49 protein-coding genes, 1 pseudogene and 1 riboswitch (2 of these 51 cut by a window edge) are annotated in these 57,671 nt (G+C 68.0%); of the genes and pseudogenes, 35 read left to right on the top strand and 15 right to left on the bottom strand.

Annotated elements, in window-relative coordinates:
* From ACW7GZ_RS03370 to gph, 3 genes are all read left to right on the top strand, one after another.
* Positions 1-2,669 carry the 3' portion of a bifunctional acetate--CoA ligase family protein/GNAT family N-acetyltransferase gene (locus ACW7GZ_RS03370; protein WP_457007828.1) on the top strand. Its footprint begins 37 nt before the window's first position, so 2,669 of the gene's 2,706 nt are visible here — the last part of the coding sequence; the start codon falls outside the window, past its left edge; the stop codon is at positions 2,667-2,669.
* A 107-nt stretch (positions 2,670-2,776) separates the two neighbouring features.
* Positions 2,777-3,859, top strand: a complete 1,083-nt coding sequence (gene dinB, locus ACW7GZ_RS03365) for a DNA polymerase IV (RefSeq protein ID WP_457000935.1) — start codon at positions 2,777-2,779, stop codon at positions 3,857-3,859.
* Between the two features lie 100 nt (positions 3,860-3,959).
* On the top strand, positions 3,960-4,619 hold the full coding sequence (gene gph, locus ACW7GZ_RS03360) for a phosphoglycolate phosphatase (protein WP_457002792.1): 660 nt from the start codon (positions 3,960-3,962) through the stop codon (positions 4,617-4,619).
* Between the two features lie 109 nt (positions 4,620-4,728).
* Here gph and btuB read toward each other — a convergent pair whose 3' ends face one another.
* Positions 4,729-6,609 (bottom strand): TonB-dependent vitamin B12 receptor, encoded by a 1,881-nt coding sequence (btuB, locus tag ACW7GZ_RS03355; RefSeq protein ID WP_457007826.1) that lies wholly within the window; start codon positions 6,607-6,609, stop codon positions 4,729-4,731.
* Positions 6,610-6,733: 124 nt separating this feature from the next.
* Positions 6,734-6,969, bottom strand: a riboswitch (cobalamin riboswitch).
* 95 nt (positions 6,970-7,064) lie between these two features.
* Here btuB and cobT point away from each other — a divergent pair.
* The 3 genes from cobT to cobS are packed head-to-tail and all read left to right on the top strand — an operon-like array spanning position 7,065 to position 9,465.
* Entirely contained in the window at positions 7,065-8,129 is a 1,065-nt protein-coding gene (gene cobT, locus ACW7GZ_RS03350) for a nicotinate-nucleotide--dimethylbenzimidazole phosphoribosyltransferase (protein WP_457000938.1), read from the top strand.
* On the top strand, positions 8,126-8,713 hold the full coding sequence (locus tag ACW7GZ_RS03345; protein WP_457000940.1) for a histidine phosphatase family protein: 588 nt from the start codon (positions 8,126-8,128) through the stop codon (positions 8,711-8,713). Before cobT ends, ACW7GZ_RS03345 begins: the two co-directional genes overlap by 4 nt.
* Positions 8,710-9,465, top strand: coding sequence for an adenosylcobinamide-GDP ribazoletransferase (gene cobS, locus ACW7GZ_RS03340; protein WP_457000941.1), 756 nt, complete (start codon positions 8,710-8,712; stop codon positions 9,463-9,465). Before ACW7GZ_RS03345 ends, cobS begins: the two co-directional genes overlap by 4 nt.
* A 60-nt stretch (positions 9,466-9,525) precedes the next feature.
* On the opposite strand, the gene ACW7GZ_RS03335 is transcribed toward cobS, so the two are convergent.
* Complete coding sequence (locus tag ACW7GZ_RS03335) at positions 9,526-9,861, bottom strand: TfoX/Sxy family protein (RefSeq protein ID WP_457000943.1); 336 nt, start codon at positions 9,859-9,861, stop codon at positions 9,526-9,528.
* On the bottom strand, positions 9,858-10,343 hold the full coding sequence (locus ACW7GZ_RS03330; protein WP_457000944.1) for a GAF domain-containing protein: 486 nt from the start codon (positions 10,341-10,343) through the stop codon (positions 9,858-9,860). The genes ACW7GZ_RS03335 and ACW7GZ_RS03330 overlap by 4 nt, the downstream gene beginning before the upstream one ends.
* Here ACW7GZ_RS03330 and bioD point away from each other — a divergent pair.
* The 3 genes from bioD to ACW7GZ_RS03315 all read left to right on the top strand — a co-directional run bounded on the left by bioD (position 10,336) and on the right by ACW7GZ_RS03315 (position 15,671).
* On the top strand, positions 10,336-11,058 hold the full coding sequence (gene bioD, locus ACW7GZ_RS03325; RefSeq protein WP_457007824.1) for a dethiobiotin synthase: 723 nt from the start codon (positions 10,336-10,338) through the stop codon (positions 11,056-11,058). The two genes, ACW7GZ_RS03330 and bioD, sit on opposite strands and share 8 nt — an antisense overlap.
* Before the next feature lie 168 nt (positions 11,059-11,226).
* Positions 11,227-12,477, top strand: a complete 1,251-nt coding sequence (locus tag ACW7GZ_RS03320) for an efflux RND transporter periplasmic adaptor subunit (RefSeq protein ID WP_457000948.1) — start codon at positions 11,227-11,229, stop codon at positions 12,475-12,477.
* Between the two features lie 5 nt (positions 12,478-12,482).
* Positions 12,483-15,671 carry a multidrug efflux RND transporter permease subunit gene (locus ACW7GZ_RS03315; protein WP_457000950.1) on the top strand — a complete coding sequence of 1,063 codons (3,189 nt, stop codon included), beginning with the start codon at positions 12,483-12,485 and terminating at the stop codon, positions 15,669-15,671.
* Positions 15,672-15,817: 146 nt separating this feature from the next.
* Here the strand turns inward: ACW7GZ_RS03315 and ACW7GZ_RS03310 are convergent, their stop codons facing one another.
* The 3 genes from ACW7GZ_RS03310 to ACW7GZ_RS03300 form a co-directional block, all read right to left on the bottom strand.
* Positions 15,818-16,702, bottom strand: a complete 885-nt coding sequence (locus tag ACW7GZ_RS03310; RefSeq protein WP_457007822.1) for a U32 family peptidase — start codon at positions 16,700-16,702, stop codon at positions 15,818-15,820.
* A 28-nt stretch (positions 16,703-16,730) separates the two neighbouring features.
* Positions 16,731-17,729, bottom strand: coding sequence for a ubiquinone anaerobic biosynthesis protein UbiU (gene ubiU / locus ACW7GZ_RS03305; protein ID WP_457000953.1), 999 nt, complete (start codon positions 17,727-17,729; stop codon positions 16,731-16,733).
* A gap of 133 nt (positions 17,730-17,862) precedes the next feature.
* A complete protein-coding gene (locus tag ACW7GZ_RS03300) occupies positions 17,863-19,347 on the bottom strand; it encodes a UbiD family decarboxylase (protein ID WP_457007820.1) in 1,485 nt (494 codons plus the stop codon).
* 195 nt (positions 19,348-19,542) lie between these two features.
* Here ACW7GZ_RS03300 and ubiT point away from each other — a divergent pair, with 195 nt between their 5' ends.
* Positions 19,543-20,448, top strand: a complete 906-nt coding sequence (ubiT, locus tag ACW7GZ_RS03295) for a ubiquinone anaerobic biosynthesis accessory factor UbiT (RefSeq protein WP_457007818.1) — start codon at positions 19,543-19,545, stop codon at positions 20,446-20,448.
* A gap of 304 nt (positions 20,449-20,752) precedes the next feature.
* On the opposite strand, the gene ACW7GZ_RS03290 is transcribed toward ubiT, so the two are convergent.
* From ACW7GZ_RS03290 to ACW7GZ_RS03270, 5 genes are all read right to left on the bottom strand, one after another.
* Positions 20,753-21,151, bottom strand: a complete 399-nt coding sequence (locus ACW7GZ_RS03290; RefSeq protein WP_457000959.1) for a phasin family protein — start codon at positions 21,149-21,151, stop codon at positions 20,753-20,755.
* A 191-nt stretch (positions 21,152-21,342) separates the two neighbouring features.
* Entirely contained in the window at positions 21,343-21,696 is a 354-nt protein-coding gene (queD, locus tag ACW7GZ_RS03285; protein WP_457007816.1) for a 6-carboxytetrahydropterin synthase QueD, read from the bottom strand.
* A 10-nt stretch (positions 21,697-21,706) separates the two neighbouring features.
* Positions 21,707-22,918 carry a 2-methylaconitate cis-trans isomerase PrpF gene (gene prpF / locus ACW7GZ_RS03280; protein ID WP_457007814.1) on the bottom strand — a complete coding sequence of 404 codons (1,212 nt, stop codon included), beginning with the start codon at positions 22,916-22,918 and terminating at the stop codon, positions 21,707-21,709.
* A gap of 449 nt (positions 22,919-23,367) precedes the next feature.
* Positions 23,368-25,983, bottom strand: coding sequence for a Fe/S-dependent 2-methylisocitrate dehydratase AcnD (acnD, locus tag ACW7GZ_RS03275; RefSeq protein WP_457000965.1), 2,616 nt, complete (start codon positions 25,981-25,983; stop codon positions 23,368-23,370).
* A gap of 82 nt (positions 25,984-26,065) precedes the next feature.
* A complete protein-coding gene (locus tag ACW7GZ_RS03270; RefSeq protein ID WP_457007812.1) occupies positions 26,066-26,791 on the bottom strand; it encodes a glycosyltransferase in 726 nt (241 codons plus the stop codon).
* 202 nt (positions 26,792-26,993) lie between these two features.
* Between ACW7GZ_RS03270 and ACW7GZ_RS03265 the strand changes: the two genes are divergently transcribed.
* The 25 genes and pseudogenes from ACW7GZ_RS03265 to ACW7GZ_RS03145 all read left to right on the top strand — a co-directional run bounded on the left by ACW7GZ_RS03265 (position 26,994) and on the right by ACW7GZ_RS03145 (position 55,332).
* The gene (locus ACW7GZ_RS03265) at positions 26,994-27,437 is read left to right on the top strand and encodes a helix-turn-helix domain-containing protein (RefSeq protein WP_457007810.1); all 444 of its coding nucleotides are present in this window, start codon (positions 26,994-26,996) and stop codon (positions 27,435-27,437) included.
* 52 nt (positions 27,438-27,489) lie between these two features.
* The gene (locus ACW7GZ_RS03260) at positions 27,490-28,458 is read left to right on the top strand and encodes a bifunctional enoyl-CoA hydratase/phosphate acetyltransferase (RefSeq protein WP_457007808.1); all 969 of its coding nucleotides are present in this window, start codon (positions 27,490-27,492) and stop codon (positions 28,456-28,458) included.
* Positions 28,455-29,684, top strand: coding sequence for an acetate/propionate family kinase (locus ACW7GZ_RS03255; RefSeq protein WP_457000972.1), 1,230 nt, complete (start codon positions 28,455-28,457; stop codon positions 29,682-29,684). Before ACW7GZ_RS03260 ends, ACW7GZ_RS03255 begins: the two co-directional genes overlap by 4 nt.
* Positions 29,685-29,729: 45 nt before the next feature.
* Positions 29,730-30,077, top strand: a complete 348-nt coding sequence (locus ACW7GZ_RS03250; protein WP_457007806.1) for a BolA family protein — start codon at positions 29,730-29,732, stop codon at positions 30,075-30,077.
* A gap of 167 nt (positions 30,078-30,244) precedes the next feature.
* Positions 30,245-30,370, top strand: a complete 126-nt coding sequence (locus ACW7GZ_RS03245; RefSeq protein WP_457000976.1) for a hypothetical protein — start codon at positions 30,245-30,247, stop codon at positions 30,368-30,370.
* A 10-nt stretch (positions 30,371-30,380) separates the two neighbouring features.
* Positions 30,381-31,223, top strand: a complete 843-nt coding sequence (locus ACW7GZ_RS03240) for a c-type cytochrome (RefSeq protein ID WP_457000977.1) — start codon at positions 30,381-30,383, stop codon at positions 31,221-31,223.
* Positions 31,224-31,262: 39 nt separating this feature from the next.
* Complete coding sequence (locus ACW7GZ_RS03235; RefSeq protein ID WP_457000979.1) at positions 31,263-32,633, top strand: cbb3-type cytochrome c oxidase subunit I; 1,371 nt, start codon at positions 31,263-31,265, stop codon at positions 32,631-32,633.
* Positions 32,634-32,648: 15 nt separating this feature from the next.
* Positions 32,649-33,437 carry an AAA family ATPase gene (locus tag ACW7GZ_RS03230; RefSeq protein ID WP_457007804.1) on the top strand — a complete coding sequence of 263 codons (789 nt, stop codon included), beginning with the start codon at positions 32,649-32,651 and terminating at the stop codon, positions 33,435-33,437.
* Positions 33,438-33,449: 12 nt separating this feature from the next.
* Positions 33,450-35,537, top strand: coding sequence for a nitric oxide reductase activation protein NorD (locus ACW7GZ_RS03225; RefSeq protein ID WP_457007802.1), 2,088 nt, complete (start codon positions 33,450-33,452; stop codon positions 35,535-35,537).
* Between the two features lie 149 nt (positions 35,538-35,686).
* Positions 35,687-35,848: pseudogene (locus ACW7GZ_RS03220) on the top strand (hypothetical protein); the annotation flags it as partial.
* Positions 35,849-36,012: 164 nt separating this feature from the next.
* Positions 36,013-36,543 carry a peptidoglycan recognition protein family protein gene (locus tag ACW7GZ_RS03215; RefSeq protein ID WP_457007800.1) on the top strand — a complete coding sequence of 177 codons (531 nt, stop codon included), beginning with the start codon at positions 36,013-36,015 and terminating at the stop codon, positions 36,541-36,543.
* The gene (locus ACW7GZ_RS03210; RefSeq protein WP_457007798.1) at positions 36,536-37,000 is read left to right on the top strand and encodes a hypothetical protein; all 465 of its coding nucleotides are present in this window, start codon (positions 36,536-36,538) and stop codon (positions 36,998-37,000) included. The genes ACW7GZ_RS03215 and ACW7GZ_RS03210 overlap by 8 nt, the downstream gene beginning before the upstream one ends.
* A gap of 195 nt (positions 37,001-37,195) precedes the next feature.
* Complete coding sequence (locus ACW7GZ_RS03205) at positions 37,196-38,329, top strand: AraC family transcriptional regulator (protein WP_457007796.1); 1,134 nt, start codon at positions 37,196-37,198, stop codon at positions 38,327-38,329.
* A 191-nt stretch (positions 38,330-38,520) separates the two neighbouring features.
* Complete coding sequence (locus tag ACW7GZ_RS03200) at positions 38,521-40,161, top strand: AMP-binding protein (RefSeq protein WP_457007794.1); 1,641 nt, start codon at positions 38,521-38,523, stop codon at positions 40,159-40,161.
* A complete protein-coding gene (locus tag ACW7GZ_RS03195; protein WP_457007792.1) occupies positions 40,158-40,961 on the top strand; it encodes an SDR family NAD(P)-dependent oxidoreductase in 804 nt (267 codons plus the stop codon). The genes ACW7GZ_RS03200 and ACW7GZ_RS03195 overlap by 4 nt, the downstream gene beginning before the upstream one ends.
* Positions 40,962-40,979: 18 nt before the next feature.
* Entirely contained in the window at positions 40,980-42,425 is a 1,446-nt protein-coding gene (locus tag ACW7GZ_RS03190; protein WP_457007790.1) for an aldehyde dehydrogenase family protein, read from the top strand.
* 25 nt (positions 42,426-42,450) lie between these two features.
* The gene (locus ACW7GZ_RS03185; protein ID WP_457007788.1) at positions 42,451-43,128 is read left to right on the top strand and encodes a glutathione S-transferase family protein; all 678 of its coding nucleotides are present in this window, start codon (positions 42,451-42,453) and stop codon (positions 43,126-43,128) included.
* 295 nt (positions 43,129-43,423) lie between these two features.
* On the top strand, positions 43,424-45,796 hold the full coding sequence (locus ACW7GZ_RS03180) for a TonB-dependent receptor (protein WP_457007786.1): 2,373 nt from the start codon (positions 43,424-43,426) through the stop codon (positions 45,794-45,796).
* A 24-nt stretch (positions 45,797-45,820) separates the two neighbouring features.
* Positions 45,821-46,411 carry a carboxymuconolactone decarboxylase family protein gene (locus ACW7GZ_RS03175; RefSeq protein WP_457007784.1) on the top strand — a complete coding sequence of 197 codons (591 nt, stop codon included), beginning with the start codon at positions 45,821-45,823 and terminating at the stop codon, positions 46,409-46,411.
* A 78-nt stretch (positions 46,412-46,489) separates the two neighbouring features.
* Positions 46,490-47,776, top strand: a complete 1,287-nt coding sequence (locus ACW7GZ_RS03170; protein ID WP_457007782.1) for an MFS transporter — start codon at positions 46,490-46,492, stop codon at positions 47,774-47,776.
* A 15-nt stretch (positions 47,777-47,791) separates the two neighbouring features.
* A complete protein-coding gene (locus ACW7GZ_RS03165; RefSeq protein ID WP_457007780.1) occupies positions 47,792-49,513 on the top strand; it encodes a thiamine pyrophosphate-binding protein in 1,722 nt (573 codons plus the stop codon).
* 99 nt (positions 49,514-49,612) lie between these two features.
* Positions 49,613-52,219: a TonB-dependent receptor gene (locus ACW7GZ_RS03160; protein ID WP_457007778.1), complete on the top strand. Its 2,607-nt coding sequence runs from the start codon at positions 49,613-49,615 to the stop codon at positions 52,217-52,219.
* Positions 52,220-52,294: 75 nt separating this feature from the next.
* Positions 52,295-52,597 carry a DUF1330 domain-containing protein gene (locus ACW7GZ_RS03155; RefSeq protein WP_457007776.1) on the top strand — a complete coding sequence of 101 codons (303 nt, stop codon included), beginning with the start codon at positions 52,295-52,297 and terminating at the stop codon, positions 52,595-52,597.
* 29 nt (positions 52,598-52,626) lie between these two features.
* Positions 52,627-54,051 carry an MFS transporter gene (locus ACW7GZ_RS03150; protein WP_457007774.1) on the top strand — a complete coding sequence of 475 codons (1,425 nt, stop codon included), beginning with the start codon at positions 52,627-52,629 and terminating at the stop codon, positions 54,049-54,051.
* A 57-nt stretch (positions 54,052-54,108) separates the two neighbouring features.
* On the top strand, positions 54,109-55,332 hold the full coding sequence (locus ACW7GZ_RS03145) for a CaiB/BaiF CoA transferase family protein (RefSeq protein ID WP_457007772.1): 1,224 nt from the start codon (positions 54,109-54,111) through the stop codon (positions 55,330-55,332).
* Between the two features lie 17 nt (positions 55,333-55,349).
* On the opposite strand, the gene ACW7GZ_RS03140 is transcribed toward ACW7GZ_RS03145, so the two are convergent.
* The 4 genes from ACW7GZ_RS03140 to ACW7GZ_RS03125 all read right to left on the bottom strand — a co-directional run.
* Positions 55,350-55,997, bottom strand: a complete 648-nt coding sequence (locus ACW7GZ_RS03140) for a GntR family transcriptional regulator (protein WP_457007770.1) — start codon at positions 55,995-55,997, stop codon at positions 55,350-55,352.
* A gap of 80 nt (positions 55,998-56,077) precedes the next feature.
* Positions 56,078-56,893, bottom strand: a complete 816-nt coding sequence (locus tag ACW7GZ_RS03135) for an HpcH/HpaI aldolase/citrate lyase family protein (RefSeq protein WP_457007768.1) — start codon at positions 56,891-56,893, stop codon at positions 56,078-56,080.
* A 10-nt stretch (positions 56,894-56,903) separates the two neighbouring features.
* The gene (locus ACW7GZ_RS03130; protein WP_457007766.1) at positions 56,904-57,488 is read right to left on the bottom strand and encodes a cysteine hydrolase; all 585 of its coding nucleotides are present in this window, start codon (positions 57,486-57,488) and stop codon (positions 56,904-56,906) included.
* A 52-nt stretch (positions 57,489-57,540) separates the two neighbouring features.
* Positions 57,541-57,671, bottom strand: partial view of a CaiB/BaiF CoA transferase family protein gene (locus ACW7GZ_RS03125; RefSeq protein WP_457007764.1) — the end only. 1,075 nt of this gene lie beyond the right edge of the window; 131 of the gene's 1,206 nt are visible here — the last part of the coding sequence; the start codon falls outside the window, past its right edge — the gene reads right to left on this strand; its stop codon occupies positions 57,541-57,543.

Raw genomic sequence — 57,671 nt, 5'->3', positions numbered from 1 at the left:
CCTCGGTGGCCCTGGTCGGCGGCAGCCCGCGGGAGCGCTCCCTGGGCCGGCTGGTGCTGGGGCAGATCGTCGAAGGTGGCTTCCCCGGGCGCGTGGGCGTGGTCAATGCGCGCTACCCGGCGATCGCCGGCGTCGACTCCTCGCCGCGGCTGGACGCGCTCGGCTTCGCGCCGGAGCTGGTCATCATCGCCACGCCGCCGTCCAAGGTCGCGAAGGTGGCGGCCGCCGCCGCCGATGCCGGCGCGCGCGCGGTCATCGTGCTGACGCGCGGCATGGGCGAGGGCCCCGGTTCGCACAATGCCGCGCTGGCGGCGGTCGCGCGCGAGCGCCGCCTGCGCGTGGTCGGGCCCAACTGCCTGGGCGTGATCGCGCCGCATTCGAAGCTCTACGCGAGCTTCGCGGCGCACCGGCCGCCGCCGGGCGACATCGCCCTGGTGTCGCAGTCGGGGGCGGTGGGCGCGGCGATGATCGAATGGGCGCATGCGCGCGGGGCCGGCTTTTCCGCGGTGGTGTCGCTGGGCGATGCGGTCGACGTCGACTTCGCCGACCTGCTCGACTGGTTTGCCGTCGACCGCCACACCCGCGCGATCCTGCTCTACCTCGAACACGTGCGCGATGCGCGCAAATTCCTGTCGGCCGCGCGCGCAGCGGCGCGCGGCAAGCCGGTGGTGGTGGTGCGGCCGGGCCGCCACCTGCGCCGGGCGCCGCCGCACGCAAGCCATGCCGCCGCGCTGGCCACGCCGGACGATGTCTATGACGCCGCCTTCCGCCGCGCCGGCCTGCTGCGCGTGCGCGCGCTGGACGAGATGTTCGCCGCGGCGGAGACGCTCTCGCACCTGGGCAGCGTGCCCGGCAGGCGCCTGGCGGTGCTGACCAATGGCGCCGGCACCGGCCTGCTCGCGCTCGACCGGCTGCAGGACCTCGGCGGCGAGCCGGCCACGCTTTCGGCGACGACCGTCCAGCGCCTGGACGCCGCGCTCGAACGCGGCTGGTCGCGCAGCAATCCGGTGGACCTGCTTGGCGATGCCGACGGCGCGCGCTACGCCGCGGGCCTGGAGGCGCTGCTCGACGACCCGGGCAGCGACGCCATTCTCGCGGTCAACGTGCCGACCGTGCTGTCGGCGCCGCGGGAGACCGCGGAAGCCACGGTCGCCGTGCTCAGGGCGCGGCCGCGCGGCGCCGCGCGCAAGCCCGTGCTGGCGCTGTGGCTGGGCGATGACGACGGCGCCGCCGGCCTGCTGGGCGATGCCGGCGTGCCGACCTACGCCAGCGAGGCCGAGGGCGTGCGCGGCTTCATGTACCTGGTCCGCCATCGCGAAGCCCAGGCGGCGCTGATGGAGACGCCGCCGAGCTTGCCCGACGACTTCACCTTCGATCGTGCCACCGCCCAGGCGTTGGTGGACGCGGCGCTTGCCGAGGGCCGCGAATGGCTGGACCCCGCCGACACCGCGCGCCTGCTGGCCGCCTACGGCATCGACCTCGCCACGCCCGTGCAGGCCGCCGATGCAGACGCCGCCGCGGCCCTGGCCGCGCCGATGCTCGCCGATGGCGGCACGGTCGCGGTCAAGGTGCTGTCGCCCGACATCACACACAAGTCGGACGTCGATGGCGTGCGCCTGCACCTGGGCAGCGCCGATGCCGTGCGCGAGGCCACCGCCGACATCATCGAGCGCGCGCGCCGGCTGCGGCCCGACGCCCGCATCGACGGCGTCAGCGTGCACCCGATGGTGCTGCGCGCGAAGGCGCGCGAAGTGATCGCCGGCATCGCCGACGACCCGGTGTTCGGCCCGGTGGTGGTGTTCGGCCGCGGCGGCACCGCGGTCGAGCTGATCGACGACAAGGCGCTGGCGCTGCCACCGCTGGACCTGCGCCTTGCGCATGAGCTGATCGGCCGCACGCGCGTTTCCCGCATCCTGCGCGCCTACCGCGACGTGCCCGCCGCCGACGAGCGCGCGCTCGCGCTGGTGCTGGTGAAGCTCGCGCAGCTGGCCGCCGATATCCCGGAGCTGCGCGACATCGACATCAATCCGCTGCTGGTCGATGCCGGCGGCGCGGTGGCGGTGGATGCGCGGATCGCGGTGGCGCCGTCCACGCGCCTGCACCGCGGCCGCGGCCACCCGCGCTTCGCGGTGTTCCCGTACCCGACCGAGCTCGAGCGCACGCTCACGCTGTCCAACGGCCGCCAGGCCCTGCTGCGTCCGGTGCGGCCGGAAGACGACGCGATGTTCCGCCGTTTTTTCGCGCAGGTCAGCGCCGAGGACCTGCGGCTGCGCTTCTTCCGCGCGGTGCGCGACTTCAGCCATGACTTCATCGCCCGCCTGGTGCAGCTGGACTACGCGCGCTCGATGGCCCTGGTGGCGACCGACGCCGCCAGCGGCGAGATGCTGGGCGCGGTGCGCCTGCTGGCCGACCCGGACTTCAAGCGCGGCGAGTACGGGATCATGGTGCGCTCCGACCTCAAGGGCGCGGGGCTGGGCTGGCGCCTGATGGAGGAAATGATCGGCGTCGCGCGCTGGATGGGCCTGGAGATGATCGAGGGCCAGGTGCTGCGCGAGAACAGCACCATGCTGTCGATGTGCCGGCACCTGGGTTTCCGGGTGGTGCCGGATCCGGACGACGCCACCCTGCTGCTGGTGACCCTGCCGGTAGAGGCCTCCGAACTCAGGTAGGAGGCGCGAGGCAGGAGCGCCCTTGCAGGATCGGCTATAGCCGCTCGCACAGGTCTTTTGGCTGCTCCCACAGGGTCCTTTGGCCGCGGCTGCGGGATAATGAGGGCATGCGCAAGATCCTGCACATCGACATGGACGCCTTCTATGCGTCGGTGGAGCAGCGGGACGATCCCGGCCTCCGCGGCCGCCCGGTGGTGGTGGCCTGGCGCGGGGCGCGCTCGGTGGTCTGCGCGGCGTCCTACGAGGCGCGCGTGTTCGGCGTGCGCTCGGCGATGCCCGCGGTGCGTGCCGAGCGCTTGTGCCCGGATGCGGTGTTCGTGCCGCCGGATTTCGCGCGCTACAAGGAGGCGTCGAAGCAGGTGCGCGCGATCTTCCTGCGCCACACCGACCTGGTGCAGCCGCTGTCGCTGGACGAGGCCTACCTCGACGTCACCGCGCCGAAGGTCGCTTCGCCCAGCGCCACCGAGAGCGCGCGCATGATCCGCGCCGAGATCCGCGAGGCGACCGCGCTCACCGCCTCGGCCGGCATCGCGCCGAACAAGTTCCTGGCCAAGATCGCCTCGGACTGGAACAAGCCCGACGGCCAGTTCGTGGTCAAGCCGTCCCAGGTCGAGGCCTTCCTGACGCCGCTGCCGGTGGCCAAGATTCCCGGCGTGGGCAAGGTGATGGAACGGAAACTCGCCGACATCGGCGTGGCCACGGTCGGCGACCTGCGGGCGTTCGCACTCGATGACCTGCAGCGGCGCTTCGGCAGCTTCGGCGCCAGCCTGTACCGGCGCGCGCGCGGCATCGACGAGCGTCCGGTCGAGCCCAACCAGCCGGTGCAGTCGATTTCCAGCGAAGACACCTTCGCCGCCGACCTGCGCCTGGACGAGCTGGATGATGCGATCCGCGCCATCGCCGCCAAGGCCTGGGCCGCAACGCGCAAGACCGAGCGTGTCGGCCGCACCGTGGTGCTCAAGCTCAAGACCGCGCAGTTCCGCATCATCACGCGCAGCTTCACGCCCGATGCCCCGCCCGCCACGGAGGCCGAATTCATCGCGATCGCGTTCGCCCTGCGCGACCGCGTGCAGCTGCCGCCCTCCACCCTGTATCGGCTGGTCGGCGTAGGCCTTGCGGGTTTCCGTGACCGCGAAGAAGCGCGGCTGCAGGCGACGCTGTTCCCGGAGGACGCGCTCGCCGTCGACTGACGGCATGCAGCGGGTGGATGGCGTCGCAGCGCCGTTGACCGCGGCGCGATGTAGGCTTGGGGACTGGCGCCGGCATCGTGCGCGGCGCGGAGATGACATGGTGTTTCCCTGGAAGCTGGTGCTGTTCGACCTCGACGGCACGCTGGTGGACTCGGCGGCCGATATCGCCGAGGCGGTCAACCGCACCTTGGAAGAACTCGGCCATGCGCGCGAGGACGAAGCCACCGTGCGCGCGTGGATCGGCCTGGGCACGCACGTGCTGCTCGACAGCGCGCTGCGCCACGCTGGCAGCGATGCCGATGTCGACGCGGTGATGCCGCGGCTGATGTTCCATTACGAAGCGTGCCTGCTGCTGCACGCGCGCCTGTATCCGGGCACCACGGAGACGCTGGCTGCGCTGGCGGATGCCGGCGTGGCGATGTCCATGGCCACCAACAAGCCCGAGCGCATGGCGCGCGTGCTGATCGAGGCGATGGGCATCGATCGCTGGTTCACCCACGTCGTCGGCGGCGACACCCTGGCCGAGCGCAAGCCGAGCGCGATGCCCCTGCTGCACCTGGCGGCGCTGCACGGCGCGGCCGCGGCGGACACGCTGATGGTGGGCGATTCCGAAGCCGATGCCGGCGCCGCGAAGGCGGCCGGCATGGACCTGGTACTGCTGCGGCATGGGTATCCGCGCGATTTCGACCTGGAAAGGGCGGGAGCCGTCGCCGTTCTGGACGACCTGGCGGCCCTGGCCGGCCTGCGCACCCGCCGCTGACCCTCCTGTACCGCTGACCCTCCTGCAGGAGAGCTGGAGCTGCGACCGCCAGATCATCGCCACCGGGTCGCGGCTATGGCCGCGACCACGAAAGCAAGGGGCCTGCGGGTCACCGGGCTGGCTGGTACCTCAGCGTCAGCCCGTACTCCCGTCCCGGCTGGTGGTACCACGCGATCGTTTCGTAGTCGCGGTCAAACACGTTGCTGGCGCGCGCCTGCAGCGTCCATTCGTCGTTGATCGCGTACTCCACCCGAAGGTCCATCGTGCCGTAGCCCGGCAGGCGGATGAAGTTGGCGGCGTCGTCGTAGCGCGCGCCGCTGCCGAAGCCGGTCACGCCCACGCGGAAGGCGCCGAACGCGCGGTCCACGTCAACGCGCGCGGTGTTGCGCGAGCGACGCTGCAGCCAGTTGTCGTGGTTGGTGCCGGCGCTGCGGTTGCGCGGGTCGATGTGGCTGATCTCGGCGTTGATGTCCCAGCCGGCCAGCGACACGAAGCCGGTCAGCTCGGCACCGCGGATGCGCGCTTCCTCGACGTTGAGCAGGGCGAAGTCCAGGTCGTAGCCGATCAGTTCGTCGATGTCGGTCCGGAAGGCGTTGAAGGTCCAGTTCCAGCCCTCGCCGAACTGCGCGATGCCGAGGTTCAGCGTTTGCGATTCCTCGGGCTCGAGGTCCGGGTTGCCAAAGGCGCCGGGGTAGTAGAGGTCGTTGAAGGTGGGCACCTTGAAGCCGGTGCCGGCGCTGGCGGTGAAGCGGAAGCCGTTGCCGAACTTCAGGCCGTAGCCGAGGCTGCCGGTGGAATGACCGCCGAACTGCTCGTTGTCGTCATGGCGCGCGCTGGCTTCGAGGCTGTGCGCGCCGAAGCTGCCCTGCCAGGCCAGGAACAGACCCGTGTTGTCCCGGTCCTTGACGGTGAAGTCGGTGCTGCTGGTGACCTTGTCGCGCAGCCAGTCGACGCCGGCGCTGAGCAGGTGGTCTTCGGCGACGGCGAAGTCGCCCTGCACCGAGGCGGTGTCGCGGCGGGTGTCGAAGGTGCTGGCAAACGTCCGCGTGCCGCTGGCGTGGTCGTGGAAATGGTTGTCCGACTTGTCGTCGGCGCGGCCGATCCGGACGTTGACGTCGGTGCGCTGGCCCGGGCGCCAGCCCAGGCGGCCGCCGAAGACCTGCTGCCGGGTGTCGGCCTCGTTGCCGCCAAAGATGCTGCCGTCGTACTCGTTGAAGGCGTCGGCGACCAGCACGTGGCCCTCCAGCTCGACGGTCTCGCCGACCTTGCCGCCGCCGCGCACGCTCGCCGAGGTATTGCGGTAGCCGTCGCGGTCGGGCTCGTCGGCGAAGCAGCCGGCGCCCCAGCCTTCGGCGGTGCCGCGGCAGGAATCGATGCCGTCGGTGCGCTGCCAGGCGCCCTGGGCCTGGAACCAGCCGCGTTCGCCGTTGCTGCCGATGCCGGCGCTGGCCTGGCGCAGGCTGTTGCTGCCCACCCCCAGGCTGAAGTTGGAGCGCAGGCCTTCGCCTTCAGCGGAGCGGCGGGTGAAGATCTGTATCACGCCGCCGATGGCCTCGGAGCCGTAGAGGCTCGAACGCGGGCCGCGCACGATCTCGACGCGCTCGATCTGGTCCAGCGGCAGGTCCTGGAACGCGGCCATGCCGGATGTCGCCGAGCCGATGCGCACGCCGTCGATCATCACCAGCACATGATCGGACTCGGTGCCGCGCAGGAACACCGACGACAGCTTGCCGGGGCCGCCCTGGTTGGCGAGGTTGATGCCGGCGCGTCCGCGCAGCAGGTCGACCAGCGACGTCGCCTGGCTGCGCTCGATCACCGCGCGGTCGATCACCTGCACCGGCACATTGCTGTCCTCGGCGTTGATCGCGGTGCGGGTGGCGGTGACGATGAGGGTGTCGAGGTCGGTGGCCTGTGCCGCGCCGCTGGCTGCGGCGGCCGGGGACAGGGCGAGCGCCACTGCGAGGGAAAGGAGCTGGTATTGCGGCTTCATCGGTATCTCCATGCATCGCGCACGCCCGCGCGACAGGGTCGTTGGGAGTCGCGTCCGGGGAGATGTGACGGTAGGCCGACGTGGGGAGACACGGCGCACTGCCGCCGCCACGCCCTCCGCGTCGCAACCAGTCATCTTCCTGGCCGGTCTCCGGACTCGCGGGCGGAGCGATGCAGCCGCTCCAGCCCCGGCGCCTTCCCGTGCGATGCACAGTGGCGGATTGCCGGGGTGTTCCACGCTTACCGTTGCGGGGGCAGCGCCGGAGTGCTTCGTCGGCCATGCGGCTGGCGGAAGGTCACCGGCTTCCCGTTTCAACCCTTGGGGGAATCCCCGCGGGTCACCAGAAAGTGGCGGCAGTCTAAGGCATCCACGGCACCCGCGCCAAAGCGATGCGCCCGCCCGGCACGGCAGCGCGCCGATAGAATGGGCTCTCTTCAACGTCGATACGGAACCCGATGAGCGCATCGTGGTGGAATCAGGGCTGCGCCTCGCCGTCGCCGGAGCATGCGGCCCGCGCGGAGGCCAGGCAGCGCTGCCTGACCAAGCCGCCGGGCGCCCTTGGCAGGCTGGAAACGCTGGCCGTCGAACTCGCCGCCCTGCAGGCGACCGACCGCCCGCGCGCCGCACGTGTGCCGGTGCTGCTGTTCGCCGGCGACCACGGCGTGGTCGCGCAGGGCGTGTCGGCCTATCCGGCCGAGGTCACCGTGCAGATGCTGGCGAATTTCGCCGCAGGCGGCGCCGCGATCGCGGTGCTGGCGCGCGAGCTCGGCCTGCCGCTGCACCTGCGCGACGTGGGAACGCTGGCCGAAGGCCCCTTACCCGGGGCCACCGTCGACAAGCCCTGCCGCGGCACCCGCGACCTGAGCGTGGACGCGGCGATGGATGATGCAGGCGTCACGCACGCCCTGGGCGCCGGCCGTCGCGCAGTGGACGAGTCCGGCAGCGGCGCGGACCTGCTCCTGCTGGGCGAGATGGGCATCGGCAACACCACCGCAGCCAGCGCGCTGGCCTGCGCCCTGGCCGCGCTGCCGGTGGCGGATCTGGTTGGTGCCGGCACCGGCCTGGACGACGCGCGCATCGCGCACAAGCAGGCCGTGGTCGAACGCGCCCTGGCCCTGCACGGCGCCGCGATCGTCGCCGCGCCGCAGCCGCCGCTCGAGGCGCTGCGCCGCGTTGGCGGGCTGGAGATCGTGGCCATGGCGGGCGCGATGGTGGCTGCCGCACAGCGCGGGATCCCGGTGCTGGTCGATGGTTTCATCGTCTCGGTCGCGGCGCTGGCCGCGGTGCGGCTCAACCCGGGCGTGCGCGACTGGCTGCTGTTCTCGCACTGTTCGGCCGAACGCGGTCACGGGCATGTGCTCGACACGCTGGGTGCGACGCCACTGCTGCGGCTCGACCTGCGCCTGGGCGAAGGCTCGGGCGCGGCGCTTGCGCTGCCGCTGCTGCGCCTGGCCTGCGCCCTGCACAACGACATGGCCACGTTCGATGAGGCGGCCGTGGCCGGGGCGACGCCGGCGTGATCGTCGACTTCGTTCGCCATGCCGATACCGGCCGCCGCGGCCACATGGACGGCCGCAGCGATCCACCGCTGTGCCCGGGCGCCGTCGATGCGCCCTGCCTGCGCCACGCCGGCATCCACTGGACGCGGGCGATCAGCTCCCCGCTGCGCCGCGCGCACGACACTGCGCTGGCGCTCGCCCGGCCGCTGGACCTGGCGGTGCAGACGGTCGTGCAGTGGGCCGAATTCGACTTCGGCGACTGGGACGGGCAGCGCGGCGACGCGCTGCGGGCCAACGCGCTCGCCGCCTTCCACGCCGATCCGCGACGCAACCCACCGCCCGGCGGCGAGCGCTGGGAGCTGTTCGAACACCGTATCGCCGCCGCCCTGCAGGCCCTGCTCGCCGATGCCGGTGACAGCGACGGCCCGGTGCTCGTGGTCAGCCACGGCGGCGCGCTGCGCATGGCGCTGTCGCAGGCCTGCGGGCTGCCGCTGGCGGCGCTGTGGGCGCTGCGCATTGATTACGGCACGCGCCTGCGCGTGCGCGTGGAGGCCGGCGAAGATGGTCTGCCTTGGGGTGAACTGATCGAGCTCGCGCAACCATGAGCCTGCGCCGCCTGATCCTCGCCTTCCAGTTCCTCACCCGGATCCCGACGCCGCAGGTGAAGGACTTCCGCGATGACGACCTCACGCATTCGGCCGTCTACCACCCCGTGGTCGGCATCGCGATCGGGCTGCTGCTGGCTCTGCCACTGTGGGCATTGGACGACCGCCCGTGGCTGGCGGCGGTGCTGGCGCTGGCGCTGTGGGCCTGGGTCACCGGCGCCCTGCACCTGGACGGCATGAGCGACGTCGCCGACGCCATGGGTGCCGCGCATCGCGACCCCGGTCGCTTCCTCGAAGTGCTCAAGGATCCGCATATCGGCGTGTTCGGCGCGGTCATGCTGGTCATGCAGCTGCTGCTTAAGCTGGTGCTGCTGGCGGAACTTGCGGGTTCGGCCTGGTGGTACGGCATCGTCCTGCTGCCGGCCTGGGCGCGCTGGGGCACGCTGTGGTGGAGCCGGCGCCTGCCGCCGATCCAGCAGGCGGGCATGGCCGAGCGCTTCTCGTGGAAGCTGGGGATGCGTGCGGTGTGGCTGTGGGCCGCGGTGCTGACGGCAGCAAGCGTGTTCGTTGCGCCGCCGCTGCTGGTGGCGCTGGCGCTGGTGCCGCTGATCGGCGTCTACTGGAAGCGCCGCTTGGGTGGCATCTCCGGCGACTGCCTGGGCGCCAGCATCGAAGCCATGGAGACGCTGCTGTTGCTGGCGCTGGTGCTGGCGGCGGGAGTGCCCGGACTGCCCCGCCTGTTCGGCCTGTAGGAGCAGCTATAGCTGCTCCCACAAAGGCGCTCCTACAAAAGCGTCCCGGCACGGGGCGGCTCAGCTGGCGTCGTCATCCTGCATGATCGTGGTGGTCACCGGGCCCGCCGGCGGGCGGTTGCGCGGCGGCGGCAGTTCGGCGATCGCGGCCTCGGCGGCGGCGACCAGCTCGACGCGGCGCTCGTTGGGCACGTCCTGCCAATGGCAGTCGCAGAGCGCGCCCTCAAGCGAATACAGCAGGTTGAGGCTGGGCTTGAAGCCTGCGCGCTTGATGCGCATGAACGCCTCCAGCGGCCCCGCTTCGATGAGGTCTTCCGGCGTCCTCAGGCCCACCTGGCGCAGCCATGCGGCCGACTTCGGGCCGATGTTGCGCATCTTGAGCGGTTGCGCGCTCATGTCCCCAGCGATTCCACGTACACGCCTGCGATCTCCTCGAGTCCCCTCTGGTCTTCAACGTCGAACCGGGCCGGAACCGGACTGTCGAGGTCGAACACACCGACCAGCGCGCCGGCGTGGAACAGCGGGACCACCAGTTCCGAACGCGATGCGGCGTCGCAGGCGATGTGGTCCGCGATCGCGTTGACGTCCTCGATGCGTTGGGTTTCGCCGGTGCGCGCGGCGGCGCCGCAGACGCCGCGGTCGAGCGGGATGCGCACGCAGGCGGGTTGGCCCTGGAACGGGCCGACCACAAGCTCGGTGCCGTCGAAGAAGTAGAAGCCGACCCAGTTGAGCTCCGGCAGCGCGTGGTAGACCAGCGCCGAGAGGTTGGCCGCGTTGGCGATGCGGTCGCGCTCGCCATGGAGGAGGGCGCGCGCCTGGGCGGCGAGCTGGGCGTACTGCTGCGGCTTGTCGCCGCTTAGACTCTGCGTGGTGAACATGAGTCCAAGTGTAGCGCGGGGCGTGCTGGTGACCGGCACCGACACCGGCGTCGGCAAGAGCGTGGCGAGCGTGGCCTTGCTGCATGCGCTGCGCGCGCGCGGGCTGCGCGCGGTGGGCATGAAGCCGGTGGCGGCGGGCTGCGAGGCGACGGCGCAGGGCGCGTGCAACGAAGATGCGCTGGCCCTGCAGGCCGCCAGCATTCCCGTGCCCGCGTACGCCGACGTCAATCCGTGGGCGCTGCCCGAAGCCACCGCGCCGCAGCTCGCGGCCCGCGCCGCCGGCATCGAGGTCTCCATGCCGCCCGTGCTGGCGGCGTACGCACGGCTCGCGGCGGGTGCCGACGCGGTGGTGGTGGAAGGCGCCGGCGGCTGGCTGTCGCCGCTTGCCGACGGCATCGAGCATGCCGATCTCGCCCGTGCGCTGCGGCTGCCGGTGCTGCTGGTGGTGGGCCTGCGCCTGGGCTGCCTCAGCCACGCCCGGCTCAGCGCCCGCGCGATCGCCGCCGACGGCTGCCGCCTGCTGGGCTGGGTGGGCTGCGCGGTCGACCCGGCGTTCGAGCGCCGCGATGACTACCTGGGGCTGCTGGACGCCGCGCTGCCGGTGCCCCGCCTGGGCGTGGCCGCCCATGCCGGACCAGCCGTGGATCCCGCTGCGTTGGCGGCGGACCTCGGGGCGGCCGCGCGCGCCGTCGCCGGTGGCGGGACGGCGCCGTAACGGGCGCCGGGGCCGTATCCACGGGCTGGCCACGCGGCATTCACATCGTTTCGTCACGCGGACTGCACCATGTGCGCGTCGGCGATCCCTGACTTCAGGCACGGCGCGAGCGCCCCCGGCGGCGTCATACTTGCCGACCTGTTTCGCCATTCATCCCGAGAGGCACCCATGCGGCGCATCCTGATTGCATCCTTCCTGACCGTGACGCTGGCCGCATGCGGCGGCGAACAGGAGGCCCAGCAGCCGCCCCCGCCCGAGCTCGGAGTCATCTCCGTACAGCCGTCCAACGAGCCCCTGCGACGCGACCTGGTCGGGCGCCTCGCGGCCTACCGCAGCGCCGACGTGCGCGCCCGGGTACCCGGCGTGATCCAGCGCCGCGTCTACCAGGAAGGCAGCGACGTCGAAAAGGGCCAGGTGTTGTTCGAGATCGACCCGGCGCCGCTGCGCGCGGCCGCCGGTGAGGCGCAGGCCGCGCTCGCCCAGGCGCGCGCCAACCAGGCGAATGCGCGCGCCTTCGCCACGCGCGCGCGCAGCCTTGCGCCGGAGCGCTTCATCTCGCAGTCCGACCTCGACAACGCGCTCGCCGCCGAGCGCAGCGCCAACGCCGCCGTGCAGGCCGCGCAGTCGGCGGTCGACAGCGCCAGCATCAACCTCGGCTACGCCACCGTGCGCGCGCCGATCTCCGGCCGCGCGGGCAAGCAGCAGGTCACCGAAGGCGCGCTGGTCGGCCAAGGCGCGGCGACGCTGCTGACCACCGTCGACCAGATCGACCCGCTGTACGTGAACTTCAGCATGGGCGCCGGCGAACTCGACGAAGTGCGCGGCATGCAGCTTGATCGCGAGGGTCCGGTGGCCGTGCAGGTGCTGCTGCCGGGCGGCAGCGTCTACGAGCACGCCGGCGAGCTCGACTTCTCGGGCGACGTCGTCGACCCGGAAACCGGCGCCGTGTCGCTGCGGGCTACGCTGCCCAATCCCGACCGCCGCCTGCTGCCGGGCACCTACGTGACCCTGGTGGCCACGCTGGGCGTGCAGCACGGCGTGTTCACCGTGCCCCAGGCCGCGGTGCAGCGCGATACCACCGGCCCCTATGTGATGGTCGTGGGTGCCGACGACATCGTGGTCCGCAAGGACATCACCACCGCGCGCGCCGAGGCCGGCAGCTGGATCGTCAGCGAAGGCCTGGCCACGGGTGACCGCGTGGTCGTGTCCGGGCTGCAGCGCGCGCAGGCGGGGCAGCCTGCCACCGCCACGCCGTGGCAGCCGTCCGCGGCGCCTGGCGCTCCCGGCGCCGCGCCGGCCGGCCAGGGCGCCGCGCCTCCGTCGGCCCCGGCCGCTTCGCCGGAACCGGCCGAAGGCCATCCCGACGCGGCCACGCCCGCAGGCGATGACACCGCCGCCGACGCCGCCGCGCAGGGCTGACCCCGATGCCTCGTTTCTTCATCGACCATCCGGTCTTCGCCTGGGTCATCTCCATCCTGATCGCGCTTTCGGGCGTGATCGCGCTGCTCAACATGGGCGTGGAGTCCTATCCCAACGTCGCGCCGCCCCAGGTCACCGTGGGTGCAAGCTATCCCGGCGCCGACGCCGCCACCACCGAGCGCGCGGTCACCCAGGTGATCGAGCAGCAGCTCACCGGCATCGACAACCTGCTGTACTTCAGTTCGAGCTCAAGCTCGTCCGGCCGCGCCAGCATCACCCTGACCTTCCAGACGGGCACCGACGCCGACATCGCCCAGGTGCAGGTGCAGAACAAGGTCGCCCTGGCCACGCCGCGCCTGCCGACCGAGGTCACCCAGCAGGGCGTGGTGGTGGCCAAGGCCAATGCCGGGTTCCTGATGGTGGTGGGGCTGCGTTCGTCGACGCCGTCGTTCGACCGCAACGCGCTCAACAACCTGATCGGCGCCAGCGTGCTGGAGCAGATCGCGCGCGTGCCCGGCGTCGGCAGCACCCAGCAGTTCGGCTCCGAGTACGCCATGAACATCTGGCTCAACCCGGACAGGATGCAGGGCTACGGCCTGTCGGCCACCCAGGTGCTGGCGGCGGTGCGCGGCCAGAACGTGCAGTTCGCCGCCGGATCGATCGGCGCCGACCCGGCACCCGAGGGCCAGGGCTTCACCGCCACGGTCTCGGCCGAGGGCCGCTTCGCCACCCCCGAGCAGTTCGGCGACATCATCCTGCGCGCCGATGCCGAAGGCAGCACCGTGCGCCTGAAAGACGTGGCGCGGATCGAGATCGGCGCCCAGGGCTACGGCTTCGACAGCAAGTTCAACGGCCAGCCCACGGGCGCATTCGCGATCCAGCTGCTGCCCGGCGCCAACGCGCTCACCGTGGCCGAGGGCGTGACCTCGCGCATGGACGAGCTGCAGGGCAGCTTCCCGCAGGGCGTGGAGTGGTTCAGCCCGTTCGACAGCACCACCTTCGTCACCATCTCGATCAAGGAAGTGGTGAAGAGCCTCATCGAGGCGATGGTGCTGGTGTTCCTGGTGATGCTGATCTTCCTGCAGAACCTGCGCGCAACCATCATTCCGACGCTGGTGATCCCGGTGGCGCTGCTGGGCACGTTCCTGGGCCTGAGCATGATCGGCTTCACCATCAACCAGCTGACGCTGTTCGCGATGGTGTTGGCGATCGGCATCGTGGTGGACGACGCGATCGTGGTGATCGAGAACGTCGAGCGGATCATGGCCGAAGAGCACCTGCCGCCGCGCGAGGCCACGATCAAGGCCATGGACCAGATCACCGGCGCCGTGGTCGCGATCACCGTGGTGCTGGCGGCGGTGTTCATCCCAAGCGCCTTGCAGGGCGGAGCCTCGGGCGAGATCTACAAGCAGTTCGCGATCACGATCGCCGTGGCGATGGGCTTCTCCGCGTTCCTGGCGCTGGGCTTCACCCCGGCGCTGTGCGCGACGTTCCTGAAGCAACACGAGAAGCCCGACCCCGACGCGCCCGACGGCGGCAAGCGCCAGAACGTGGTCTACCGCACCTTCAACAAGTACTACGACCGCATCGCGGCCACCTATGTGCGCCACATCAGCGGTGCGGTGCGCCACGCGCCGCGCTGGATGCTGGTGTTCGCCGCGCTGACCGTGCTCGCCGGCGTGCTGCTCACGCGCCTGCCGGGCAGCTTCCTGCCGGAAGAAGACCAGGGCTATGCCATGGCCATCGTGCAGCTGCCGCCGGGCTCGACCCTGCAGCGCACGCAGGCGGTGTTCGAAGACGTGCGCACCACGCTGGAACAGGTGCCCGGCTACGAAGGCATGATGCAGATCGCCGGCTTCAGCTTCGTCGGCCAGGGCGAGAACGTCGGCATGGCGTTCATCAAGCTCACCGACTGGGGCGAGCGCGACGGCACGGTGCAGGACTTCATCCAGGAGGCCAACGGCGCGCTGTACGGCATCCGCGACGCGCAGATTTTCGTGGTCAACCTGCCCACGGTGCAGGGCCTGGGACAGTTCGGCGGCTTCGACATGTACCTGCAGGACCGCGCCGGCCTTGGACGCGAGGCGCTGACGGCCGCGCGCAACCAGCTGCTGGGCGCGGCGGCGCAGGATCCATCGCTGACCGCGGTGCGGCCCAACACGCTCGAGGACGCGGCGCAGCTCAAGCTCACCGTCGACCGCGTGCAGGCGCAGGCCATGGGGCTGTCGGTCAACGACATCTACAGCGCGATCCAGTTGATGCTGGCGCCGGTGTACGTCAACGACTACTTCGCCGACGGCCGCGTGAAGCGCGTCAACATGCGCGCCGATGCGCCCTACCGCACCGACCCCGGTTCGCTGTCGCGCTTCTACACGCCGGCAGCGCCGAACGCCGACGGCACGCCCAACATGATCCCGCTGATGAACGTGGTCGACGCCGAGTGGACCATGAGCACGCCCTCGCTGACCCGCTACAACGGCTATTCGGCGGTGAACATCGTCGGTTCCCAGGCGCCGGGCCACAGCTCCGGCGAGGCCATGGGCGCCATGGAGCGGATCGTCGACGAAGAGCTGCCCGCGGGCTTCGGCTACGACTGGGCGGGCATGTCCTACCAGGAGATCATCGCCGGCAATACCGCGACCCTGCTGCTGGTGCTGTCGGTGGTGGTGGTGTTCCTGTGCCTTGCCGCGCTCTACGAGAGCTGGTCGATCCCGGTGGCGGTGCTGCTGGCGGTGCCGCTGGGCATCCTCGGCGCGGTGGTGTTCACGATGCTGCGGCCGGGGCTGTCCAACGACATCTTCTTCAAGATCGGCATGGTCACGGTGATCGGCCTGGCGGCCAAGAACGCGATCCTGATCATCGAGTTCGCGGTGCTTGAGCGCGCCGCCGGAAAGAGTCTGCGCGAGGCGGTGATCGAGGCCGCGCGCATGCGCTTCCGCCCGATCCTGATGACGTCCTTCGCCTTCATCATGGGCGTGACGCCGCTGGCGCTGTCCAGCGGCGCCGGCGCCAACGCGCGCCATGCGCTGGGCACGGGCGTGATCGGCGGCATGCTGTTCGCGACCTTCCTCGGCCTGCTGCTGATCCCGGTGTTCTTCGTCAGCGTGCGCCGCCTGCTGGGCGAGCGGCTGGATGATGTGCCGCCGGCCGCGAAGGCGGATGGTGGGCGCGCGATGCCGCCAGACGCGGGCTGATGCACGGAGGGGGCCGGATCTTTTCCGGCCCTTTTTCTGGCTCTTCTCATTGGTGCGGGATCGCGCTTCGTGCTGGTTCCGTCTTGACTTCCCGTCAGCAGGCATCGCACCGCAGTTCGGAAAAGTGTCGGCTGCTGGCGTGGACCTCAGCCGGCGCTGTGTCCCGCGAGCGTCATGCCTGGCTCGCCGTGCCAGTAGCCGTTGCGCGCGCCGAGCGCGGGCAGCGGGCCGGAGGCCCCGCGCGCGGCGTCGAAGCGTTCGATGATGTCGCGCGTGCCTTCGGCCTGCGGATAGATCCGCAGTAGATCGACGCCGAGCTCGGCCAGGGCAGGCAGCTCGGGCCCGAGGTCGGTGGTCTCCTCGCCCTGCACCTGGATGCCGTTGATGCGCAGGAAGGCCTTGCCCTCGCGAGTGGCCAGCGGCATGCCGTCGGGATAGTCGATGCAGCGGAAGCCGCACTGGTCCTTGGGCAGGTCGAGCGCGCGCGCGGTGAAGCAGCGCGCCGAGAACGACAGCGGCAGCCGGCCCCAGGCGATCACCTCGAGCTCCGGCATGGCGTGGCCGTCGGCCTGCATGCCGTCGCGCAGCTCTTCGATCAGCTGCCGGCCCTGCTCGACGCCGGGCACCCAGCGGCGCAGACCGTCTTCGACCAGCGTCGCCATCGCCTTGTGGTTGTAGACGTTCAGCGTTGGGCCGGCGACGAAGGGCAGGCCGGCGACGCGGCACAGCTGTACGGCCGAGAGGTCGTTGGCCTCGAGCCAGAAGCGGCCGTGGTCGATCTGGCGCTGCAGCACGCCCAGCTCGGACTCGGCTTCGATCAGGGACAGGCTGGACAGCACGACGGACTTGCCGGCGTCGGCGAGTTCTTCGGCCAGCGCGAGCCAGTCGACGGTGCGCATCTCGCGGCGCTTGCTGCACACGGTCTCGCCCAGGTAGACGACGTCGACCGGCCAGCCGGCGACTTCGCGATAGAAGGCCAGGGTGGTCGCGCGCGGCCAGAAGTACTGCAGCGGGCCGAGGCTCAGCTTCATGCGGGTGGTCCTTTCGGCGCCGGGCACGTCAGTGCCAGGAGCGGTGGTAGGGGCCGAGCGTGGTCTGATGGCCCTCGGCGTGGGCGGACAGCTCACGCTGCCATCCGGGCTGGACGGTCCATGCGGCGGGGTCGGCGCGATGACGGTCGATGGCTGCGCGCCAGGTGCGGGTGACCGAGGCCACGTAGGCCGCGCCGCGCTGGCGCCCTTCGATCTTCAGCGCCACCACGCCGGCCTGCGCCAGCCGTGGCAGCAGCTCCAGGGTGTTGAGGCTGGTTGGTTCCTCAAGTGCATGGAAGATTTCGCCGCCAACGTCGAAGCGGCCCTTGCACACGGTCGGATAGCCGGCGGGCTCCGCGGGCTGGAAGCGGTCGATCAGTACGTCGTTGAGGCGCGCGGTGCGGCTGCCGTCGTCGAACTCGTCCCAGCGCACGAACTTCGCCGGCGAGCACACGCCGTGGCGGTTGGGCGAGGCGCCCGTGACGTAGCTGGAGAGCTGGCAGCGGCCCTCGACCATGATGCACAGGCTGCCGAAGGCGAAGACCTCGATCGCGACGGGCGCGCGCTCGCACAGGCGCTCGACCTGCTGGATCGACAGCACCCGCGGCAATACTGCGCGGCTGATGCCGAAGCGTTCGAAGGCGTAGCGCAGTGCCGGCTCGGTGGTGGCCGAACCCTGTACCGAGAGGTGGCGCGGCATGCCGGGGTGCGTGCGCGCGGCGTAGTCGAGCACCGACATCTCGGCGGCGATGATCGCGTCGCAGCCGAGTTCGGCGGCCTTGTCGACGGCCGCATGCCACTGCGCCAGGCGCGCGCTGTCGGGATAGGTGTTGAGCGCCAGGTACACCCTGGTGCCCTTGGCGTGCGCGTAGCGGATGCCGGCGCGCAGTTCGTCGTCGCTGAAGTTCAGTCCGGGGAAGGCGCGGGCGTTGGTCTGGTCGCGGAGGCCGGCGTAGACGGCGTTGGCACCGGCGTCGACCGCCGCCTGCAGGGCCGGCAGGTTGCCGGCGGGACAGACCAGTTGCATGCGCTGCTCCAGCGTCGATGAATGGGCTATCGTCGGCGCCGTGGCACGCCAGCGTCCTTGACCTGGATCAGGTCGGCGCGGATAGCTGCACAGCCCAGGCGCACACCCGCACCTGCGCCCCGCGCATGCGCCATTATCGTGTCGGTGGCGTCGCGGCCATCACTCCGCTCCAGAGGGCGTCCACGCGCCGTTCCACCTCCGCGTCCGGCACGATCGGCCGGCTCCACTCGCGGCTGGTCTCGCCGGGCAGCTTGTTGGTGGCGTCGATTCCCAGCTTCGAGCCGACACCTGCCACCGGGCTTGCGAAGTCGAGGTAGTCGATCGGCGTGTTCTCCACCAGCATCGTGTCGCGCGCCGGGTCCACGCGCGTGGACATCGCCCACACGACCTGCGACCAGTCGCGCACGTCGATGTCGTCATCGGTGACGATCACGAACTTGGTGTAGGTGAATTGCCGCAGGTAGGACCAGACGGCCATCATGATCCGGCGCGCGTGCCCCGGGTACTGCTTGCGGATCGAGACCACGGCGATGCGGTAGGAGCAGGCCTCCGGCGGCAGGTGGAAGTCGACGATCTCCGGGAACACCTTGCGCAGGATGGGCACGAAAAGTTCGTTGAGCGCCAGCGCCAGGACGGAGGGTTCATCGAAGGGCGCGCGGCCCATGTAGCTGCCTTGGTAGATGGCATCGCGGCGCAGGCGCATGCGTTCGATGCGCATCACCGGGAAGTGCGCGGCAGCGTTGTAGTAGCCGGTGTGGTCGCCGAACGGACCCTCGAGCGCGGTCTCGCCCGGGTGGATCACGCCTTCGATCACGATTTCGGCGCCCGACGGCGCGTCCAGCCCCGTGCGTTCGCTGCGCCATGTGCGCGTACGCTGCCCGCGCAGCAGGCCGGCGAACTCGTATTCCGACAGCGTGTCCGGCACCGGTGCCACGGCGGCCAGCGTGGTTGCGGGATCTACGCCGATGGCGACCAACACCGGGAAGGGTTCGCCCGGGCGATCGGCGCACCAGTCGGCGAAGTCGAGCGCGCCGCCGCGGTGCGGCAGCCAGCGCATGATCACGCGGTCCGGGCCGATCACCTGCATGCGGTAGATGCCGATGTTCTGCCGCGGCTTGCGGGTGCCGCGGGTGACCACCAGGCCCAAGGTGATCAGGCGCGCGGCGTCGCCGGGCCAGCAGTGCTGGATCGGCAGGCGGGACAGGTCGATGCCGTCGCCCTCCAGGACCTCCTCGTTGAATGCGGCGTCGCGCACCGACTGCGGCGCCACCAGGGCCAGCTGCGCGAGCTCCGGCCAGGTCGACAGCGCCTGCTTCAGGCTCGACGGCCAGCGCGGCTCCTTGATCGCCGCCAGCAGCTCGCCGAGTTCACGCAGCGAGGCCAAGGGACGCCCGGCCAGCGCGGCTTCGATGCGCGTGCGGTGGCCGAACAGGTTGCCCAGCAGCGCATGGCGCGCGCCGACCGGCCGTTGCATCAGCAGCGCCGGGCCGTCTTCGCGCAGGGCGCGCAGGCACAGCGCGGTCGACTCCAGCACCGGATCGACGGGGGCGACGACGCGCCGCAGCTGGCCGTCGCGCTCCAGTCGCGACAGGAACGAGCGCAGGTCGTGGAAGGCCAAGCGGAGTCCCCGGGGATGGTCGAGGGCGACAGGGTCGCGTCCGGGGCGGGGTTGCGCCCTGATCCGGGTCAAGCCACATGCCGTCCGGGGCAGGGTGCCGCCAGGTCGCCCGTGGTTGATCCAGGTCAGCGACGGGGCGGGTGGCGGGTGGTCTGCTGGCGGCCGGATCCCGGGGATGCATGCAGGGGCTTGGACATGAAGGTGGACGCTTCGCTCGCGCGCATGCGCCTGGCGATCGGCGGCATTGACCACGCGCTGGTGCTGCTGTTCGGCGCACGCGCGCGCTTCGCCATACGCGCGGGCCGCTGCAAGGCGCGCGCCGGGCGTCCGCTCTCCGATCCACAGCGCGAAGCCCGCGTGCGGCGCCGCGTCGAGGCGCTCGCGCGCCGGATCGGCCTGCCGGCATCGACCGCCGACGGACTCATCGCGCTGGCCATCGCCGACGCTCGCCGCGCCCAGGGCATCGACCTTGATCCGGCCATCGCAACCATCGCGACAGTCGCGACAGTCGCAGCCCTCCCGCCAATCGCGGCACCCACATCACACGCCCCGTCCCTCGGAAGCCGCCACGCCATGCACAGCATCCCCCTTCCTCCCCAGGCCACCAGCACGCTCCTGCGCCTGGTGCCTCCGCCCCGACGCTGGGCGCCGCTGTTGCGCGCGCTGCCGCCGCGGCTGCAGCAGCGGCTGCTCGAACGCGCCATGGCCGCGGTGCTGGCCGCGCCGATGGCGGACGGCAGCCTCGCCTTCATGGAGGGACGCCGGCTGGGCATCGACGTGACCGACCTCGACCTGCACTGGGTGGTGGCGCTGCGCGATGGCCGCCTGCACGCGAGCGAGGGCGCGCCAGAGGCCAGCGTTGGCGGCACCGCGACCGACCTGCTGCTGCTTGCCAGCCGGCTCGAGGATGCCGACACCCTGTTCTTCCAGCGCCGCCTGGTGCTGACCGGCGACGTCGAGCTCGGATTGACCGCGCGCAACACGCTCGAGCGCCTGCCCTGGGAATCGGTGCCGCTGGCGCTGCGTATCGGGCTCAACCGCGGTGCGCGGCTGGCGCGCGCGGCCCGAAGCGCGCGCACCGGCCAGGGAGACGCGGCATGAGCGCGCTGCCGGCCGCTGCAGTCCCGCGCTGGCGCGACAACACTGGAGCAGGAATACGCGCCGCTGGTGGAAACGCTTGAACGCCTGATCCCCTGCATGGGCGACGGCGACGGCGACGGCGACGGTGCGCACGGTCGCGGGCCCGGACGTGGCCTTGGCTGAAGCCCGCGATCTCGCCGGCCCGCAGGCAGGCATGAAAAAACCCGGCAGCCAAGGCTGCCGGGTCGGTTGAAACAGGCATCGCGCGGGAGAGAGGGGCGCGCGATGCCCGATCCCGTCGCCGGGACCGCTGTGACGCCTTTGCTTACTTGCGCTTGCCGGCGGCGGCCTTGGTGGCGCCCTGGACGGCTTCCTGCGCCTGCGCGGCGGCCGACTCGACCTGACCCTTGGTGATCTGGGCAATGGCCTCGTTGGTGGCCACGGTCTGGCCGAAGACTTCCTGGCTGGCGCTGACCGAACGCTCGGCGCTCTCGCGGGCAACCTGCACGCCCTTCGGCCACACGGCCTTCAGGCCGTCGAAGTCACGGACCTCGGCCAGCTCGCCCCAGAAGGCGAACGCGGCGTTGGTGTTCTGCTCGATGGTCGACAGCTGCAGGCCAATGGCCTTCTCGGCGCTGGACAGCGCGATGCGGTTGACCTGGGCGGCGGTGTCGGCGAACTGGCGCGCGGCGGCGGTGAACTGCTCGTTGGTGTTCTGGTACATGGCGGGTTTCCTGCTGTGGATCCGGCAGGGAGTGCCGGTTTGTGCGTTGCAGCATAAACCAGCCTATGTTGCGGTGCAACAACCGCTCGTCGGCACGTTCAGGTTCGGGGCCGAAAGCCTTTGTGGGAGCGGCTAAAGCCGTGAATGCCACCAATCGCGGCTGTAGCCGCTCCCATTGGCCGCACTGGGCGTCATCCCCGGTAACGGCATCCGGAGGTGCAGGTTTCGTGCACCACGACCTCGGACAGCTGCGGCAGCACCGGCTGCAGGCGCTCCCAGATCCACACCGCCAGCCGCTCGCTGGTCGGGTTCTCCAAGCCCTCGATCTCGTTGAGGTAATGGTGGTCGAGCTGCTCGTACAGCGGCCGGAACGCTGCCTTGATGTCGGCGAAGTCCATCACCCAGCCCGACTCCGCGCCTGGCTCGCCGGACACATGCAGTTCGATCCGGAACGAATGGCCGTGCAGGCGCGCGCACTTGTGGCCCTCGGGGACGTTGGGCAGCCGGTGCGCGGCCTCGAGGGTGAAGATCTTGAAGATGTCCATGGCGGCGATTCTACGCGGCGCCGCCATGGTCGGGCACGCGCACCGCGCCTTCCATCAGCACCCGCGCGCTGCGGCTCATGATGGCCCGGGCAACCGTCCAGCGGCCGTCCACCTCGCGCGCCTCGGCGCCCACGCGCAGCGTGCCGGAAGGGTGGCCGAAACGCACCGCCTCGCGCCCGCCGCCGCCCGCGGCCAGGTTCACCAGGGTGCCCGGGATTGCCGCCGCGGTGCCGATGGCCACCGCGCAGGTGCCCATCATCGCGTGGTGCAGCTTGCCCATGGACAGTGCGCGCACATTGAGGTCGATGTCGGACGCGACGATGGCCTTGCCGCTGGAGGCGACGTAGCCTGCGGCCGGCGATACGAAGGCGACCTTGGGCGTGTGCTGGCGCGTGGCGGCGCCGGCGATGTCGTCGATCAGTCCCATCCGCAGGGCGCCGTGGGCGCGGATGGTTTCGAACATGGCCAGCGCCTTTGCATCGCCGTTGATCGCGTCCTGCAGCTCGGTGCCGGAGTAGCCGATGTCTGCGGCGTTGACGAAGACGGTGGGGATGCCGACGTTGATCATCGTCGCCCTGAGCGTGCCGACGCCGGGGACCACCAGGTCATCGACCAGGTTGCCGGTGGGGAACATTGCGCCGCCGTCGTCGTCGCTGTCATCGGACGGGTCCATGAACTCCAGCACGATCTCCGCCGCCGGGAAGGTCACACCGTCAAGCTCGAAGTCGCCGGTCTCCTGCACCTCGCCATTGGCGATCGGCACGTGCACGACGATGGTCTTGCCGATGTTCGCCTGCCACACCCGTACGGCGAAAGTTCCATTCTCAGGCAGGCGCGCAGGGTCGATGAAACCGTTGGCGATCGCGAACGGGCCGACCGCGGTGCTGAGGTTGCCGCAGTTGCCCGACCAGTCGACGAAGGCGGTGTCGATGGAGACCTGGCCGTAGAGGTAGTCGACGTCGTGGCCGGGCTGCGTGGCGGGGCCGATGATCACGCACTTGCTGGTGGACGAGGTTGCCCCGCCCATGCCATCGGTGTGCTTGGCGTAGGGATCGGGCGAGCCGATGACGCGCATCAGCAGCGCGTCGCGCGTGGGGCCGGGAACGCGGGCGGCTTCGGGCAGGTCTTCGAGGCGAAAGAACACCCCCTTCGAGGTGCCGCCGCGCATGTAGGTGGCGGGGACTTTCAGCTGGGGAGCGTTGGGTTTTGGCTGATAGGACATTGCGTCAGTGCCGGAAAGTACAAAGCGCAATTGTTCCATGGAACCCGGGTAGCATCCGGGCGATGCCGCCGCCGAGGCGCTGGATGTCAGCCGGAGGGTGCTGGCCTATTACCGCAGCGGAGCCAAGCCGATTCCGCGTACGGTCGAATTGGCGATGCTTGGATGGGAAGTGATGCGCACCGGCGGAGCCGGACGCGCGTTCGAGTACGGGCAGGCGGCGTAAGTCGGAGCTCGCGTCCGCCCCTTGGACATCAAGCGCCGTCCGGGATCTCCGGTTCCACCAGCTTCGCCAGCAGCTCCAGCGACTCCTGCCGGCCCTGATAGCAGTAGTCCACCGGAATGGCGTCGGGGGTGCCAGCCTGATTTCGTCTCGCTGGGTCACCCTGTAGTGATCGTGCCTCGGGCATGTTGCGCCGATAGCGGCCCTGCCGCGATGCATCCCAGCCGCCCTACGCGTCCGCAGTGGACGCCAGGAAATCCTGCGCAAATCGCTGCAGCACGCCGCCGGCTTCGTAGATCAGCACTTCTTCGTCCGAATCCAGGCGGCAGGTCACCGGGATGCCGGTGCTGCTTCCGTCCGTGCGATTGATCACCAGCGTCAGCGTGGCGCCAGGCGCGCGTATGCCGGTGACGTCGAAGGTCTCGGTGCCGTCGATGCCCAGGGTCTCGCGGGTGGTGCCGGCCTCGAACTCCAGCGGCAGCACGCCCATGCCGATCAGGTTGGTGCGGTGGATGCGCTCGAAGCCTTCGGCCGCGATTACTTCCACGCCGGCCAGGCGCACGCCCTTGGCGGCCCAGTCGCGGCTGGAACCCTGGCCGTAGTCGGCGCCGGCGATGATGATCAGCGGCTGGCGGCGTTCCATGTAGGTTTCGATCGCTTCCCACATGCGCGTGACCTTGCCCTCGGGCTCGATGCGCGCCAGCGAACCCTGGCGCACGCTGCCGTCGTCGTTGCGCACCATCTCGTTGAGCAGCTTCGGATTGGCGAAGGTCGCGCGCTGCGCGGTCAGGTGGTCGCCGCGGTGGGTGGCGTAGGAATTGAAGTCCTCTTCGGGCAGGCCCATTTTCGACAGATACTCGCCGGCGGCGCTCGAAGCCATGATCGCGTTGGACGGCGAGAGGTGGTCGGTGGTGATGTTGTCACCGAGCACCGCCAGCGGGCGCATGCCCTTCATGCTGCGTTCGCCGGCCAGAGCGCCCTCCCAGTAGGGCGGGCGGCGGATATAGGTCGACATCGGGCGCCAGTCGTACAGCGGCTCCACGCGCGTGCCGTCGTCCACGGCGATGCGGAACATCGGCTCGTACACGCGGCGGAACTGCTCCGGCTTGACGCTGGCCTTGACCACCGCGTCGATCTCTTCGTCGCTGGGCCAGATGTCCTTGAGCGTGACCGGATGGCCGTCGGCGTCGATGCCGAGCACGTCCTTCTCGATATCGAAGCGCACGGTGCCGGCGATGGCATAGGCGATCACCAGCGGCGGCGAGGCCAGGAAGGCCTGCTTGGCATAGGGGTGGATGCGGCCGTCGAAGTTGCGGTTGCCCGACAGCACGGCCACCGCGTACAGGTCGCGATCGATCACTTCCTGCTGGATCACCGGATCCAGCGCGCCGGACATGCCGTTGCAGGTGGTGCAGGCGAAGCCGACGATGCCGAAGCCGAGCTGTTCAAGCTCGGGCAGCAGCTTCGCTTCCTCCAGGTACAGCTGCACCGCGCGCGAGCCGGGGGCCAGCGAGGTCTTCACCCATGGCTTGCGGGTCAATCCGCGCGCGTTGGCGTTGCGCGCCAGCAGCGCGGCGGCGATCACGTTGCGCGGGTTCGACGTATTGGTGCAGCTGGTGATGGCGGCGATGATCACCGCGCCGTCGGGCAGCAGGCCCTCGGCTTCCTGCGCGCGCGCGCCGGCCAGGTCGCCGGCGATGCCGCGCTCGGCCAGGTCGCTGGTCGCCAGGCGGCGATGCGGATTGGACGGGCCGGCCATGTTGCGGACCACGCTGGACAGGTCGAAGTGCAGCGTCCGCGGATACTGCGCGTTGGCGAGATCCGAAGCCCACAGGCCGGCGGCCTTCGCGTACGTCTCCACCAGGGCCACCTGCTCGTCTTCGCGGCCGGTGAGGCGCAGGTAGTCGAGGGTGTTGTCATCGATGAAGAACATCGCCGCGGTCGCGCCATATTCCGGCGCCATGTTGGAAATGGTGGCGCGGTCGCCGATGGTCAGCGCCGCGGCGCCTTCGCCGCGGAACTCCAGGTAGGCGCCCACGACCTTCTGCTGGCGCAGGAATTCGGTCAACGCCAGCACCACGTCGGTGGCGGTGATCCCGGGCTGCGGCCTGCCGGACAGCTCCACGCCGATCATCTCGGGTGTGCGCATCCACGAGGCGCGGCCGAGCATCACGCTCTCGGCCTCCAGTCCGCCGACGCCGATCGCGATCACGCCCAGCGCATCGACGTGCGGGGTATGGCTGTCGGTGCCCACGCAGGTATCCGGAAATGCGACGCCGTCGTCGACGTAAACCACCGGCGACATTTTCTCCAGATTGATCTGGTGCATGATCCCGTTGCCCGGGGGAATCACGTCGACGTTGCGAAAAGCCTTTTTGGTCCAGTCGATGAAATGGAAGCGGTCGGCGTTGCGCCGGTCCTCGATTTCACGGTTGCGGGTGAAGGCGTCGGGATCGAAACCGCCGCATTCCACCGCCAGTGAGTGGTCGACGATCAGCTGCACAGGCACCACCGGATTCACCTGCGCCGGGTCGCCGCCGGCATCGGCAATGGCGTCGCGCAGGCCGGCAAGGTCGACCAGCGCGGTCTGGCCGAGGATGTCGTGGCAGACCACGCGGGCCGGGAACCACGGGAAATCCAGGTCGCGGCGGCGTTCGACCAGCTGGACGAGATAATCGTCAATGCGCGCGGGGTCGGCGCGGCGGACGATGTTTTCGGCGTGGACGCGCGCGGTATAGGGCAGGGCGTCCCAGGCACCGGGCTGCAGCGCCTCCACGGCTTCACGGGCGTCGAACCAGTCGAGCGAGGTTCCGGGGAGGGGCTTGCGATGCTTGCGGTCGGTCATGGGAAATGCGGGCGCTGGCGGAAAGCGCCATTGTATCGCCGCGCGGCGCCCGGGCCCGGGGCCGATGCCCGTCCGCCCCGGGTCATTCAGGCGGAGGCGTCGCGTCCCTTTCATGCCGACGCGGCCCGTACCAGAGGGGCAGGGCATCCCGGGTGCGGGCGATTCGCCTGGGCGACAAGAGGAATCGCAGCGTGAACCCGAGCTTTTCGGCCAGCGAATAGGTGTGCACCTTGCGCGCCGAAGTGAGGACCGGCGTGCGCAGGATCACCAGCCGGCCCTGCCTGGCCAGCGCGCGGCCGAAGGCCACGTCCTCGGCGACGTACAGCCCTTCGTCGAAGCCGCCGGCGGCGTCGAAGGCCTCGCGGGTGCAGAAGATGAAGCAGCCCGGGGTGATGCGGAACAGGCGGAACAGCACGATCGAGGCCGATTCGAACAGACGGATGTGGAGCGGCAGCGGGCGCATGAAGCGCACGGCGGTGCCGCCACCCGCCGCGCCGCCATCGAGCGCCTGCATCGCGGCATCCACCGCCTGGCGGTTGACCAGCGTGTCCGCGTCGACGAACAGCAGGCGCCCACCGCGCGCGGCGGCGGCGCCGGCGTTGCGCGCGCCGGCGATATGGCGCACGTCGACCTGCACCACGCGGGCGCCGTGCGCGCGTGCGATCGCGGCCGTCGCATCGGTGGACGCGTCATCGACCACGATCACCTCCACGCCATCGCCATGCCCGGCGGTGGCGCCGGCCACGGCGTCGAGGGTGGCGGCGATGACGGGCGCCTCGTCGTGCGCGGGAATAATGATGGAAAGCACACCTGCTCCCTTGGCTGGTTCATGCGGGCGTCGCGGGTCGGCCGGCAGTCTGCACGGGTCCGTGCATGCGGCAGCGTGACGGACCCGGATAATCCCGTTGAAACCGCGCTGATAATTCCGGAAAGTCCAGTATTAGACGCGGGAGGCATTCAAAACTAGACTTCCCGACTATTCCCCCTATTGAAATATGGAGTAATGCCTGGTGGCCAATCTCGCAACCGTCCTGAAAGCCGAAATCGCGCGCCTTGCCCGCAAGGAAGCAAAAACCCAGCTCGAGCCCCTGCGCAAGGCCAATGCCGGTTACCGGCGCGATATCGCGGCGCTCAAGCGCGAAGTGGCGGCGCTGGCGCGGCAGGTGAAATCCGGGGCGCGCCCGTCGCGCGCGGAAAAGGCCGCGGCGGCCACGACCGAGGGCGATGCCCCCCGCGTCCGTTTCCAGGCCAAGGGCCTGAAGTCGCACCGCGAGAAACTCGGCCTGTCCGCGGCCGAATACGGCCAGCTTGCCGGCGTGAGCGGGCAGTCGATCTACAACTGGGAAGCCGGCAAGACCGTCCCTCGCCAGGCACAGGTGCAGTCGCTCGCGGCGCTGCGCGGCATGGGCAAGCGCGAAGCGGCGAAGCGGCTCGAAGCCGAAGCCGGCGAGTAAGCCGCAGCCCGGAGCCGACGCGCCCACGCTCCACGCAAGCCAAAGGACACCGATGACCGCAGACCATCCGGCGCAGCCGGCCCATCGCAAGGACGCCAACGGCAACGATGGCCTGGCGCGCCTGCTTCACCACGTCGCCAACCTGGCGCCCGTGCGCGCCGCGATCGTGCATCCCTGTGATGCCTTGAGCCTGGCCGCGGCCCTGGACGTGCGTGATGCGGGCCTGGTGGAACCGGTGCTGGTGGCACCGCGCGCGCGGCTGGACGCGGCGGCGGCGGCGGCCGGGCTCGACATTTCCGGCATCCCGGTCGAGGACGTGCCGCACAGCCACGCCGCGGCCATGCGCGCGGCCGAGCTGGCCCGCGAGGGCGAGGTCGAGATCATCATCAAGGGCAGCCTGCACAGCGACGAGCTGATGTCGGCGGTGGTGGCCTCGGCGTCGGGCCTGCGCACCAAGCGCCGCGTCAGCCACTGCTTCGTGATCCAGACGCCGCACTATCCGCGGCCGTTCCTCGTCACCGACGCCGCGGTCAACCTCGCGCCCGACCTGCTGCAGAAGGCGGACATCGTCCAGAACGCAATCGACCTGGCGCACGTGCTCGGCATCGCCACGGCGAAGGTGGCGATCCTGGCCGCGGTCGAGACGGTCAACCCGTCGATGCAGGCCACGCTCGACGCCGCGGCGCTGTGCAAGATGGCCGACCGTGGCCAGATCACCGGCGGCGTGCTCGACGGCCCGCTGGCCTTCGACAACGCGGTGTCGATGGAGGCGGCGAAGACCAAGGGCATCGCCTCGCCGGTGGCGGGACAGGCCGACATCCTGGTGGTCCCGGACCTCGAGAGCGGCAACATGCTGGCCAAGCAGCTGATCTTCATGGGCCAGGCCGCGAGTGCCGGCATCGTGCTGGGCGCGAAAGTGCCGGTGGTGCTGACCAGCCGCGCCGACCCGCGTGAATCGCGCATGGCCTCGTGCGCGATCGCGCTGATGCTGGCGCACCACAATCGACAGAGCCCTCCGTGAGCGGGCATCCCCCGGCGCCGGCGGTGGAGTCCTCCGGCGCCGACCTGGTGGTGGTGCTCAACTGTGGCTCGTCGAGCATCAAGTTCGCGGTCTACGACGGCGGCGTCGATCCGCTGCCGCGCAAGGCGCTGTGGAACGGCAAGGTGCAGGGCATCGGCGGCCCCGCGCCCGACTTCGGCGAGAGCGGGGTCGCGCCGTTCCCGGTCGAGCTCGGCGCCGACGCGCCCTATCGCAGCGCGCTGGCCCTGATCCGCGACCGCATCCTCGAACGCCTCGCCGGGCGCCGCGTCGGCGCGGTCGCGCACCGGGTGGTGCACGGTGGCAGCAAGTATTTCGAGCCGGTGCGCGTGGACCAGGGCGTGCTGGAGGACCTGCGCGGCTTCATTCCGCTGGCGCCGCTGCACCAGCCCTTCGCGCTGGAGGCGGTCGGCATCCTGCTGCGCGAGTACCCGCGGCTGCCGCAGGTGGCCTGCTTCGATACCGGCTTCCACCACACCATCCCGATGGTCGAGCAGATCCTGCCGCTGCCCTGGGATGCCTGGGAGCGCGGCCTCCGGCGCTACGGCTTCCACGGCCTGTCGTATGCCTACATGGCCACCGCGCTGCCGGAGCGCCATGGCCGGGCCGCGCGCGGCCGCACCATCGTCGCGCACCTCGGCAGCGGTGCCAGCCTGTGCGCGATGCGGGACCTGCAGAGCGTCGCCACGACAATGGGCTTCTCCGCGCTCGACGGCCTGATGATGGGCACCCGCACGGGCGCGCTGGATCCCGGCGCCGTGCTGTACCTGATGGAGATCGAGAAGCTCAGCCTGGAGGAGGTGGGACAGCTGCTGTACCACCGCTCCGGGCTGCTGGGCGTGTCCGGGATCTCGCCGGAGCCGCGCGTGATCGTGAAGCACGAAGGCGACGCGGGCGTGGCGGGCGAGCGCGCGCGCGTTGCGCTTGGACTCTATGTGCGCCGGATCGTGCGCGAGATCGGCGCGATGGCCGCGGTGCTGGGCGGGCTGGACCTGCTGGTGTTCACCGCCGGCGTCGGCGAGCACAACCCCTTCATCCGCGAACGCGTGTGCGCGGACCTCGGCTTCCTGGGCCTGGCTCTCGACGACGCGGCCAACCAGGCGAACGCGGCGACGATTTCCGCGCCGGCAAGCCGCGTGCTGGTGGGCGTGGAGCCGACCAACGAAGAGTGGATCGCGGCGCGGCAGGCGCTCGTATGCCTGGCATAGAGCGCCAGCCGGACCTGCCGCTTCGATAGCGGCGATAATGCCGCCATGAGCACGAAGATCGATCGCATCCAGGCCGCCCTGCAGGCGCTGTCCCCCAGCCACCTCGAAGTGCTGGACGAAAGCCACATGCACAGCCGCGGGCTGGAAACGCATTACAAGGCGGTGATCGCCAGCGAAGCATTCCTGGGCAAGTCGCCGGTGCGCCGCCACCAGGCCGTGTACGCTGCGATGGGCGCGCTGATGGGCGAGATCCACGCGCTCGCGCTCCATACCTACACCGCCGCGGAGTGGGCCGGCCAGGGCGCCGCGCCGGATTCGCCGCGGTGCCTGGGCGGCAGCAAGCACGACGCGCCGGCCGCGGGCGCCGCCGCCATGCCACCGCGCGAAGCCTGAGCCGCACCACGCGGAAAGCCGTGCCCCGAGCTGTCTCGCAAGCATGCCGCCGCGTGTCATGCGCGCGTGCCCGCTGCGCCGCACAATGCAAGACCCGGCAGGCAATGCCACAGTGGATCCCGCGCGGGCCCGCCTGTCCCGACCATGCCCGACCGGGGAGCCGTCGAATGAAAGCGACAAGTCTGGTGTCACCTGTCCGCTGGGTCGGAATCTTCGTGCTGCTGCTGATGGCGGTGGCCGTGGTCTACGCCGGATACACGGCGATTTCCTACTGGCCCTCGATCGCCGTCTGAGGAGGGACCCATGAACAAGCGGCAGTCACGGATCTTCGCCATCGTCGCAACGGGGCTTGCCGCCGTTGCGTTCCTCGGCCTGACCTTCTACAGCCACATGCGTTTCGGCGAGCTCACGAACGCCGACGACATCACGCCGGAGATCACCCACGGCAAGGATGTCTGGCACAAGTACAACTGCATCAACTGCCACACCCTGTTTGGCGAGGGCGCCTACTACGCCCCCGACCTGACCAAGATCGCGCAGCACCGCGGCGAGGCCTACCTCAAGGCCTACATGCGTGATCCGTCCCAGTTCTATGACGAGCAGCGCCATCGGCGCCTGATGCCGACGCAGGACCTCAGCGAGATCGAGATCGCGAACCTGGTCAAGTTCCTGGACTGGGTGTCGAAGGTCGACAACCAGGGCTGGCCGCCGCGTCCGATCCTGGTGTCCGGCGGGTCGGTCGTCGTGGCCGCGCAGGGCACCGCCGAGGGCGCGGCAGAGGCGCGGGAAGTCAGGCCCGTGCGCGCGGACAGCGATCCCCGTGCGATCGGCGAAAACCTGTTCGGGACCGCGGTGCCGGTCTGCACGGCCTGCCATTCGCTGCAGCCGGGTGTCCAGCTCGCCGGTCCGTCGATGGCCGGCATGGCGGAGCGCGCGGCGCAGACGATCGCATCGCCGGACTATAGCGGCAGCGCGACCGACGTCGAGGGCTACATCCGCGAGTCGATCGTGACCCCAAGCGCGCACCTGGTGCCCGGGGCGATGTTCTCGGCCGAAGGCACGTCCTTCATGCCCAACACGTATGCGGACAGCCTGACCGAAGAGCAGGTCGACCAGCTCGTGGCCTTCCTTGGATCGATGAAATAAGACTGGCAGGCGTCCTGCGCCGCCACCGGGAGATCTTCCATGCGTTACAAGTCGCAATCGGTGGCCTACTGGTACTTCGCCGTGGCCATGGTGCTGTTCGGGCTGCAGATCGTGTTCGGGCTGCTGTCGGCGGCCAAGTACCTCGGGCCGGATCCGCTGCTGTACATCCTGCCGTTCGACGTCACCAAGACCATCCACACCAACCTGCTGATCGTCTGGGTGCTCACGGGCTTCATGGGCGCGACCTACTGGATGGTCCCCGACGAGTCGCGCACCGAGCTGTACAGCACGAAGCTGGCCTACTGGCAGCTCGGCTTGTGGACGGTGATGGGCGTCACCGCGGTCATCGGCTACCTGTTCCGCTACGGCACCGGCAACAAGCTGCTCGAGCAGCCGCTGCCGCACAAGATCGTCATCGTCATCTGCATGCTGATGTTCCTCTACAACATCGGCATGACCATCAAGAGGTCCGGGCGGTTCACGACCACCGAGGGCGTGCTGCTGGGTGGGCTTGCGCTGTCGGCGATCCTGTATATCCCCGCGCTGCTGCACTACGAGAACTACACCGTCTCGATCTTCTACCGCTGGTGGACCATCCACCTGTGGGTCGAAGGCGTGTGGATGATGATCATGGCCGGCTTCCTCGCCTACCTCTTGATCCGCCTGTCGGGCATTGATCGCGAGGTGATGGAGAAGTGGCTTTACGTGATCGTGGGCCTGGTGTTCTTCGCCGGCATCCTCGGCACCGCGCATCACTATTATTGGGTGGGCGTACCGCATATCTGGCTGCCGATCGGCGGCTTCTTCAGCGCGCTGGAGCCGCTGGCGCTGGCTGCCATGGCGATCTACGCCTATGCGGCGATGCGCCGCGGCGGGGTGAAGCACCCCAACTCGCTGGCCCTGCACTGGACCATTGGCAGCGCGATCTTCGCCCTGTTCGGTGCCGGCCTGCTCGGCCTGGCGCACACCTGGCCCAGCGTCAACAAGTGGACCCACGGCACGCTGATCACTGCGATGCACGCGCATTCGGCGTTCTATGGCGCCTACGCGATGATCACCATGGCGATGATCACCTATGCGCTGCCCAGCCTGACCAACCGGCCCCAGGACAGGTACTCGCCGCTCGGCTACTGGGCGTTCTGGCTGCAGGTGACGGGCATGTTCGGCATGACGCTGTCCTTCGGCACCGCGGGCATCGCCCAGGTCTACCTCGAGCGGATCATGGGCATGGGCTACCTGGACGCCCAGCTGAAGATCCAGGTGCACTTCCTGATGCTGATCCTGACGGCGACGATCTTCGCCACCGGCGTCGCGATGTTCATCTTCGACTTCTTCAGATACCGCCCGCAGTTCGACGTGATCGCGGACCATCCCGCCGACGGCGAGCTGCAAAGGCGCCGGGGAACTTGATGGGTGGATGAGCGCATGAGGCCGGCGGAGGCCGGTCCGTACTACCTGCCCACGGGCAACGAAGTCGGGATCGTCGAGCAGTGCCATGCCGGCGGCCTGGCGGTGATGCTCAAGGGTCCCACCGGCTGCGGCAAGACACGCTTCGTCGAGCACATGGCATGGCGGCTGGGACGCCCGCTGATCACGGTCTCCTGCCACGACGACCTGACCGCAAGCGACCTCATCGGTCGCTTCCTGATCCGCCACGACGACACCGTCTGGCAGGACGGCCCGCTGACCCGCGCCGTTCGCGAAGGCGCGATCTGCTACCTGGACGAAGTGGTGGAGGCGCGCCAGGACACGATCGTGGTCCTGCATCCGCTGACCGACTACCGGCGCATCCTGCCGATCGACCGCACCGGCGAAACGCTGGAGGCGGCGCCGGGTTTCCAGCTGGTGATCTCCTACAACCCGGGCTATCAGCGCATGCTCAAGGACCTGAAGCCGAGCACGCGGCAGCGCTTCGTCGCGATCGAGCTGGGGTTTCCCGAACCGCCGGCCGAGGCTGCGATCGTGGTCGCGGAAAGCGGCGTGGACCGCGGCACCGCTGTTGCGCTGGTGGAGCTGGCGGGCCGCGTGCGCTCGCTCCGTGACCGCGGCCTGGCCGAGGTTCCGAGCACGCGCCTGCTGATTGCCGCCGGGCGCCTGGTCGCCAGCGGCATCAGCGTGCGCGAGGCGTGCAACGCGGCGGTGATTTCACCGCTCAGCGACGATCCGACCCTGCTCGGCGCGATGCGCGAACTCGTCGACGCGATGTTTCCCTAGGCGGCTGCCGACGTGGCCGAGGCCGAGGACGTTGTCGTCGATGTGGCGCGGCATGCGACGGTGTTCATCCGCGACACCTGGCGCCGGCACTATGCGCGCGAGCCCGATGCCCCGGTAGCGCTCGCATCGCTGGTGCGGCGCCTGGACCTGCTGGTGTCGGCCGCGTGCGGCACCAGCCTGCCGATGCGCGTGGCGCTGCCGCCGGCGCGACCGACCGTGCTGCATCGGCTGTTCCACCGCCACGCGTATCCGCGTCATCGCCAGGCGCTGCCGGCCACCAGCGGCGATGCGATCTGGCTCCCGGCCCACCTGGGGATCTGCGACGACGTCGAGGCCTCGGAGCTCTATCGGGCGATGGCGCTGCAGCAGGCGTGCCGGGCCACGCGCGGCCATGTGCGGGCGATCGCCGCGACGCGCAGTCCGCTGCTGCGCGATACAGCGCTGGTGCTGGAGGCATATGCCGCCGAAGTCGCAGTCGCGCGCGGCTTTCCCGGCCTGCTGCCGGCGCTGCGGCGGCTGCGGAGGCTGGCGTTGGCCGCGCGCCCGCCGCTGGTCGATTTTGCAGCTGCGAGACAGCCTCTGGAACAGCTGGTCCGCAGCATCCTGGAGCGTGACCTGGAGACCGCGTCGGACCGCAACGCCAACACCGGCTCCAACTCCGGTTCCGGTTCCGGTGCCGGCTTCGACCCTGACTCCGACTCGGGCCGGACTGACGACCCGCTAGTGGAAGCCGGACGGCTGCTCGCCGACTGGGACATCGACAGGGCGGACGCGCGCCGGCTTGGCCCGATGCCGCTGTACCGCGACTGGTGGACGGGCGAGCTGCGCGAGGCGGGCACCGTTGCCCGGATGTTGGATGGCAAACCCTTCAACCATGATGAGCAAGACGCCGGGCCGGTCCGCAGCGCGCGGATGGAGCGAAGGCCCGAGGAGCGCGAAGCCACCGAGGACGAGGACCGGCCCGGCGAGCCCGGCGCGTGGATGATCCAGCAGGACGCGCCGCACGAGGTCGCCGAGGATCCCTTCGGCCTGCAGCGCCCGGTCGACCGCGACGACGAAACCAGCGCTGACGAGTACGGCGACATGCTGTCGGAGCTGTCATCGACACGGATGATCGCCGCGCCCGACCCGCCGCGCGAAGTCCTGCTGTCGGACGACCCGCCCGCCAGCCGCGCGAAGATCGAGTTCGACGATCCCGACGCCGGCGGCACCCGCTTCCGCTATCCCGAGTGGGATCATGCAAGCGCGTCGTACATCGAACACGGCACCACGGTGCGGATGGTGCCGCCGCCAGATGGCGACCCCGCCTGGATTGACGCCACCCTGGCCCGCCACCGCTCGCACCTCGACGGCATCCGCCGCCAGTTCGAGGCCCTGCGTCCCGAGCGCGTCCGCATGCGCCGGCAGAGCGACGGCGAGGACATCGACATCGATGCCTGCGTCGAAGGCCGTGCCGACCTGCGTGCCGGCGGCTTCCTGCGCGAGGGACTGTACGAGACGCGCCGGCCGGGCCGGCGCAGCATCGCCGTCTCGCTGCTGGTCGACGTGAGCGGCTCCACCGACGGCTTCATCGGCGGCGGTCGGCGCGTGATCGACGTCGAGCGCGAGGCCCTGCTGCTGGTCTGCATGGCGCTGGAGGGCCTGGGCGAACCCTTCTCGGCCATGGCCTTCTCCGGCGAAGGCCCGCACGGGGTGTCGATGCGCACCTTGAAGGCCTTCGACGAGGCCTACGGGCCGGACATCGCGCTGCGCATCGCCGGCCTGGAGCCGGAGAACTACACGCGCGCCGGCGCCGCCATCCGGCATGCCACCGCGCTGCTGATGCGGCAGCCGGCCGAACATCGCCTGCTGCTCATGCTGTCCGACGGCAAGCCCAACGACGCCGACCGCTACGACGGCCTATTCGGCGTCGAGGACATGCGCCAGTCGGTGACCGAGGCGCGGCTGCAGGGCATTTTCCCGTTCTGCCTCACGGTGGACCTGCAGGCTCCAGGCTATCTGCCGAAGGTGTTCGGACCGGAAAGCTACGCGGTGCTGTCGGCGCCTGAGCGGCTGCCGCTGGTGTTGCTGGACTGGACGCGGAGGTTGTTGGCGCGGTAGCGGCCTGGGACAAGCATGGCGTCTTGCAGGCCGCGTTGGCCGACGTGTGGGACAGGCTGCACCGTTTGGAAGCGTTCACGTTGAGCGCCGCCCCGGGATCGGTTATCAAACAGGCTTCAGGTTCCAAGGCATTGGACGATGGCTCGGATATGGATCGTCGTTGGCGACGCGACCACTCATGGCGGCAGGGTGGTCAGCGGTTCGCCTTCCACCGATATCGAAGGCAACCCGTCGCCCGCATGAGTGACGCAGTTGCCTGTCCGAAGTGCGGACCCACGACGATCGTCAGTGGTGATGCGACCATCCTCGTCGACGGTCAGCCCTTGGCGCGGCATGGCGATTCCACCACCTGCGGCGCCACCCTGATCGCAGGCAGCCAAGTGCGGGCCTTCATCGATCAAGGCCCGGCAGCCGGGAGTGGTGCAGGCGGGGTGGCGGCGGCGGTCGCGTCGTCGCCGCGCTGGAGAAGGGGAAGATGGACGGCCCGAAAGCCATCGTGCTGCACCGGACCGATGGCGCCAGCGTGCAAAGCGCGCTCAACTCCGCGGGGACGGGCATCGGTACCCACTTCTATGTCGACAAGGACGGCACGGTCTACCAGGCCGCGAGCCTGCTCAAGCACACCTACCACGTGGGCAAGATCAAGTCCCGGTGCATGGCCAACGGCACCTGCCCGGTGGACGAAACCAGGGAGATCACCAGTTGGAAGTGGAACCCGACCAAAGTGCACAACCACGAAAAGGTCAAGGCATACCCGGTGCGCTTTCCGATGAATACCGACAGTGTCGGTATCGAGACGGTGTCACGCTGCGTCAAGAACTGCGGCCCGAAAGACACCGGCACGCCGGAGTGGGAGCCGCCGACGGACGAGCAGAAGGCGTCGATCGCCACGATCGTCGGGATCCTGATGGAGGAGTACGGGCTCACCAGTGCGGACATCTATGAACACGACCTCATTTCGTACAAGACGGCAGGCGAGGGCGCGGGGCTGTACGTCGATGAATGATGACGTGGCCAATGCGCCGCGCGTCCACGCCCTCAGTTGGGTCGTGGCGGCCCTGGCGCTGGCTGGCGCGTCCTGCGGACACGCGCTGCCGGAGAACGAGTCAACAAGGCCATCGCAATCGCCGGAGGTGATCGAGGTCGCCGATGCCGAGTACACGGGCGCGGCCGGCGATCCGCTGGAAGCCGCGTGTGGCGAGTGGCAGCTGTCCGGCCGGCAGGTGGTGGAGTTCTTCCAGCTGAGCCGGCAGTACGGGCAATCGCCGTACTCTGAGTTCTACCAACTGCCGTGCTCGATCTCGGGGAAGCTCCGCAGCGAAGGCGCAACCTGGGACTTCGTGATTGGTGGCGGCGGAACGGCCACCTGGTCGCATGGCGGACAGACCCGGCATTTCGGCTGCAGCGCGGAGGCCTGCGCGCCGCTGGTGCTGCTGCACACGGATCTCATGGACCCGGAATAGCCGGCGCGAAGGCGGCCCTGCGGTGCGAGAACCGATGCTGCTGCGCAGCATTGACCGGACAATTGGCGACACCCTAGGATGAATCAGGCACTGCTGTGCCGTCATCAGCCGACACGGAATTTGTCGGCTTCAATTCAGACCTCGCCGTCCGATGGTGCAGAAGCGGTACAAGGCAGGGCAGCGGAGAAGAGTGCAATGGCGCTGAATGCCGTGGAAGACGTCGCCGTAGACGCTCCCTCGAAATTTGATCATGGGCACGAGGATGCCCGGTCGCGATCCACCCCCGAAACCGTAGGCGTCGACAGCCTGCAGGGTTTCCCGCAGCTGGCGCGTGAGCTTGGCGGTGATCCGGACGCCATCCTGCGACGCGCTTCGATTGATCCGGCGTTGCTCGACAAGCCCGGTGCGTTCATCGAATACCGGGCGTTCCTGAACGTGATGCAGCAGGCGGCCAGCGACCTCGAATGTCCCGAGTTCGGGCTGAAGTTTGCCTGCATGCAGGGAGGGAACAAGGCCATCGGCCCGATCGGCGTGGTGATGAGGAATTCCACCACCCTGGGGCAGGCGATCGGCTACTGCGCGAAGAGCATCCACGCCTACAGCGTGGCCACGCGGATCCGCTTCGTGCCCGACCGTCCCAACCACAAGCTGCTGGTGCGCCTGGAAATCCTGCTCGAGCGCACGCCAGACAGGCGCCAAGCGGTCGAGCATGCCCTGATGCTGGCCAGCCTCAACATCCGCGAGCTGACCGGTGGCAACGCCCGCGTGCGGAAAGTGCTGTTCACGCACGAGCCGCAGGCGCCGCTTCGCGCCTATCGCCACTACTTCAACTGCGAGGTCGCGTTTGGCGAACAGGCCGACGGCCTGATCCTCACCGAGGACGACCTGATGTGCGCGGTGGTGGATCCGGACTCGCGCGTGTACGAGATGGCGACCACTTTCATCGAGAACCGCTTTCCGCACGTGGAGGCGTCGATCCAGTCGCGCGTGCGCAGCCTGATCGAGCAGTACATCGGCAGCAGGGATTGCACCAACGACCGCATTGCAGCCGAGTTCTGCCTGCATCCGCGCACGCTGCAGCGCCGGTTGCGCGCCGAAGGCACCTCGTTCGAGGACATCAAGGACGAGATCCGTCGCGAACTCGCGCTCCGCTACATCCAGCATGGCGACATGCCTCTCAAGAAGGTGGCGGAAAGGCTGGGCTATGCCGAGACCTCGGTGCTCTCGCGCAGCTGCCTGCGCTGGTTTTCGGTGAGCCCGCGCGATCTGAGGATGCAGCAAGGGCCCGCTGGCGGCGTGGTCTGTTCGGCAAACAGCCAGCAGGGCTGACGCGCATTTCGAGTACCTGTCGCCCGCGAGGGCGGCATGTCCCGTGCGCGTGACGGGCGTGCGTACCGTCGTACCCGGTCCGCCACCTGTCGCCAATCATCAATGCTGGACGGAGCGATGTTGTCGATGATGTCGGCATGAGCGTGGCGCGTGGTGCCGACGAAGGTAGTCGAATGGTGGTTGAGCAAAGCGTGGGGCGAATCCGGAAGGGCGGCTTTTCGCTGCGCTGGGACGCCCGGCGGGCCGCCGATGCCTATCGCGATGGCTGGTGGATCGACGGCACCCTGGCCGACGACCTGCGCCGGGCCGCCGTGGACACGCCCGGCCGTGTGCTTGTGGTCGATGGCGAGGTGCGGCTCGACGCACGTACGCTGCATGCACAGGCGGTATCCCTCGCGCGGGGCCTGATGGCGCGGATGCCGGCCGGCAGCGTGGTGTCGTTCATGCTGCCCAACTGGAACGAAGCTGCGGTGCTGTACCACGCGATCACCCTGGCGGGAATGGTCGCGCATCCGGTGCTTCCATCGATGCGCGACCACGAACTGCTGTTCCAGCTGCGCGACATCGGCTCGCGCATGGTGCTGATTCCGTCGGAGTTCCGTCGCCACGACTATGCGGCAATGCTCGCACGCGTCGTCGCCCAGCTTGAGTCGCCACCCGCGGTGCACGTGGTGCGTGGCGATCCCGGGCCACATGCGGAGTACGCAGCGCTGTTCGGGGCCGGTATCGACCTGGTGCTGCCAGGGCTGGATCCGGATGCGGTGCGGATGGTGATGTACACCTCGGGCACGAGTGGCCGTGCCAAGGGCGTCCTGCACACCCACAACACGCTGCATGCGCTGATGCGCCAGATCGGGCACCACTGGCACGTGTCGCCAGGCGATGTGTTTCTGGTGCCATCGCCGATCAGCCACATTGGCGGCTCGATATACGCATTCGAAGCGCCGGCGATGCTCGGCACGAGCGCGGTGCTGATGGACCGCTGGGAGCCGCAGGCCGCGCTGGCGCTCGCCGCGCGCGAAGGCTGCACCCACATCTGCGGCGCAACGCCGTTCCTGGAGCAGCTCCTTGCAGCGGCGAAGGCGGAAGGATCGCAGCTGCCGTCGCTCAAACTGTTCGTGTGCGGAGGCGCCTCGGTGCCGCCGTCGCTCGTGCGCAGCGCCGCCGCGCATTTCTCCAGCGCCGCGGTGACGCGCGTATACGGATCGACCGAGGTGCCGGTGACCACGGTCGGCTGTCCTGCGCGGGATGATCTTGATCGTGCGGCCGCGACGGATGGCCGGCCGGGTGTTGCGAACGTGCGCATCGTCTTTTCTGGACAGGCCGCCGATGGCGAAGGCGAGATCCGCGTGCAGGGGCCGCAGATGATGGCGGGCTACCTGCACGCCGAAGACGAGGCGTCCGCGTTCGACAGGGATGGCTTCTACCGGACCGGTGATCTTGGGCGATGGGTGGGCGACGACTGCCTGGTGGTGTCCGGCCGCAGCAAGGACATCATCATCCGCCACGGCGAGAACATCGCACCGAAGGAAATCGAGGACATGCTGCTCGAACATCCGCAGATCGCCGAGATCGCCATCGTCGGGATTCCTGACCTGCGTACCGGCGAGCGCGCCTGCGCGGTGATCGTGCCTGCGAGCGGGAGCAAGGCGCCGGATGTGGAAGCATTAGCCGGATTCCTCGCGGAGCGCGGCGTGGCGAAGTTCAAGTTTCCGGAAGAGGTCGCGGCGTGGGCGGCGCTGCCGAAGAACGATGCCGGGAAAATTCTGAAACACGGGATCCGCACCACGCTGGCGCTGCGCGCAAGCAATGCCGGGACGGAGATGGCATGACGGACACACAGACACCACGCACGCAGGTCGCCATCATCACCGGCGCAAGCAGTGGCATCGGGCGCGGCTGCGCGCTGAAGCTTGCCGGGGCGGGGATGGCGATCGTCGGCATCGGCCGGGATCCGGACAGGCTGCGTTCGCTCGAGGACGAAATCGGCGACCCGTCACGGGTGGCGACGCTCGCACTGGACGTTACCGCGGACGACGCGCCGCGGCGCATCGTCGAGCTGGCGGTGCAGCACTGGGGCGGCATCGACTTCGTCGTCAACAACGCCGGCGCGGGAAGTCCGAAACCGCTGCACGAAGCGGACGATGCACACTTGGATTACTTCATCGGACTGATGCTGCGCGCGCCGTTCCGGCTTGCGCGTGACGCACTGGCACACATGCGCCCCGGCGGCGCGATCATCAATATCAGCTCCACGTTCTCCGTCGTCGGCGGCCTGCGCGGCGGCGCCTACTCGGCTGCCAAGGCTGGCCTGGACGGACTGACGCGGCATATCGCATGCCAGTACGGCGCATCCGGCATCCGCGCCAATTCCGTCGCGCCAGGCGTCACCGTGACGCCGATGACCGAGGGCCGCCTGGAGGATCCGACCTTCCGGCGCATGAACACGGAAATGACGCCGCATACGCGGCTGGGCACGGTGGAAGACGTCGCGTCGACGGTCGCGTTCCTCTGCTCGCCGGGCGGCAGCTTCATCAATGGCCAGACCATCGTCGTCGACGGCGGCTGGAGTTCGACGAAATACCTGTCCCAATCCGGGCGCACTTCGGTGTGGACCCAGCGGGACGGCTGAGACCTTATGGAGAAAGAGATGCGCGATTGCCTGGAGTTCTACATTGACGGGGCATGGGTGGCGCCGGTCAGCGGCACGGTGCTGGACGTCATCGACCCGACCACCGAGCAGGTATCGGGGCGCGTCGCGCTGGGCGGCGAGGCGGATGTCGACCGCGCCGTGGCCGCAGCGCGCAAGGCGTTCGCGACCTACTCGAAGACCACCCGAGAAGAGCGCATCGAGCTGCTGCAGCGCATCGCGAGCGAGTACGAGGCGCGCAAGAAGGACATGGTCGACGCGCTCATCGCGGAGCTGGGCTGCCCCATCTGGCTGGCCGAGCAGGCGCAGGTGCCGCTGCCCGCCACGCACATCAATGTCGCCATCGACGTGTTGAAGGATTATCCGTTCGAAACGGTGCGCGGCAGCAGCCTTGTGCGCCGCCAGCCGATCGGGGTCTGCGCGCTGATCACGCCGTGGAACTGGCCGGTGGCGATGATGGTGACCAAGGTCATCCCGGCGCTGGCGGTGGGTTGCACGGTCGTCCTCAAGCCGGCCGAGTTCGCACCGTATTCGGCGAAGGTGCTGGCCGACATCCTCGATGCAGCGGGCGTGCCTGCCGGCGTGTTCAACATGGTGTACGGCGACGGCCCGACCGTGGGCGCCACGCTCAGCGCGCATCCGGACGTGGATGCCGTGTCGATCACAGGCTCGACGCGAGCGGGCATCGAGGTTGCGCGCAACGCTGCACCCACGGTCAAGCGCGTCCACCAGGAGCTTGGCGGCAAGAGTCCGAACCTGATCCTCGAAGACGCCGACCTGCAGAAGGCGGTCAGCGCGGGCGTGCGCTACATGTTCATCAATTCCGGCCAGACCTGTTCCGTGCCCTCGCGCATGCTGGTGCCGCGCGCGCAGCAGGCCCGAGCGGTGGCGATCGCGAAGGAAACCGCCGACACGCTGCAGGTGGGTGCCCCCGACAGCGGCGCCTTCCTCGGGCCGGTGATCAACGCAGCGCAGTGGCGGAAGGTCCAGGGCCTGATCGAGCAGGGCATCGAGGAGGGCGCGACCGTGGTGGTCGGCGGCCCCGGCAAGCCCGAGGGCCTGGAGCAGGGCTACTATGTCAGGCCTACGGTGTTTTCAGACGTGCGCAACGACATGACGATCGCCCGGGAGGAAATTTTCGGGCCGGTGCTGGCGATCATTCCCTATGACGACGAAGACGAAGCCGTCCGCATCGCCAACGACACGCCGTACGGCCTCGCCGCCTACGTGCACGCCGGCACCATCGAGAAGGCGCGCGAAGTCGGTGCCCGCGTCCGGGCAGGGCAGGTCAACCTCAACGGCGACCTTGACCTGCTCGATCCTTACACGGCGTTTGGCGGCTGCAAGATGTCGGGCAACGGGCGCGAGTGGGGTGCGTTCGGGTTCGATGCGTTCGTGGAGGAGGTGTCGTATGTCGGGTACAACCCTGCCGATGCGGCTGGCTGATCCGTCCAGCCGAAGAGGTCGATGAGTGGAAATCTACAGCAGCGCGGTGTCCCCTTTCAGCGTCCGGGTGGCATTGGGTGCCGCTGCCAAGGGGCAGGAGGTCAGGACCAGGAGCCTGCCGGCAGGCGGAGTCCGCTCCGATGAGTTCCTGCACATCAACCCGGTCGGAAAAATTCCGGTGCTGGTGACGGATGATGGGCATGGAATTGCCGAGTCCGCCGCGATCCTGGGCTACCTGGAGCACTGCTTCCCGTCGCCATCATTGCTCCCTGTCGAGGCCGCCGCCAGGGCGAGGATGGATTCGGCGTGCAGGATCGTGGATCTATACTTTGCCGCACCCGTTATCCGCCTGTTCCGCCAGCTTGATCCCGCGGGACGCAACGACGATGCAGTCGGCCAGGAAGTCCAGGACTGGATCCGCGGTGCGAGGCTGCTGTCGGAGATCGTCGCGTCGCCATCGGGCAAGGTGCAGGCGCCATGGTCGATGTTGGATTGCATGCTTGCACCCACGCTGCACCTTTCCCGGCGGATCAGCGCAATGCTGGATCTGCCGGAGGACCCGGCCGTTACAGGTGGGCTCAAGCATTGCCATGACAGCTACATGGCGCATCCTGGAATCGGCCCGTTCCTGCGCGCGCTCAGCGATGCGCAGCACGATTACGACCTCTCCGCAGGTCGTCGGTCGGTGCGTTCGCATCATTGAGCCGGCTTGGCCGCGGACGCCGGAACGTGCCGGTGAGCGCGGCGTAGTCCTTTCGCGAAGGAGTATCTGCGTTGGCTTCTTCCGCGCATGTGGCAAAAGGCACGGTCACCGGCACGCGTTCAGCGCGTGGTTTTCGGCAGCGATACAAGCTTCCCGTGTCCGTCGTGCGGAGCGCCTCGTTTGTCGCGAGGCGTTAACTGCCGGAGGCAGGGGGATTGTTAGGGTCATCACACGAAAGACGGACCGTGTCCAAATCGGATCTGCTCCGTTCTATTGCAACTCTTGGGAGAGAGCCATGCGTAGGAAGATCCTGTCTGTGATGTGCAGTGCCGCATCCATTCTTGCAATGTCAGCGGCCGCGAACGCACAGGACGGGGCCGCCGTTGCAGAGGAATCTCCCAGCGCCACGCCGACGACGCTTGATGCCGTCACGGTGACCGCGCGCAAGCGCACCGAGTCTATCCAGGACGTACCGGTTGCAATCACCACCATCCAGCCCGAGGCGCTGGAGAAGAACCTGGCGACCGATCTGTCGAAGATCGGCGAGGTCGCGCCCCAGGTGATCATTGGCCGCGCCTCCAACGGCACGGGAGGCTTCCTGACGATCCGTGGCATCAGCTCCGCCACCTCCGATGCGGGCCTCGACCAGAGCGTATCGGTGAGTGTCGACGGCGTACCCATGTCCCGCGGACGCGTGATCAATTCCACGGTATACGACCTCGCCCAGGTGGAGGTGCTGTCTGGCCCCCAGGCCTTGTTTTTCGGCAAGAACTCGCCGGCTGGCGCCATCTCCCTTCGTACCAAGGATCCGACGGACGCGTTTGAAGGCTATGCACGCATTGGTTACGAGGCCGAAGCCAGCGAACGCTACCTCGAGGCAGCGGTGTCGGGCCCACTCGCCGCGACGCTGAAGGGGCGCCTGGCAATACGCGCAAGCGCGATGGACGGATGGATCAGGAACGTGGCCGAACCGGTTGCCGACCCCATCCGTCCCGAGTACACGGTGCCGGGCGCGACGTTTGGCGATATGGGGCCCGACGGCGACAACGTGGCAGCCCGGGCGACGCTGCTATGGGAACCGACTGATGATTTCAGTGCGAACCTCAAGCTGACGTACGACGCCCAGACCATGAATGCGATGAACGCCTATGTGGAGCTTTTCTGCTCCGGGTCGCAGACGGTTCCATCGATTTCCGGCATCCCGATGCTGCAGTCGGACTGCAGGAAGGACAAGAGGAAAGCGGAGGGGTCGTTGCCGGCCGAGTACGCGGTCAATTGGCCCTACGGCAACGGCGGCGTTCCGTTCTACGATTCCAAGTTCTTTCTCGGCGGTTTGACCTTGAACAAGGACTTCGCCCGTCACACGCTTGTTTCGACTACGGGCCTCTACAGCCAGGAAATCACGGGCAGCAACAACGCTGACTACACCGAGTACTCCCTGCTTTGGAGCAGTCAGCAGGAGGATTACGACCTGTTCACCCAGGAGTTCCGCCTCAGTTCGGACTTCGACAGCCCGATCAACTACCAGGTCGGCCTGTACTACGAAAAGAGCACGCGGGACTGGTTCAACGCCGCCGACCTGTTCCACGGTGGCTTCAACGAGATGGCGCAGAACTGGACGACGTTCGAGACGGAGGCGTCCGTCGACTCGAAGACGATCTCCGGTTTCGCGCAGCTGCAATGGGATCTGAATCCTTACTGGGAGCTGGCCGCGGGCGCGCGCTATACCAAGGATGACAAGACCGGGCGGTTCTGGAACGAGTCGATCGGCGCTACCGCGATGTCGCTCGTTCCCGTGGGCGAGGTGGTGCACGCCAACTTCTCCGGAAGCAATATTTCCCCGGAAGCCACGTTGCGCTGGAAGCCAAGCAGGAACCAGACCTATTACGCTGGCTACAAGAGTGGCTACAAGTCCGGCGGACTCTCCAACGGCGCGATCCTCCAGTCCAGTGCCAACCCCGAAACGCTGAAGTTCGATGAAGAGGAAACCGACGGGTTCGAGGTCGGGTACAAGGCGACGCTGGCCGATAATCGCGTGCGGATGGATATCACCGCTTACCAGTACGACTACGAAGGTTTGCAGGTCGCGACCTTCAACCAGAACACCATCAGCTTCACCATCGGGAACGCCGCCGAGGCCCGTACAAAGGGCGTTGGCGCGTCACTGCAATGGCTGGCGACCGACCGGCTTTCGCTCAATACGAACTTTGGCTACAACATCGCCAAGTACACCGACTATCGCAATGCACAGTGCTATTCCGGGCAGACGGCAGCCCAGGGTTGCGTCGGCGGCGTCCAGGAGCTGACCGGTGAATACCTGGTGCGTGCGCCGCGCCTGACCGCGAACCTTGGCATGGACTATCGGGCCGATATTGGCGCCAACTGGCTGGCCGATTTTTCGCTTGGTGCGGGCTACAGCTCGGACTACCAGACGCAGCCCGACAATCATCCCGGCGCAATCCAGGATTCGTTCTGGCGCTTCAACGCCGGCGTGCATCTGATGCCGGTGAGCGAGCAGTTCCGGATCTCTCTGATCGGGCGCAACCTCAACGATGAGTACTACCTGATCGCGACGGCATCGTCGCCCGGCGGTCCCGCAACCCAGCACACGGGAACGTTCGCCCGCCCGCGGGAGATCGCCCTGCAGTTCGAGTACCGCTGGTTCTGACGAACAACGAGAACGGAGAAAGACATGGCGCGAATCAAGCCGATGATGAAGCCGGGTGACTACCCGGCGGATGCGGACGCATCGACGAAGGAAGCAGTCAAGGCATTGTTCGATCACATGTTCCCTGGAGTCGAGAATCCGGAGATCCCCGGCAAGTCAGCGGCCTTCGGCACGGTGGCAAATGATCCAAAGCTTGCACTGCGCCTGGTCGGCTTGAGCGACTACGTCGTGCGGGAGATGCCCTTCACCAGTACGCGCCGGGACCTGCAACAGCTCATGGTGCAGACCTTGAACTGGAGACTGGGCTGCGATTTTTCGTTCCAGTCGCACCTGGATCCCGCGGCCGCCGCAGGTATCAGCCTCGAGCTGCAGGCGCTGATTCCCTTCTGGGAAACTGCGAATGCCTTCACTGACGAGCAGAGGCTTGTCATGGAGTACACCGTGGCGGTCGTGGACAGCGATGTACCCACCGAGCTCTACGGTCGGGTGGCCACCCACTTCGGTGACCAGGACACGCTGGCGCTGACGGTTGGCATTGCGTGGTGGTCCTTCTGGGCCATGATCATCAATGCCACGAAGACCGAGTTCGATTTCGGCTTCCAGGCCGATCGCTGAGATCGCCCCGGGGACTCGCCTGATGACATGTTCCTGCGAGTGAGATCACTTGGTCATGCCACTACTGGCGGAAGCCCCATGCTGAAGACAGCGCCCAGGTTCTATGGGTGGTTCCTGGTAACGGTGCTCGCCTGCATTGTCGGCATCAACTTCGGATTCTGCTACACCGGCGCAAGCGTGACCAACGCCAGCATGGCGGCGGAGATGGGCTTGAGCCGCAGCATGCTTGGGCTGGGATTCACGGCGTTCGTGCTCATGGTCGGCTGCAGTGCGCCGGTAAGTGCGCGCCTGGTCAATCGCCATGGCCCACGATTCACGTTGGCGCTCGGGTCCGCGCTGGTTGCGATCGGAGCCCTGTTGCTGACCATCGTCGTGGACAGCGGCTGGAGTTATGTCGCCGTCTACGGCGGTGTCGTGGCGCTTGGCAGTGGGCTGGGTGCGCTCATCCCGGCGCAGAGCTGTGTCACGAGCTGGTTCATCAAGAGCCGGGGGATGGCGCTGGCGATCGTGCTCACCGGCAGTGGCGTGGCAGGGTCGATCGCCGCGCCGCTGATCAATCAGGCGATCACCTTGAACGGGGGCGACTGGCGCGGGGGCTGGTACTGCGTCGTGGCCGCCGCGTGCGTTTCGTTCTCCCTCACGTTGCTGTTCGTGAAGAACAGGCCGGAATCGATCGGTCAGCGGCCCAATGGCGCCTCTGACGAAGATGCCGCCGTAATCGACGTGGCGCAGCCCGTGCGGCGGGTGTGGACGCTGCGCGAAGCGGCCCGGACCCGGGCATTCTGGTTCATAGGACTGGCCGCCGTTGGCGAGACCGTTCCCAGCAGCGCGGTCCTGGCGCATGGAGTCCCGCATCTGCGCGATCTCGGGCACAGCCCCGAGGTCGCCGCCTCTGCGATCAGCGTATTTGCGCTGTCGAGCGTTTTCGGGAAGCTTTCGGCCGGTTACCTGTGCGATCGGTTCGACCCGCGCAGGATGTGGACGATGTTCATCCTCCTTCTGTCCGCTTCGGTCGTGGTTGCAACACTTGCCCACAGCGTAACGATGATGCTGGTCTTTGCCCTCCTGCTTGGCGTCGGTGCAGGAGGGGCCTTGACCTGCTGGCACTCGACGGTCGCGAGCTACTTCGGACCCGGATCGTTCGCCACCATCCTGGGTTCGCAGATGCCGCTCAGCAACGCATTCGCAGCGCTGGCGCCGTTCCTGACCGGACTTGCCTTCGACCGGTCCGGGACCTACGTGTCGGCGTTTTATTTCATGGCCATCCTCGGCGCCGTGCTGGCGGTGGTCGTCCTGATGGCGCCGAGCCCCGAAAGTACCGCCGCGGCGGTCACGCGAGCCCGAAAGCGCCTTGAGCATCCTTGACCAGCGGAGTGACGCATGAAGATTCATGAGCGAATTGTTGAACTGTTCGAAGCGGAGGGCATCAACTCCATCTTCGGCATACCTGACCCGAGCTTCTTCTCGATGTTCCTGCATGCCGAATCGCGTGGATGGAACGTGGTTGCGCCGCACCACGAGGAAGCCGCGTCGTTCATGGCCGAGGCGTCCTGGCGGATGACCGGAAAGCCGGCGGTGGTGATCGGAAACAAGGGGCCTGGCGTTGCCAACCTGGTATCGGGCGCCATCCATGCGGCGAAGGAAAATACACCGACGATCTACATCGGCGGCCAGCGACACCGCTTGTACGAACAGCGGGTACGCCGGGGAAAAATGCAGTACGTGAGCCAGACGGGCATGTTCGAATCAGCCATGAAGTACGTCGGCGTGATCGAGTATCCGGAGCAGACCGACGAGATCGTGCGCGAGGCGATCCGGCGGGCGCTGGGCGGAGTCCCCGGTCCTGTCTACATCGACTTCCCACAGAACGTGCTTGGCGCCGACCTGGTCGTGCAGCCGGCACTGAGTCCGCGACAGTACCGCCTTGTCGGCCAGCAGGCCGGAACCGATGCGATCGCACATGCGGTGGAACTCCTGAAGGCGGCCGATTCGCCGATCCTTCTGGTGGGGCAGGGCGCGCACGTGACTCGCTCACACGCTGCTGTTGGTGTATTGGCCGAGGCCCTCGATTGTCCGATCATCCAGACTACGGGCGCGCTAAGCGTGATCGAAGGCATGGATGGGCGCACCTTCCCCTACGGGACGTCCGTCGCCAACGAGATCGTGGGCGAGGCCGACGTGGTGGTGGCCATCGGCACCGAGATCGGCGAGCCGATGCACTACGGTCGCGGGCATCATTGGAGCCGGGGCCGCACAGACCGCAAGTGGATCTACCTTGAAAACGACCCGCTCGCGATCGGAGTCAACCGGCCCATCGATGTTCCGCTGGTCGGCGACCTGCGCTCGGTGGTGCCCCAGCTTTCGGCGGCAGTAAAGGGCACAGTTGACCGTCGTTGCGCGAAGCTTGCAGGTTGGGCCGCCGCGCATGCCGATCTCAAGCAGAAGGCGTTGGCGTCCGTCCCCACGACTTCGAAGCCGATCCATCCCGCGACACTGGCGGTGGAAGCAACGCGTGTATTGCCCAAGGACGCGGTGATTGTCCGCGATGGTGGTTCGTCGAGCCTGTTCTTCACGGAGTTCCTGCAGATGCGCCCAAGGGACTTCTTCTGGAACCAGAACTACGGAAGCATCGGGCCCGGCCTGCCGTATGCGGTTGGCGCGCAGGTCGCCGTGGGCGACTCGCGGCGAGTGGTGCTGCTGACCGGCGACTCGTCGTTCCAGTTCCATATCGCCGAGCTCGAAACCGCCGTGCGCAAGAACCTGCCCGTCGTGTCAGTGATCTGGGTAGACCACGCATGGGGCATCGAAGTGGCGTCCTATCGCGCGTCGCTGGGCAAGGACACGGCTGAGACGGAGGGGCATTGGGGCAAACAGGTGCGCTTCGATCGCATCGCGGAAGGCTTCGGCGCGCATGGCGAGTACGTGGATCGGGCGGAAGACATCGCGGCGGCGGTGGAGCGTGCCCTGGCATCCGGCAAGCCGGCGGTCGTGCACGTGGAGATTGATCCGGAGGCCAACGCGGACATGCCGAACTTCCCCGGGATCAAGGAGTTCCGCACGTGGTACGGCGAGGAAGGAGACAACCTCGGCAGCGCTTACTGACGGGGACCTGGCGCGCGCCGACGCGGCGCGCGCCAGGGCGTATCAGATCAGGGTCTAGGCCTCGAACACACGAATATATGATGCATCCTGCATAAAACATTGAACTGGCGAGGTGCGTTTGGCCGCGTTCGGGCCTGGCCGTTGCCACCTGACGAAGTTCCATTACGCCCGGCCTACGTCATTGGCATGCCGGGCCCATCGACAAGCAAGCCGGGGGTAATCATGTCTGGAACGAAAAAAGCATTGGCAATCGCAGTAGCGGCGGTCCTTGCGTCGCAAATCGCCGCCCCTGCGGATGCCCGGGAGGCGGTGGCCGGACATGGTGCCGATACGCCCGAAATCGCCGAAGCACAGGGCGTCGACCCATCCACAGGCTCCGCCACCACGCTCGATGCGGTGGTGGTCAGCGCCCGCAAGCGCAAGGAGTCCATCTTCGAGGTCCCGGTGGTGGCCAACGTGCTGACACAGGAGACGCTGGAGCGCACCAAGGTCGATGATCTCTACTCGATCGCCACCCGCGTCCCGAGTCTGCTGCTTGGCAGCGGAGTGACCTCGAGCGGCGTCCAGGCGTCGCTGCGTGGCATCGGTACGACCGCGATCAATCCGACCATGGACAACTCGGTGTCGCTGAACATCGATGGCCTGTCGCTGAGCCAGGGCGCGGCCTATGGACTGGGCATGTTCGACGTCGCCCAGATCGAAGTGTTGAAGGGTCCGCAGTCGCTTTTCTTCGGCAAGAACAACACCGCTGGCGTGATTTCGCTGCGCAGCGCCGACCCGACGGACGAGGTCGAAGTGATCGGAAGGATCGGTTACGAGGCCGAGGCCGAGGAGAAGGTGGGCGAACTGATCATCTCGGGACCGCTCAGCGATTCGCTCAAGCTCAGGCTCGCCGGCCGGTTCTCCGACCAGGAGGGCTATTTCAGGAATGAAGCGGTGGCTGTTCCAGGACTTGGCGGTCGCACGCCAGACTTCAAGGACTACGCGCCGGCCCGGGAAACCCTGCTGCGCGGTACCGCGTTGTACGAGCCCAGTGATCGTTTCAACGCGCGCCTGAAGCTCAACTACAGCGACTATCGGGTGAACGGCGCCGCCTCCGGATTCCAGAGCGTCCATTGCCCCGAAGGTACCGGTGGCGTGCCCCCGATCGGCATCTCCTTCCTGGAAGGCGAGGACTGCAAGGCTGACCGCGTGATCCGGCGGCCCTGGTTCGACCTCACCGCATTCCCGGATGCCGGCGAGAACGGCGGCATTCCATTCGAAGACAGCACGCAGCTCTTCGGAACGCTCGAGATGAACTTCGCCATAGGCGACGACCTGACCCTGACTTCGGTCACCGGTCATTACGCCAATGATTTCCGGTCACTGTTTGCCGGCAGCACGTCGTCGGTGGGGCAGCTGATGGCACAGACCTACCAGTTCGACAACAAGCAGTTCAGCCAGGAACTGCGGTTGTTCTCGGACTATGCGGATCGCCCCGTGAACTTCATGCTTGGCGCCTTCTATCAGAAGGGAGAGATCCGCAACGAAACCGACATCGGCGGAAACATCCTGTTTGGCCTGCCGCGCACGATGCAGCACGTGCTCAACATCGTGGAGATCGAGGCCACGTCGGTGTTCGGCCAAGCCATCTGGGACGTCAACGACAAGCTGGAGATCGCCGCGGGTGCGCGTTGGACCGACGAAACGCGTTGGCACTCGCTGTACAACTTCGATGCCGGTGTTGGCCCGATTGGCTGGTCGGATCGCCTGGATCCGAAAATCAGCGCGTCCAATGTTTCGCCCGAAGCGTCCGTGGCCTACAAGGCCAACGAGGACCTGACCCTGTTCGCCTCCTATCGGACCGGATTCAAATCCGGCTCGTTCATGGGCATCAACTTCACCGCGCCCGATCGCCCGGCATCGTTCGGTGAAGAAGAGGCCAAGGGTGGCGAGGTGGGTGTCAAGTTCCGCGCATTCGACCGCAAACTCTCGGCGAATCTTGCTGCCTACGATTACAAGTACACCGACCTGCAGGTGGGCGCGCTTGAGCTGAGCGACGTCGGCAACGGCAGCTACCTGGTCTTCACCCGGACCTTGAATGCCGCATCGGCGAACGTGCGTGGTGTCGAGTTCGACATGACCTATATGCCCGATTCGGTCAGCGGCCTGATGATCAATGCCGCGCTGAACTACAACCACGCCCGCTACGATTCCTTCACCAATGCACCTTGCGGGAATGGCCAGACCATCGCCCAGGGTTGCGACCAGTTGTTCAATCCCGGCACCGGTCGCTACTCGGCACAGGACCTTTCAGGGCGGCGACTGGTGCGGGCGCCGGACTGGAGCGGATTCCTGTCCTTCGATCACGAAATCTACCTGTCCGACGGCAAGCGGATCAACTATGGCGCGGGGCTGAACTACGTCTCCGAGTACGCCACGACCCTGGTCGATCCGCCCGGCTTCCCGCAGGACTCCTTCGTCAAGTACGACGCACAGGTAGCGTTGAGCGGGGTCGACAACAAGTGGGAGATCGCGTTGATCGGCCGCAACCTGGGTGACGAGAACGTTGTCGGCCGCTGTTCCAACGACAACAGCCAGAACGGCGGCATTCTCGGCGGGCAGGTTTCCGGAGCCGAGCAGGGTGGCCCGGCGGGCCAAGACGAGGGCAGCTGCTTCGTGGAGCGTGGCCGCGAGGTATGGGCGCGCTTCTCCTGGCGTTTTTGAGTTCCGCCAGGGCAGTGCATTGCGTGCACTGCCCCATCGGACGGATCTGCATGTTCCATTCAACGAGGCAATGAGATGGCTGGATACGTTGTGATCATTCGTAAGAAGACGACCGACCCGGACGGCTACGCAGCCGCGCTGGAGGCCTACTCGGCACATGCTAACCAGTCGCCGCTGGACAAGCTGACCCCGATCGCCACGCGCAATACCCGATTCGAGGTGGTTGAGGGAGACAACATCGAGAACGTGGCGATGCTCAAATTCCCCGAATACGCCGATGCGCTCGCCTGGTACACCAGTGATGCGTACCAGCGCGCGATTCCGCATCGACAGTCAGTCGCCACGTTCCACGCCATCGTTTTCGAAGGCAAGGACTGACCCGTTTGTCGGGCAGCGGAAATGCAACCATGCAAGGATCCGCCATTCGCACCTGGCCCATCCTGATCGCGCTGGTGTTCGCCGAGATCACGTCCGCGTTTGAAGTGTCGATGATCTTCGCGGCGATGCCGAGATTCGTCGGTGTGTTCGGCGACCCGCTGAAGGCGGGGTGGATTCTGACAGGGTGTCTCCTCGTGTCGGCGGTTGCCGCAGCCTTGTGTGCCCGGCTGGGTGATCTGTACGGCCGGCGCAAGGTGCTGCTGATCGTACTCGCCGCATGTGCGGTGGGGTCACTGGTCAGTGCGTTCTCGACAACGTTGGGCGGCGTGGTCGCGGGCACGGCCATACAGGGATTATCGGGAACGATCCTGCCCCTCTGTCTGGGCCTTGCAAGTGAGCGCTTGCCGCGCAAGCGGGTTCCGTTTGCCGTGGGGGTCATCGTGGGTGCGGTGATGGCGGGCGGAGGCGGCGGCCTTCTTCTTGGCGGCTGGCTCGTCGATCGCTTCGACTGGCATGCGATCTTCTACTTCAGCGCGGGCTTCGCAGCTATCGGGACCATCATGGTCCTGCTGTTCATTCCCGCACGAAAGGCAGAGGTCGTGGCAAGGCCGAAGATGGACGTGTTTCGGGGCGTGTTGTTCGCTCCTGGAATCGTGCTGCTCATGTACGGGATCGGGCAGGCCCGCGTATGGGGGCTGACGGATCAGAGAACCCTGCTGATGATGACTGGCGGGAGTCTGATTCTCGGCTACTGGTTCCTGCACCAGTGGCGCGAAAGCTATCCATTGATCAACGTGCGCCTGATGGGTGTGAGGCCCATCGCGGCGGCCTATCTATGCATGGGCTTCCTTGGAGCAGGGGCGTTTCAGTTCGGCTACGTGCTTTCGTTGTTCATGCAGCAGCCATCGGAGTACGGCGGTCTCGGCCTGTCGGCAACGACGACCGGCGCGATGCTCGGCCCCGTGCTGTGGGCAGGCATCCTGGGTGGCCCGGTCTCCGGGAAGATCAGCGCGCGCTACGGCCCGCGCTCTGCTGCGCTGGTGGGAACGGTCATGCTGGTGGCCGGATGGAGCATCCTCATGCTGGCGCGGCATGAACTTCCGGCGCTGATCGCCGCAGGCCTGCTGCTTGGGCCGGGTCTGCCAATTGTGTATGCAGCCCTGCCTACCATCATCATCGAACACGCACCGCCAGAGCGCGTAAGCGAGGCCGTTGGCGTCAACAGCGTGGTTCGCTCGATCTTCCAGGCGGTTGGCGCGGCCATGATTGGATTCCTCGTCACCGTCGACACGATCCGGGTTCCGGGAAGCGACGTGCACTATCCGAGTCGACTGGCATTCGACTGGACCTTCGGCTACGTGGCCGGAGCCTGCGGCATCGCCATGCTGGTGATGATCATGCTTGGATCCATGAAGAGCCGGCAGCCGGCCATCGTTCCCCTGCCGATGCAGTAACCGGAAACGTCACGGAACACCGCAACAAGCGCATATCAATCGAGGTCAAAGCCCTACATGTCGAATCAACCCCTGTCCGGTCGCCGCGTCATCGAACTCGGCACGATGATCGCTGCGCCCTTCGCGACGCACCTGCTCTCACAGCTTGGCGCCGAGGTGATCAAGGTGGAGCCCCCCACCGGGGACACGACCCGTGCCCTGGTGCGCGGTGGCCCGAGCGGGACCTTCATCGCGTACAACCATGGTAAGAGGAGCATCTCGATCGATCTTGCGTCGACGGAAGGGCTTGATGTGTTCCGGCAGCTGGTTGCCAGTGCCGATGTCGTCATCCACAACCTGTCACCGTCTGCGGCCCGCAAGCTGCGGATCACCGCGGACGACCTCGCCGACGTCAATCCGCAGCTCGTCTACTGCCATATCCGCGGCTATGGGGAAGGGCCGCAGCACGATGACCTGGCAACCAATCCCGTTGCGGAAGCGTCCACCGGTGTGATGGACGACCATCGGGTCGATGGTCGCCCGAGCAGGTTGGGACCGTCGTACCACGACCAGTTCGCGGGGGCATACGCGGTCATCCGCATCCTTTCAACGATGCTTTTGCCGCAGCCGTTGCCTGCATCGGAGCGCTATATCGAAATCGGTCTCTACGAGACGGGCCTGCACGTGGCCGGACGTGACCTGGCCGGCGTGCAGATCAAGACGCAGCTGCTGGGCAGGCCGGAAAAGGAAGCGGGAGGCGAATTCGCGATGCCGGGGTACGGTGCCTACCAGACATCCGATGGCCGTTGGCTCTACCTGCTGGTGCTGACCGACGCGCACTGGAAGAAGCTGTCGCAAGGGCTGGCCATGCCCGAATCGGAGGACCCTGCGCTTGATCGCCTGAGGGAGCGCAAGAAGCAGCGGGAACGCGTCGAGAAGGCGATACGCGATGCGATGTCCAGCCGATCCTTCGAGGAAGTCGTGCCGTTGCTGCGCGCATCGGGGCTGGGCTTCACCGAGGTACTGCCGCTTGAGCGCGTACTGGAGGCTCCCCAGGCCCGATACCCGGGCAAGCTGCGGGCACTCGACTTCCATGGCCTGCAATTCGAGGTTCCCGAGTTTCCCGGAACCAGCGGTGCGGCCGGCGGACTTCCGCCGCCGCATCTGGGCGAGCACACGAGGGAACTGCTGGCATCGCTGGGCATCAGTGATGAGAACGCGGCCAAACTCCTGGAGGGCGGCGCCGTCCATGTCGCAGGCGAGGACGAGCTGACCTGGCACAGGCCCACGCCACAGGCCTGAGCGCCGCGCGTCAGCAGTCAGGTGGTTTCAGCCCTGAGGACGTTCCAGCCGGACTCGATGTGCGTCTGCATGGCCAGGATGGCGGCCGGGATGTCACGCGCGGCAATGGCATCGAGGATCGCGCGGTGCTCCTGGGCCGCGTGTTGGCCGCGGCCATCGGCCGCGTTGATCACGTCGAACGGGTAGCGTGCCCAGAGGATCTGCACGAAATGCAGGGTATGGGGCATTTCGGCGATGTCGTAGAGGCGCCGGTGCAGGCGGTAGTTGATTCCGCGGGCCACGGCCCGGTCCCCGCTTGCGAAGGCCCGGTCGAACTGGGCTTCCAAGGCCTGCAGCTCTTCGATGTCCTGGGCGGTGATCTTCTCGATGGCGCCCCGGACCAGCTGCGCTTCGAGCAGCAGACGCAGCTGCAGGATTTCGCCGGACGCGTCCGGGTCAAACGGCATGACCCTGGCGCCGCGGTAAGAGTCGCGGCTGACGTAGCCTTCCGCTTCAAGCAGCTTCAGCGCTTCGCGGACCGGCGTGATGCTCAGGTTCAACTGCTCGGCAAGCTCCGCCTGCTTGAGCCTGGATCCGCGCGGATAGGCACCGGAGATGATGCCTTCGCGCAGGAAGTCGGCGACTTGCTCTTCCTTGGTGCGGTAGTCCATCGTCGAAGTAGGCAAGAGGGGAGCCTGGAACAAGTTGTCAACAGCGAGTGTAGCGCCGCCGGGGGCGGGGGCCAATGAGCCCCCTTGCGATCGAGTCAGCAGGTGCTTTCGGCCGCGTCTGCGAGGATGGTCCGGGCCTGTTCGACCACCGGTTTGTCGATCATCTTTCCATCGACCGTTGTCGCACCGCCGTCGCTGGCCTCGATGGCCGCCAGCACGCGCTGCGCCCAGTCGACGTCGTGGCTGGTGGGCATAAAAGCGGTGTTCACCGCCAGCACCTGGCGGGGGTGGATGCAGAGCTTTCCGCCAAAGCCGAGCTGGCGGGAGCGCAGCGCGTCGGTGCGGATGCCGGACTCGTCGTCGAGGCTGGTACTTACGCCGTCAAGGGGCGCAGCAAGACCGGCGAAGCAGGACTCCAGCACGATCGCGCTGCGCACGGAAGTCATCGCGTCGCCGATATCCTGAATTCCACTTTCCGCGGCGAAGTCGATGCTTCCGAATGCGATCCGCTGCACGCCGTGGCTGGCGGCGATCCGGGGCAGCTCCTTGTAGCCGCGCACCGTTTCCACCAGCGCGATCACTGGATACCCTGGAAGGGCCGCAATGGTGCGGGCGATGGAGTCGGCATCGGCCTTGGGCAGCATCACCGTGGTGCCCGGGCTCCGCGCAAGCATATCGATGTCGGCCGCGTGCCATGGCGTCTCGACGGCGTTCATGCGGACGATGCCGTCGCCATCCGATGCCAGCCATGCCGCCACGGCGTCGCGCGCGCGTGCTTTGTCGTCCGGCGACACGGCGTCTTCAAGATCGAGCACGACCGCGTGCGCGCCACTCGTGGCAGCCTTCGCGAACCGGTCGGGCCGATTGCCCGGGACAAAGAGCAGGCTGCGCACGCGCGCGATGGATTTCATCGCCGCACGCCTACTCGAAAACCACGTCGGCCGAACTCGTGAGGGTGCAGAACCGCTGGAAGCTCTTCACTGCGATCTCGTGTTCTTCCCGGGACATGCCGCAGCAGGCGTCCTCGACCACCACGATTTCGTAATCGCGGTCGTGGCCTTCGCGCACCACGGCCTGGACGACGGCGTTGGTCGATATCCCCGAACAGTAGATCCTTGTGATGCCGCGCGCGCTCAGGATCGCGTCCAGGCTGGTGCTGTAGAACGGGCTGACGCGGTGCTTGACGATGTCGAAGTCCTCCGCGCGCTGGCCGAGGTCGGGATGCGTCTGAGTACCCCATTCGCCGAGCTTGAAGATGCCATTTCGCTTCGCGCCGGAGAAGATCGGCGAGGCCGGCGGGCATTCGCGGTAGTCGGGGGAGAATCCGACGCGAACGAAGCCGACCGGGATGCCGGCCGCACGGGCCTTGTCGATGGCGATGCGCGTGTTTTCGACGGTGCGTCGCTCGCGTACCTGCTCACCATAGGCCGCCTTGCCGTTGGGGCCGTCGGCGTGGACCAGGTCGTTCATCATGTCGAGCACGAGGTAGATCGATTTCGTGGTCATAGGTTGGTTCCTTCTGCGGGATGAGGGGCGAGGCGCGTCACTGGCCCCGAACTCAGTAGATGATCTCTCGCTGCTCGAGGTCGGCACGCTGGCGTGAATCGAGTCCCAGCAGCTCACCATAGACACGGTCTTCGTCCTGCCCAAGCGCAGGTGTGCCGCGGCGGATGCCGACGTCACTGCTGT

Source organism: Luteimonas sp. A537 (assembly GCF_054052065.1).
Note: the sequence above shows the minus strand (reverse complement) of the source record. Positions and strands in the feature narration are given on the sequence as shown.

Excerpts from the sequence above, each read along its gene's own strand:
- dinB (WP_457000935.1), top strand. The coding sequence starts at position 2,777 with ATGCGCAAGATCCTGCACATCGACATGGACGCCTTCTATGCGTCGGTG.
- btuB (WP_457007826.1), bottom strand. The coding sequence starts at position 6,609 with ATGAAGCCGCAATACCAGCTCCTTTCCCTCGCAGTGGCGCTCGCCCTG.
- cobT (WP_457000938.1), top strand. The coding sequence starts at position 7,065 with ATGAGCGCATCGTGGTGGAATCAGGGCTGCGCCTCGCCGTCGCCGGAG.
- cobS (WP_457000941.1), top strand. The coding sequence starts at position 8,710 with ATGAGCCTGCGCCGCCTGATCCTCGCCTTCCAGTTCCTCACCCGGATC.
- ACW7GZ_RS03335 (WP_457000943.1), bottom strand. The coding sequence starts at position 9,861 with ATGAGCGCGCAACCGCTCAAGATGCGCAACATCGGCCCGAAGTCGGCC.
- ACW7GZ_RS03330 (WP_457000944.1), bottom strand. The coding sequence starts at position 10,343 with ATGTTCACCACGCAGAGTCTAAGCGGCGACAAGCCGCAGCAGTACGCC.
- ACW7GZ_RS03320 (WP_457000948.1), top strand. The coding sequence starts at position 11,227 with ATGCGGCGCATCCTGATTGCATCCTTCCTGACCGTGACGCTGGCCGCA.
- ACW7GZ_RS03315 (WP_457000950.1), top strand. The coding sequence starts at position 12,483 with ATGCCTCGTTTCTTCATCGACCATCCGGTCTTCGCCTGGGTCATCTCC.
- ACW7GZ_RS03310 (WP_457007822.1), bottom strand. The coding sequence starts at position 16,702 with ATGAAGCTGAGCCTCGGCCCGCTGCAGTACTTCTGGCCGCGCGCGACC.
- ubiU (WP_457000953.1), bottom strand. The coding sequence starts at position 17,729 with ATGCAACTGGTCTGTCCCGCCGGCAACCTGCCGGCCCTGCAGGCGGCG.
- ubiT (WP_457007818.1), top strand. The coding sequence starts at position 19,543 with ATGAAGGTGGACGCTTCGCTCGCGCGCATGCGCCTGGCGATCGGCGGC.
- ACW7GZ_RS03290 (WP_457000959.1), bottom strand. The coding sequence starts at position 21,151 with ATGTACCAGAACACCAACGAGCAGTTCACCGCCGCCGCGCGCCAGTTC.
- queD (WP_457007816.1), bottom strand. The coding sequence starts at position 21,696 with ATGGACATCTTCAAGATCTTCACCCTCGAGGCCGCGCACCGGCTGCCC.
- prpF (WP_457007814.1), bottom strand. The coding sequence starts at position 22,918 with ATGTCCTATCAGCCAAAACCCAACGCTCCCCAGCTGAAAGTCCCCGCC.
- acnD (WP_457000965.1), bottom strand. The coding sequence starts at position 25,983 with ATGACCGACCGCAAGCATCGCAAGCCCCTCCCCGGAACCTCGCTCGAC.
- ACW7GZ_RS03260 (WP_457007808.1), top strand. The coding sequence starts at position 27,490 with ATGACCGCAGACCATCCGGCGCAGCCGGCCCATCGCAAGGACGCCAAC.
- ACW7GZ_RS03250 (WP_457007806.1), top strand. The coding sequence starts at position 29,730 with ATGAGCACGAAGATCGATCGCATCCAGGCCGCCCTGCAGGCGCTGTCC.
- ACW7GZ_RS03245 (WP_457000976.1), top strand. The coding sequence starts at position 30,245 with ATGAAAGCGACAAGTCTGGTGTCACCTGTCCGCTGGGTCGGAATCTTC.
- ACW7GZ_RS03240 (WP_457000977.1), top strand. The coding sequence starts at position 30,381 with ATGAACAAGCGGCAGTCACGGATCTTCGCCATCGTCGCAACGGGGCTT.
- ACW7GZ_RS03235 (WP_457000979.1), top strand. The coding sequence starts at position 31,263 with ATGCGTTACAAGTCGCAATCGGTGGCCTACTGGTACTTCGCCGTGGCC.
- ACW7GZ_RS03230 (WP_457007804.1), top strand. The coding sequence starts at position 32,649 with ATGAGGCCGGCGGAGGCCGGTCCGTACTACCTGCCCACGGGCAACGAA.
- ACW7GZ_RS03215 (WP_457007800.1), top strand. The coding sequence starts at position 36,013 with ATGGACGGCCCGAAAGCCATCGTGCTGCACCGGACCGATGGCGCCAGC.
- ACW7GZ_RS03210 (WP_457007798.1), top strand. The coding sequence starts at position 36,536 with ATGAATGATGACGTGGCCAATGCGCCGCGCGTCCACGCCCTCAGTTGG.
- ACW7GZ_RS03205 (WP_457007796.1), top strand. The coding sequence starts at position 37,196 with ATGGCGCTGAATGCCGTGGAAGACGTCGCCGTAGACGCTCCCTCGAAA.
- ACW7GZ_RS03195 (WP_457007792.1), top strand. The coding sequence starts at position 40,158 with ATGACGGACACACAGACACCACGCACGCAGGTCGCCATCATCACCGGC.
- ACW7GZ_RS03190 (WP_457007790.1), top strand. The coding sequence starts at position 40,980 with ATGCGCGATTGCCTGGAGTTCTACATTGACGGGGCATGGGTGGCGCCG.
- ACW7GZ_RS03180 (WP_457007786.1), top strand. The coding sequence starts at position 43,424 with ATGCGTAGGAAGATCCTGTCTGTGATGTGCAGTGCCGCATCCATTCTT.
- ACW7GZ_RS03175 (WP_457007784.1), top strand. The coding sequence starts at position 45,821 with ATGGCGCGAATCAAGCCGATGATGAAGCCGGGTGACTACCCGGCGGAT.
- ACW7GZ_RS03170 (WP_457007782.1), top strand. The coding sequence starts at position 46,490 with ATGCTGAAGACAGCGCCCAGGTTCTATGGGTGGTTCCTGGTAACGGTG.
- ACW7GZ_RS03165 (WP_457007780.1), top strand. The coding sequence starts at position 47,792 with ATGAAGATTCATGAGCGAATTGTTGAACTGTTCGAAGCGGAGGGCATC.
- ACW7GZ_RS03155 (WP_457007776.1), top strand. The coding sequence starts at position 52,295 with ATGGCTGGATACGTTGTGATCATTCGTAAGAAGACGACCGACCCGGAC.
- ACW7GZ_RS03150 (WP_457007774.1), top strand. The coding sequence starts at position 52,627 with ATGCAAGGATCCGCCATTCGCACCTGGCCCATCCTGATCGCGCTGGTG.
- ACW7GZ_RS03145 (WP_457007772.1), top strand. The coding sequence starts at position 54,109 with ATGTCGAATCAACCCCTGTCCGGTCGCCGCGTCATCGAACTCGGCACG.
- ACW7GZ_RS03135 (WP_457007768.1), bottom strand. The coding sequence starts at position 56,893 with ATGAAATCCATCGCGCGCGTGCGCAGCCTGCTCTTTGTCCCGGGCAAT.
- ACW7GZ_RS03130 (WP_457007766.1), bottom strand. The coding sequence starts at position 57,488 with ATGACCACGAAATCGATCTACCTCGTGCTCGACATGATGAACGACCTG.